This window comes from Rhodococcus sp. BE178, from assembly GCF_050433545.1.
In the GTDB taxonomy this organism is placed as follows: Bacteria; Actinomycetota; Actinomycetes; order Mycobacteriales; family Mycobacteriaceae; genus Prescottella.
Genome location: NZ_JBNPXA010000008.1, coordinates 113578 through 170267 on the forward strand (window position 1 = coordinate 113578; position 56690 = coordinate 170267).

At 68.9% G+C, this 56690-nt stretch carries 59 protein-coding genes (2 of these 59 only partly in view); 34 read left to right on the forward strand and 25 right to left on the reverse strand.

Going from position 1 to position 56690, the window contains the following annotated elements; all coding sequences use genetic code 11:
* Window positions 1–839, reverse strand: partial view of a LacI family DNA-binding transcriptional regulator gene (locus J2X34_RS15930; RefSeq protein WP_114723664.1) — the 5' portion only. The gene continues 253 nt to the left of window position 1, outside the view; only the first 839 of its 1092 coding nucleotides appear in the window; the start codon lies at window positions 837–839; its stop codon lies off the left edge, out of view.
* Between the two features lie 180 nt (window positions 840–1019).
* Here J2X34_RS15930 and J2X34_RS15935 point away from each other — a divergent pair, with 180 nt between their 5' ends.
* The 9 genes from J2X34_RS15935 to J2X34_RS15975 all read left to right on the forward strand — a co-directional run bounded on the left by J2X34_RS15935 (window position 1020) and on the right by J2X34_RS15975 (window position 7587).
* On the forward strand, window positions 1020–1973 hold the full coding sequence (locus J2X34_RS15935; RefSeq protein WP_258558111.1) for a metal ABC transporter solute-binding protein, Zn/Mn family: 954 nt from the start codon (window positions 1020–1022) through the stop codon (window positions 1971–1973).
* Complete coding sequence (locus J2X34_RS15940) at window positions 1970–2842, forward strand: metal ABC transporter ATP-binding protein (RefSeq protein ID WP_429518293.1); 873 nt, start codon at window positions 1970–1972, stop codon at window positions 2840–2842. Before J2X34_RS15935 ends, J2X34_RS15940 begins: the two co-directional genes overlap by 4 nt.
* Window positions 2839–3720: a metal ABC transporter permease gene (locus J2X34_RS15945; protein WP_114723666.1), complete on the forward strand. Its 882-nt coding sequence runs from the start codon at window positions 2839–2841 to the stop codon at window positions 3718–3720. The genes J2X34_RS15940 and J2X34_RS15945 overlap by 4 nt, the downstream gene beginning before the upstream one ends.
* A gap of 229 nt (window positions 3721–3949) precedes the next feature.
* Window positions 3950–4417, forward strand: coding sequence for an SRPBCC family protein (locus tag J2X34_RS15950; protein ID WP_114723667.1), 468 nt, complete (start codon window positions 3950–3952; stop codon window positions 4415–4417).
* A complete protein-coding gene (locus tag J2X34_RS15955; RefSeq protein WP_114723668.1) occupies window positions 4414–4752 on the forward strand; it encodes an ArsR/SmtB family transcription factor in 339 nt (112 codons plus the stop codon). The genes J2X34_RS15950 and J2X34_RS15955 overlap by 4 nt, the downstream gene beginning before the upstream one ends.
* A 19-nt stretch (window positions 4753–4771) precedes the next feature.
* Complete coding sequence (locus tag J2X34_RS15960; protein ID WP_429518296.1) at window positions 4772–5215, forward strand: SRPBCC family protein; 444 nt, start codon at window positions 4772–4774, stop codon at window positions 5213–5215.
* Between the two features lie 185 nt (window positions 5216–5400).
* On the forward strand, window positions 5401–6177 hold the full coding sequence (locus tag J2X34_RS15965) for a thioesterase family protein (protein WP_429518417.1): 777 nt from the start codon (window positions 5401–5403) through the stop codon (window positions 6175–6177).
* Window positions 6178–6220: 43 nt separating this feature from the next.
* On the forward strand, window positions 6221–6979 hold the full coding sequence (locus J2X34_RS15970; RefSeq protein ID WP_114723383.1) for a LamB/YcsF family protein: 759 nt from the start codon (window positions 6221–6223) through the stop codon (window positions 6977–6979).
* Complete coding sequence (locus J2X34_RS15975) at window positions 6979–7587, forward strand: 5-oxoprolinase subunit B family protein (protein ID WP_114723384.1); 609 nt, start codon at window positions 6979–6981, stop codon at window positions 7585–7587. Before J2X34_RS15970 ends, J2X34_RS15975 begins: the two co-directional genes overlap by 1 nt.
* 2 nt (window positions 7588–7589) lie before the next feature.
* On the opposite strand, the gene J2X34_RS15980 is transcribed toward J2X34_RS15975, so the two are convergent.
* Complete coding sequence (locus tag J2X34_RS15980) at window positions 7590–9197, reverse strand: class I adenylate-forming enzyme family protein (RefSeq protein WP_429518299.1); 1608 nt, start codon at window positions 9195–9197, stop codon at window positions 7590–7592.
* Between the two features lie 348 nt (window positions 9198–9545).
* On the opposite strand from J2X34_RS15980, the gene J2X34_RS15985 reads away from it, so the two are divergent.
* Window positions 9546–12701, forward strand: a complete 3156-nt coding sequence (locus tag J2X34_RS15985; protein ID WP_429518301.1) for an NAD-glutamate dehydrogenase domain-containing protein — start codon at window positions 9546–9548, stop codon at window positions 12699–12701.
* Between the two features lie 39 nt (window positions 12702–12740).
* Here the strand turns inward: J2X34_RS15985 and J2X34_RS15990 are convergent, their stop codons facing one another.
* Window positions 12741–14267 (reverse strand): PucR family transcriptional regulator, encoded by a 1527-nt coding sequence (locus tag J2X34_RS15990; RefSeq protein WP_429518303.1) that lies wholly within the window; start codon window positions 14265–14267, stop codon window positions 12741–12743.
* A 141-nt stretch (window positions 14268–14408) separates the two neighbouring features.
* On the opposite strand from J2X34_RS15990, the gene gabT reads away from it, so the two are divergent.
* Both gabT and J2X34_RS16000 read left to right on the forward strand, forming a co-directional pair.
* Window positions 14409–15755: a 4-aminobutyrate--2-oxoglutarate transaminase gene (gene gabT / locus J2X34_RS15995; protein ID WP_114723387.1), complete on the forward strand. Its 1347-nt coding sequence runs from the start codon at window positions 14409–14411 to the stop codon at window positions 15753–15755.
* A 53-nt stretch (window positions 15756–15808) separates the two neighbouring features.
* Window positions 15809–17266 carry an NAD-dependent succinate-semialdehyde dehydrogenase gene (locus tag J2X34_RS16000; protein ID WP_429518305.1) on the forward strand — a complete coding sequence of 486 codons (1458 nt, stop codon included), beginning with the start codon at window positions 15809–15811 and terminating at the stop codon, window positions 17264–17266.
* A gap of 359 nt (window positions 17267–17625) precedes the next feature.
* Here the strand turns inward: J2X34_RS16000 and J2X34_RS16005 are convergent, their stop codons facing one another.
* The gene (locus J2X34_RS16005) at window positions 17626–19017 is read right to left on the reverse strand and encodes an aspartate aminotransferase family protein (protein ID WP_429518306.1); all 1392 of its coding nucleotides are present in this window, start codon (window positions 19015–19017) and stop codon (window positions 17626–17628) included.
* Between the two features lie 20 nt (window positions 19018–19037).
* Entirely contained in the window at window positions 19038–20549 is a 1512-nt protein-coding gene (locus J2X34_RS16010) for a CoA-acylating methylmalonate-semialdehyde dehydrogenase (RefSeq protein WP_114723389.1), read from the reverse strand.
* Window positions 20550–20676: 127 nt separating this feature from the next.
* Between J2X34_RS16010 and J2X34_RS16015 the strand changes: the two genes are divergently transcribed.
* Complete coding sequence (locus tag J2X34_RS16015) at window positions 20677–22317, forward strand: PucR family transcriptional regulator (RefSeq protein WP_114723390.1); 1641 nt, start codon at window positions 20677–20679, stop codon at window positions 22315–22317.
* 67 nt (window positions 22318–22384) lie between these two features.
* On the opposite strand, the gene J2X34_RS16020 is transcribed toward J2X34_RS16015, so the two are convergent.
* Both J2X34_RS16020 and J2X34_RS16025 read right to left on the reverse strand, forming a co-directional pair.
* Entirely contained in the window at window positions 22385–22765 is a 381-nt protein-coding gene (locus tag J2X34_RS16020; protein ID WP_181818884.1) for a DMT family transporter, read from the reverse strand.
* Window positions 22762–24180, reverse strand: a complete 1419-nt coding sequence (locus tag J2X34_RS16025; protein WP_429518309.1) for an APC family permease — start codon at window positions 24178–24180, stop codon at window positions 22762–22764. Before J2X34_RS16025 ends, J2X34_RS16020 begins: the two co-directional genes overlap by 4 nt.
* Before the next feature lie 427 nt (window positions 24181–24607).
* Here J2X34_RS16025 and J2X34_RS16030 point away from each other — a divergent pair, with 427 nt between their 5' ends.
* From J2X34_RS16030 to J2X34_RS16055, 6 genes are all read left to right on the forward strand, one after another.
* Window positions 24608–26002: a flavin monoamine oxidase family protein gene (locus J2X34_RS16030; protein ID WP_429518311.1), complete on the forward strand. Its 1395-nt coding sequence runs from the start codon at window positions 24608–24610 to the stop codon at window positions 26000–26002.
* 379 nt (window positions 26003–26381) lie between these two features.
* On the forward strand, window positions 26382–27842 hold the full coding sequence (locus tag J2X34_RS16035; RefSeq protein ID WP_114723393.1) for an aldehyde dehydrogenase family protein: 1461 nt from the start codon (window positions 26382–26384) through the stop codon (window positions 27840–27842).
* 37 nt (window positions 27843–27879) lie between these two features.
* Window positions 27880–29277 carry an NAD(P)/FAD-dependent oxidoreductase gene (locus tag J2X34_RS16040; RefSeq protein WP_114723394.1) on the forward strand — a complete coding sequence of 466 codons (1398 nt, stop codon included), beginning with the start codon at window positions 27880–27882 and terminating at the stop codon, window positions 29275–29277.
* Between the two features lie 27 nt (window positions 29278–29304).
* Window positions 29305–29823, forward strand: coding sequence for an Lrp/AsnC family transcriptional regulator (locus tag J2X34_RS16045; RefSeq protein WP_429518313.1), 519 nt, complete (start codon window positions 29305–29307; stop codon window positions 29821–29823).
* A 93-nt stretch (window positions 29824–29916) separates the two neighbouring features.
* Window positions 29917–30276 carry a cupin domain-containing protein gene (locus tag J2X34_RS16050; protein WP_429518315.1) on the forward strand — a complete coding sequence of 120 codons (360 nt, stop codon included), beginning with the start codon at window positions 29917–29919 and terminating at the stop codon, window positions 30274–30276.
* Between the two features lie 41 nt (window positions 30277–30317).
* Entirely contained in the window at window positions 30318–31793 is a 1476-nt protein-coding gene (locus tag J2X34_RS16055) for a gamma-aminobutyraldehyde dehydrogenase (protein WP_429518419.1), read from the forward strand.
* A 22-nt stretch (window positions 31794–31815) separates the two neighbouring features.
* On the opposite strand, the gene J2X34_RS16060 is transcribed toward J2X34_RS16055, so the two are convergent.
* Window positions 31816–32505 carry a ZIP family metal transporter gene (locus J2X34_RS16060; protein ID WP_114723397.1) on the reverse strand — a complete coding sequence of 230 codons (690 nt, stop codon included), beginning with the start codon at window positions 32503–32505 and terminating at the stop codon, window positions 31816–31818.
* 55 nt (window positions 32506–32560) lie between these two features.
* On the opposite strand from J2X34_RS16060, the gene J2X34_RS16065 reads away from it, so the two are divergent.
* Window positions 32561–33427: a biotin-dependent carboxyltransferase family protein gene (locus tag J2X34_RS16065; RefSeq protein ID WP_429518318.1), complete on the forward strand. Its 867-nt coding sequence runs from the start codon at window positions 32561–32563 to the stop codon at window positions 33425–33427.
* On the opposite strand, the gene rlmB is transcribed toward J2X34_RS16065, so the two are convergent.
* Genes rlmB through carD form a run of 5 tightly spaced genes read right to left on the reverse strand, consistent with a single transcriptional unit; the run spans window position 33412 to window position 37521 of the window.
* Window positions 33412–34398, reverse strand: coding sequence for a 23S rRNA (guanosine(2251)-2'-O)-methyltransferase RlmB (gene rlmB / locus J2X34_RS16070; RefSeq protein ID WP_114723399.1), 987 nt, complete (start codon window positions 34396–34398; stop codon window positions 33412–33414). The two genes, J2X34_RS16065 and rlmB, sit on opposite strands and share 16 nt — an antisense overlap.
* Window positions 34398–35804 (reverse strand): cysteine--tRNA ligase, encoded by a 1407-nt coding sequence (gene cysS / locus J2X34_RS16075; RefSeq protein ID WP_429518320.1) that lies wholly within the window; start codon window positions 35802–35804, stop codon window positions 34398–34400. Before cysS ends, rlmB begins: the two co-directional genes overlap by 1 nt.
* An 11-nt stretch (window positions 35805–35815) precedes the next feature.
* Window positions 35816–36292 carry a 2-C-methyl-D-erythritol 2,4-cyclodiphosphate synthase gene (gene ispF / locus J2X34_RS16080; RefSeq protein ID WP_114723401.1) on the reverse strand — a complete coding sequence of 159 codons (477 nt, stop codon included), beginning with the start codon at window positions 36290–36292 and terminating at the stop codon, window positions 35816–35818.
* Window positions 36293–36337: 45 nt separating this feature from the next.
* Window positions 36338–37030 carry a 2-C-methyl-D-erythritol 4-phosphate cytidylyltransferase gene (gene ispD, locus J2X34_RS16085; RefSeq protein WP_114723402.1) on the reverse strand — a complete coding sequence of 231 codons (693 nt, stop codon included), beginning with the start codon at window positions 37028–37030 and terminating at the stop codon, window positions 36338–36340.
* A 2-nt stretch (window positions 37031–37032) separates the two neighbouring features.
* Window positions 37033–37521, reverse strand: coding sequence for an RNA polymerase-binding transcription factor CarD (gene carD, locus J2X34_RS16090; RefSeq protein WP_005515676.1), 489 nt, complete (start codon window positions 37519–37521; stop codon window positions 37033–37035).
* Window positions 37522–37818: 297 nt separating this feature from the next.
* On the opposite strand from carD, the gene J2X34_RS16095 reads away from it, so the two are divergent.
* Both J2X34_RS16095 and radA read left to right on the forward strand, forming a co-directional pair.
* Complete coding sequence (locus tag J2X34_RS16095; protein WP_429518324.1) at window positions 37819–38418, forward strand: hypothetical protein; 600 nt, start codon at window positions 37819–37821, stop codon at window positions 38416–38418.
* An 87-nt stretch (window positions 38419–38505) separates the two neighbouring features.
* Window positions 38506–39894 (forward strand): DNA repair protein RadA, encoded by a 1389-nt coding sequence (gene radA, locus J2X34_RS16100; protein ID WP_429518326.1) that lies wholly within the window; start codon window positions 38506–38508, stop codon window positions 39892–39894.
* Between the two features lie 3 nt (window positions 39895–39897).
* Here radA and J2X34_RS16105 read toward each other — a convergent pair whose 3' ends face one another.
* The gene (locus tag J2X34_RS16105) at window positions 39898–40458 is read right to left on the reverse strand and encodes a PaaI family thioesterase (protein ID WP_114723405.1); all 561 of its coding nucleotides are present in this window, start codon (window positions 40456–40458) and stop codon (window positions 39898–39900) included.
* Window positions 40459–40598: 140 nt separating this feature from the next.
* On the opposite strand from J2X34_RS16105, the gene disA reads away from it, so the two are divergent.
* Window positions 40599–41684 carry a DNA integrity scanning diadenylate cyclase DisA gene (gene disA / locus J2X34_RS16110; RefSeq protein ID WP_114723406.1) on the forward strand — a complete coding sequence of 362 codons (1086 nt, stop codon included), beginning with the start codon at window positions 40599–40601 and terminating at the stop codon, window positions 41682–41684.
* Window positions 41685–41693: 9 nt separating this feature from the next.
* Here the strand turns inward: disA and J2X34_RS16115 are convergent, their stop codons facing one another.
* Window positions 41694–42377, reverse strand: coding sequence for a hypothetical protein (locus J2X34_RS16115; RefSeq protein WP_429518328.1), 684 nt, complete (start codon window positions 42375–42377; stop codon window positions 41694–41696).
* A 104-nt stretch (window positions 42378–42481) separates the two neighbouring features.
* On the reverse strand, window positions 42482–43108 hold the full coding sequence (locus J2X34_RS16120) for a carbonic anhydrase (RefSeq protein ID WP_114723408.1): 627 nt from the start codon (window positions 43106–43108) through the stop codon (window positions 42482–42484).
* A gap of 99 nt (window positions 43109–43207) precedes the next feature.
* Here J2X34_RS16120 and J2X34_RS16125 point away from each other — a divergent pair, with 99 nt between their 5' ends.
* Window positions 43208–44086 (forward strand): A/G-specific adenine glycosylase, encoded by an 879-nt coding sequence (locus J2X34_RS16125; RefSeq protein ID WP_429518330.1) that lies wholly within the window; start codon window positions 43208–43210, stop codon window positions 44084–44086.
* A gap of 3 nt (window positions 44087–44089) precedes the next feature.
* Here J2X34_RS16125 and J2X34_RS16130 read toward each other — a convergent pair whose 3' ends face one another.
* Entirely contained in the window at window positions 44090–44830 is a 741-nt protein-coding gene (locus J2X34_RS16130) for an alpha/beta fold hydrolase (RefSeq protein WP_429518332.1), read from the reverse strand.
* Window positions 44831–44873: 43 nt separating this feature from the next.
* Here J2X34_RS16130 and mhuD point away from each other — a divergent pair, with 43 nt between their 5' ends.
* From mhuD to J2X34_RS16145, 3 genes are all read left to right on the forward strand, one after another.
* A complete protein-coding gene (mhuD, locus tag J2X34_RS16135) occupies window positions 44874–45188 on the forward strand; it encodes a mycobilin-forming heme oxygenase MhuD (protein ID WP_114723411.1) in 315 nt (104 codons plus the stop codon).
* A 126-nt stretch (window positions 45189–45314) separates the two neighbouring features.
* Entirely contained in the window at window positions 45315–45464 is a 150-nt protein-coding gene (locus J2X34_RS16140) for a CbtB domain-containing protein (RefSeq protein WP_429518421.1), read from the forward strand.
* Entirely contained in the window at window positions 45455–46261 is an 807-nt protein-coding gene (locus J2X34_RS16145; protein ID WP_429518335.1) for a CbtA family protein, read from the forward strand. The genes J2X34_RS16140 and J2X34_RS16145 overlap by 10 nt, the downstream gene beginning before the upstream one ends.
* A 1-nt stretch (window position 46262) precedes the next feature.
* Here J2X34_RS16145 and J2X34_RS16150 read toward each other — a convergent pair whose 3' ends face one another.
* From J2X34_RS16150 to J2X34_RS16170, 5 genes are all read right to left on the reverse strand, one after another.
* On the reverse strand, window positions 46263–47000 hold the full coding sequence (locus J2X34_RS16150) for a DsbA family oxidoreductase (RefSeq protein ID WP_254622940.1): 738 nt from the start codon (window positions 46998–47000) through the stop codon (window positions 46263–46265).
* A 59-nt stretch (window positions 47001–47059) separates the two neighbouring features.
* Window positions 47060–48730 (reverse strand): class I adenylate-forming enzyme family protein, encoded by a 1671-nt coding sequence (locus J2X34_RS16155; RefSeq protein ID WP_429518337.1) that lies wholly within the window; start codon window positions 48728–48730, stop codon window positions 47060–47062.
* Window positions 48731–48804: 74 nt separating this feature from the next.
* Window positions 48805–48999, reverse strand: coding sequence for a winged helix-turn-helix transcriptional regulator (locus J2X34_RS16160; protein ID WP_258558086.1), 195 nt, complete (start codon window positions 48997–48999; stop codon window positions 48805–48807).
* The gene (locus J2X34_RS16165) at window positions 48921–49457 is read right to left on the reverse strand and encodes a winged helix-turn-helix transcriptional regulator (RefSeq protein ID WP_429518423.1); all 537 of its coding nucleotides are present in this window, start codon (window positions 49455–49457) and stop codon (window positions 48921–48923) included. Before J2X34_RS16165 ends, J2X34_RS16160 begins: the two co-directional genes overlap by 79 nt.
* Window positions 49439–49606, reverse strand: coding sequence for a hypothetical protein (locus J2X34_RS16170; protein ID WP_258558087.1), 168 nt, complete (start codon window positions 49604–49606; stop codon window positions 49439–49441). Before J2X34_RS16170 ends, J2X34_RS16165 begins: the two co-directional genes overlap by 19 nt.
* Before the next feature lie 335 nt (window positions 49607–49941).
* Between J2X34_RS16170 and J2X34_RS16175 the strand changes: the two genes are divergently transcribed.
* The 6 genes from J2X34_RS16175 (at window position 49942) to J2X34_RS16200 (ending at window position 52791) form a co-directional block, all read left to right on the forward strand.
* The gene (locus J2X34_RS16175) at window positions 49942–50136 is read left to right on the forward strand and encodes a CbtB domain-containing protein (protein ID WP_107984711.1); all 195 of its coding nucleotides are present in this window, start codon (window positions 49942–49944) and stop codon (window positions 50134–50136) included.
* On the forward strand, window positions 50127–50954 hold the full coding sequence (locus J2X34_RS16180) for a CbtA family protein (protein WP_114723416.1): 828 nt from the start codon (window positions 50127–50129) through the stop codon (window positions 50952–50954). The genes J2X34_RS16175 and J2X34_RS16180 overlap by 10 nt, the downstream gene beginning before the upstream one ends.
* Window positions 50955–51060: 106 nt before the next feature.
* Window positions 51061–51450 (forward strand): hypothetical protein, encoded by a 390-nt coding sequence (locus J2X34_RS16185; RefSeq protein WP_429518425.1) that lies wholly within the window; start codon window positions 51061–51063, stop codon window positions 51448–51450.
* Window positions 51450–51746, forward strand: coding sequence for an SH3-like domain-containing protein (locus tag J2X34_RS16190; protein ID WP_368077029.1), 297 nt, complete (start codon window positions 51450–51452; stop codon window positions 51744–51746). Before J2X34_RS16185 ends, J2X34_RS16190 begins: the two co-directional genes overlap by 1 nt.
* 8 nt (window positions 51747–51754) lie before the next feature.
* Complete coding sequence (scnC, locus tag J2X34_RS16195; RefSeq protein ID WP_429518339.1) at window positions 51755–52462, forward strand: thiocyanate hydrolase subunit gamma; 708 nt, start codon at window positions 51755–51757, stop codon at window positions 52460–52462.
* The gene (locus J2X34_RS16200) at window positions 52459–52791 is read left to right on the forward strand and encodes a ScnB (protein ID WP_429518341.1); all 333 of its coding nucleotides are present in this window, start codon (window positions 52459–52461) and stop codon (window positions 52789–52791) included. Before scnC ends, J2X34_RS16200 begins: the two co-directional genes overlap by 4 nt.
* A 58-nt stretch (window positions 52792–52849) precedes the next feature.
* Here the strand turns inward: J2X34_RS16200 and J2X34_RS16205 are convergent, their stop codons facing one another.
* Window positions 52850–53284 (reverse strand): OsmC family protein, encoded by a 435-nt coding sequence (locus tag J2X34_RS16205; protein ID WP_429518343.1) that lies wholly within the window; start codon window positions 53282–53284, stop codon window positions 52850–52852.
* A gap of 82 nt (window positions 53285–53366) precedes the next feature.
* The gene (locus J2X34_RS16210) at window positions 53367–54953 is read right to left on the reverse strand and encodes an MFS transporter (RefSeq protein ID WP_114723422.1); all 1587 of its coding nucleotides are present in this window, start codon (window positions 54951–54953) and stop codon (window positions 53367–53369) included.
* Window positions 54954–55118: 165 nt separating this feature from the next.
* Here J2X34_RS16210 and J2X34_RS16215 point away from each other — a divergent pair, with 165 nt between their 5' ends.
* Window positions 55119–55724, forward strand: coding sequence for a hypothetical protein (locus J2X34_RS16215; RefSeq protein ID WP_429518345.1), 606 nt, complete (start codon window positions 55119–55121; stop codon window positions 55722–55724).
* 5 nt (window positions 55725–55729) lie between these two features.
* On the opposite strand, the gene J2X34_RS16220 is transcribed toward J2X34_RS16215, so the two are convergent.
* Window positions 55730–56690: the 3' portion of a helix-turn-helix transcriptional regulator gene (locus J2X34_RS16220; RefSeq protein ID WP_429518347.1), read on the reverse strand. It continues 11 nt past the right edge of the window; the window shows 961 of its 972 coding nt (coding positions 12–972); its start codon lies beyond the right edge, outside the window — the gene reads right to left on this strand; its stop codon occupies window positions 55730–55732.

Sequence of the window (56690 nt, forward strand, 5' to 3'; positions counted from 1 at the left end):
AGGACGTCGGTGGTGCACACCAGCGCGGTGATGCGCGGATTGACCGCCAAAGCCTGTGCGGCAGCGGAATATCCGTCCTGAGCCGTGTGCTCGTAGCGTTCGACGACCGTGAGCGCCTCCGGATCGAGTCCCGCCGCCTGCATGGCGTCGTGGATGCCGAGGATGCGCTCGCGCTGGACGTGGAAGTTCGACGCCTGCAGGCGTCCGCTGTCCACGACCTCGTCCGAGCGGTCCCGCCCCAGACGCATGCAGAGCACACCGATCTCCTTGTGGCCCAATGAGATCAGATAATCAGCGACCTTACGCATGGCACCACGGTCGTCGATGCCGATGAGCGATGCGCCCGGCATCTCGCGCGGCTGATCACAGATGACGGTGGGCAGGTGCCGTTCCCGCACCGCTGCCAGGTAGGGGTCGTCGGCGGCGACCGAGTACACGACGAATCCGTCCACGCCGGCCTGCTGGACCACCGCCGCGGCTTCCACCTCGTCGCGGCCGGGGCCGGCCGGGATGAGCAGCAGGCCGTAGCCCGCCTCCTCGCACGACTCGGTGAGTCCCGCGAGGAAGCTCATCGCCGCAGGATCCCGGAAGGAGTAGCTGAGCGCCTCGGTGAGAAGGAGGCCGACAGCGCCGGCGCGGCGGGTCCGCAGCGAGCGGGCCACCGGGTCGGGGCCCGGGTATCCGCGACGCTTGGCCGCGAGCAGCACACGTTCGCGGAGTTCGGCCGAAAGCTGGTCGGGACGGTTGTAGGCATTGGAGACGGTCGTCCGCGAGACCTTCAGCTCGGCGGCGAGCGACGCCAGAGTGGCTTGGCGGCGTGGCTGTCGAGACCTTGGCATAACGGGACGGTAGCGGTTCGGAGGCCGCACGGCGAACTCGGACGCACCTCACATACCACCTGGAGGGACGCGACCTGCAAACTTCCGCTAAAGTGTAAACGGAAACGGTTACCAATAACGTTAAGGGCCCGCGACCGGGCCACCCGATCATCCGATTCGTGACCAGGAGTAGTTGTGCGCATGTCCGGCATGTCCAATGCCTTACGTTCCGCCGCGGCGGCCATCGGGGTGACCCTCGCCGCGGTGACACTGACGGCGTGCGGCAGCTCCCCCGGGTCCGACGGCCAGATCCGCGTCGTCGCCTCCACCAACGTGTGGGGCAGCGTGGCGCAGGCCGTCGCCGGCGACCGCCTCGAGGTCACCTCGATCGTCACCGAACCGTCGGCCGATCCGCACTCGTACGAGGCCAGCCCGGCCGACGCCGCCAAGATCAGCGATGCGTCGCTGGTGATCCTCAACGGCGGCGGCTACGACCAGTTCGTCGAGGACATCATCGAGTCCACCGGCTCCAAGCCCACCGTCGACGCGTTCGACCTCTACGAGGAGCGCACCGGCCCGCACGCGACCGAGTCCGACTCCGAGCACGCGGGCCATTCGCACGGCTCGGTCAACGAGCACGTCTGGTACGACATCCCCACGGTCTCCGCGACCGCCAACGCGATCGCCGCGGAGTTGGGCAAGCTCGATCCCGAGGGCGCCGACGTCTACACCGGCAACGCCGAGGCGTTCCGTGCGCAGCTGCGCCAGGTGTCCGAGACGTCCGCCGGCATCGCGGCCGCACACCGCGACGCTCCCGTCGCGCAGACCGAGCCGATCGCCCACTACCTGCTGCAGGCCGCCGAACTGAAGGACCTCACGCCGGAGGCCTTCACGAGCGCCGTCGAGAACGGCACCGATCCGGCGCCGGCCGCGATCGCCGAGACACGGCAGCTGTTCACCGACAAGAAGGTCCGCGTGCTGGTCTACAACTCGCAGACCGAGGACAAGGTCACCCGCAACATGCGCGAGACAGCCGAGAGCGCCGGCATCCCCGTCGTCGAGATCACCGAGACCCTGCCCGAGGGCACGGACTTCGTGCAGTGGCAGGCACAGACCGCGCAGTCGCTGGCCGACGCCCTGAACTCCGGATCATGAGCACGGTGAGCACCGCGACCGGCGCGGTCGCCGCACCCGCCGTCGAACTGCGCGACGCGCGGTTGTCGTTTGGTGAGCGCACGCTGTGGTCGGGCCTGGACCTGACGATCGAGCAGGGCGAGTTCGTCGCTGTCCTCGGCCCCAACGGCTCCGGCAAGACCTCGCTCATGAAGATCCTGCTCGGCCAGCTCGCACCCACCTCCGGCACCGTGCGGATCGCCGGGACCCCGGCGAGGACCGGTAACTCGCACGTCGGCTACGTCCCGCAGCAGAAGTCGCTCGACGAGGGACTGCCCCTGCGCGGTCGCGACCTCGTCGGCCTCGGCTACGACGGGCACCGCTGGGGTACCGGGCTGTTCGGCCGGGCCGAGCGGCGCAAGGTCGTGGACTCCGCGATCGCGCAGGTGGGTGCCCAGTCCTATGCGGACGCCCCGATCGGGTCGATGTCCGGCGGCGAGCAGCAGCGGCTGCGGATCGCGCAGGCCCTCGTCGGCGACCCCAAGGTGCTGCTGTGCGACGAACCGTTGCTGAGCCTGGACCTCGCCAACCAGCACCGCGTCTCCGAACTGATCGATCGGCGTCGCCGCGAACACGACACCGCGGTGCTGTTCGTGACCCACGAGATCAACCCGATCCTGCCCCTCGTCGACCGCGTGCTGTACCTCGTCGACGGCCAGTTCCGGATCGGCACCCCCGCCGAGGTCATGACCTCCGAGGTCCTGTCCGAGTTGTACCGCACCGACGTCGAGGTGCTGCACGTGCGCGGCCGCCTGGTGGTCGTCGGCACCGGCGACGCGATCGACGCGCTCGGCAGCGGCGGCGGACCCCGCCCCGGCGAGGGCGTCCACCACACCGAGGACCACGCATGAGCAACAAGTTCACTGAGGCGATGTCGCACATGTTCGACTTCTCCGCCACCGCGGATCTGCTGCGGTACGACTTCGTCCAGCAGGCGCTCATCGCGGGCGCGATCCTCGGCCTGCTCGCCGGCGTGATCGGTCCGCTGATCGTGAGCCGGCAGATGTCGTTCGCGGTGCACGGGACGTCGGAACTGTCGCTGACCGGCGCGTCGGCCGCCCTCCTGATCGGAGTCGGTGTCGGTATCGGCGCCGTCGTCGGATCCGTCGTCGCCGCAGTGCTGTTCGGGTTGTTGGGAACCAAAGCGCGTGAACGCGATTCGGTGATCGGCGTCATCATGGCCTTCGGACTGGGCCTGTCGGTGCTGTTCCTGTGGGCATACGATGGCCGCACCGGCACCAGCTTCTCACTGCTCGTCGGACAGATCGTGGCCCCCGGCAACTCCGGCCTGGCGCTACTGCTGGGCTGCGCCGTCGTGGTGATCGGCACGCTCGCCGTGATCTACCGCCCACTGCTGTTCGCGAGCACCGACCCCGATGTGGCCGCCGCGCGCGGTGTCCCGGTGCGCGGCCTGTCGATCGTGTTCGCCGTCCTGGTCGGCATCACCGCCGCCCTCGGTGTCCAGATCGTCGGCGCACTGCTCGTCATGGCGCTGCTGATCACCCCGGCCGCCGCGGCCGGGCACGTCACGGCGAGCCCACTGCGGGCCACGGTGCTGGCGGTCCTGTTCGCCGAACTGGCCGCAGTCGGCGGCATCCTGCTCTCGCTCGCACCCGGCGTGCCCGTCTCGACGTTCGTCACCGCGATCTCGTTCGTGATCTACCTGGTGTGCCGGGCGATCGGTGCGTCACGGCGCCGATCCGCCGGGCGGGTACTCGTCACTGCGTGATCGCGGGTGCGACGTTACTGCGTGATCGCGGGTGCGACGTTCCCGTAGTGCCGGGTGTTGCAGTTGCCCCGGATGGCCAAGTCATCCGGGGCACGTGTACTCCACCTCGGCGATCCGGCCCTGCGGTAAACCATCCGACCACCAGAACAAAGCGCAATGATTGGTTGCGCATACGGCCCGCGGCCGGATACCCTCATGTGCAACCAAACGTTGCGATAGAGGAGACGGCATGGAGTACGGACGAATCGAGCGCTCGATATACGTCGAAGCCGAGCCCGACGTGGTCTACGAGGTCATCAGCAGTCCCGAGCACCTGAAGGAGTGGTGGCCCGACGAGGTCGTCGACCTGGAACCGGTCCCGGGCTCCGTCGGCGAACTCGTGTGGGGCGACAGGACCTCCCCCGACGGACATGTCGCCCCGATCACGGTGATCGACGCTCAGCCACCCCGACTGTTCTCCTTCCGCTGGGTTCACCCGGCCGATGAGGCAGCGGCCCCCGGCAACTCCCTGTTGGTGACGTTCGAGCTCGTCCCCTCGGGAGAGGGCACGACGGTCCGCATGACGGAAACCGGCTTCCGTGAGATGGGTTGGGAGATCGCTGTTCTCGAGGAGCAGTACAACTCGCACATCGAGGGATGGGACCGGCATCTGCCGCGCCTCGTCGAGTACATCAGCCGTCTGGGTGCGAGCCGATGAACTCCGTTGTCGACGACGGGCTCTGGTCCGCGATCGGGGACCCGACACGGCGACGAATGCTCGACCTGCTGCTGGCAGACGGCGAGGGGACGGCGACCAGTCTCAGTGAGCAGCTACCCGTGACCCGTCAAGCTGTCGCGAAACACCTCGGAGTTCTCGACCGCGTCGGTTTGGTGCATGTGACGCCCGCGGGCCGGGAGCGGCTCTACCGGGTCGATGACGCACAACTCGCCCGCGCCGTAGAGCAGCTCAATGCCGTCGGGTCGACATGGGACGCCAGGCTGCAGCGCATCAAGCGGATCGCAGAAGCAATCCAACGCAACAGACAAAAGTGAGAAGAGAGAGGGACTCGAGATGGTTGACATTCTGCACAGGGTCGGGATCAAGACGCCTTCCGTCGACGATGTCTATGCGGCGTTGACGACGGTCGACGGGCTTGCCGGCTGGTGGGCCAGCGACACAGACGGAGACGCGAACGTCGGAGGGACACTCCAGTTCCGCTTCGGAGCAGACGGTTTCGATATGAAGGTGATCGAGCTCCAGCCCGCGAAGCGAGTGCTGTGGGAGGTGATCGAAGGGCCCGAGGAATGGGTCGGCACCCGAGTGGTGTGGGACCTCCGACGCGACGGCGACTACACGGTCGTCCTCTTCACACACGAAAGGTGGAAGGAACCCGTGGAGTTCATGCACCATTGCAGCACCAAATGGGCACTCTTCCTGATGAGCCTGAAGGCGATGGTCGAAACCGGAACGGGCGCACCAGATCCTCGGGACGTCAAGATCGACAACTGGAACTAGTCTCGACCTCGTCTGGCACGACAACCCGGCTGCGTTCCGCCCCTGAGCCCGACCCGGGTAGTCGGATCCGGCCGGGCCGACGCGACGTTCTCCACCTCACCCCCGATCGGGGGTGCCCGGATCGGTACTGCAGTCCTAGATTCAGTACCGATCCGCCGCGACCCCGAACCCGTAGGGAGAGACCGATTCACTACTTCGAGCGACTGTCCGAGACGGCCTTCCTCGCAACCAGCCACACCGGCGGCGCCTGGAACACCGAGGAACAGCACATCGCACCTGCCCTGGGGTTGCTGGCGCACGCAATCGAGACCGACCGCGATCGGCGCCGCGACGACCGCCCTGCCATCGGCCGACTGTCCTACGACATCCTCGGCACCCTCCCGATCGGCGTCGTGGAGACATCCGTCCGCACGATCCGTGCCGGGCGCACGATCGAACTGGTCGAGGCGACGCTCAGCCACGACGGCCGCGCCGCCGTCGTCGCTCGGGCGTGGCTGATGCAGGCCTTCGAGACGCAGCCGTTCCACGCGACTCCGTTCCCCGTCATCGCCGCGCCCGAGGACATGCCGTCGTGGGACGCGACGACGGTCTGGCCGGGAGGATTCATCGAGTCCGCGGACGTACGGCGGGACCAGATCGAACCCGGTCGCGCGTCGTTCTGGGTGCGGACCCCGGCGGACCTCGTTGCGAACGAGCAGGTCAGTTCCGTCGCGCGGACCGCCGGCCTGCTCGACATCGCCAACGGGATGACCACGCGTATCAGCCCGACCGACGTGGCCTTCCCCAATCTGGACCTCACCTTCCACCTGTTCGCCGAACCACACGGGGAATGGGTCGGTTTCGACACGAACGTGAGCTTCGGCGCAACCGGCATCGGACTCACGCACAGCGTCGTCAGTGACGTCCGCGGCCCGATCGGGACGTCGTCGCAGATCCTCACCGTCCGGCCGACCGCACGGTAGAAGCAGGTCCGCCGCGCGTCGGCCGCGGAACTAGGATCGAGTTGTGGCATACATCGACCTCAACAGCGATCTCGGCGAGAGTTACGGCGCGTGGACGCTCGGCGACGACGCGGCGATGCTGGGCCTCGTCACGAGCGCCAACATCGCGAGCGGGTTCCACGCCGGCGATCCCGCGACGCTGCTCCGCACATGCCGCGAGGCCGTCGCGCAGGGTGTGAGGATCGGCGCGCAGGTGGGCTACCGTGACCTCGCCGGCTTCGGACGCCGCTTCATCGACATCGCACCCGTCGACCTCACCGCCGAGGTGATCTACCAGATCGGGGCTCTCGACGCGTTGGCCCGTACTGTCGGCTCGTCGGTCACCTATGTCAAACCGCACGGCGCGCTGTACAACGCGATCGTCCACCACCGCGAACAGGCGCGTGCCGTGGTGGCTGCAGTCCGCGCGGTCGATGCGTCGTTGCCGGTACTCGGACTGCCCGGCTCCGTCTTCCTGGAGGAGGCCGAGAAGGCCGGGCTGCGCACCGTCACCGAGGCTTTCGCCGACCGCGCCTACACGCCCGCCGGCATCCTGGTTCCCCGGACCGAGGCCGGTGCCGTGCTGCACGACCCGGATGTTGTGGCCGACCGAGTGGTCCAGCTCGTCACGAGCGGCAGGGTGCACGCCGTCGACGGCTCGCAGGTGTCGATCGCGGCGGAAACCGTGTGCGTGCACGGCGACACACCGGAGGCAGTCGCGATGGCAGCGGCCATCCGCGCCCGCCTCGATACCGAACAGATCCATGTGAAACCGTTCATCTGATGCGGATCCTCGGCATGGGCGACCGGGCGCTGCTGGTCGAGTACGACGGACTCGACGCGGCGGTCGCGCACTTCTGTGGGCTCGAGGCGCACCGCCACCCCGCAGTCACCGATCTGGTTCCGGCGGCCCGCACGATCCTGGTGCGGTTCCGCGATGCGCGCCCCGACAGCATCGCGACCTGGGTGCGCTCGACCGCGCCGATCGCGGATGACGCGATGTCCGCGGCCGATCCAGTCGCGGTCCCCGTCTGCTACGACGGGCCCGACCTGGCCGAGGTCGGCGATCGCACCGGTCTCAGTGTCGACGGGGTGATCGCCGCCCACACCGAGCGGACCTGGACGGTGGCCTTCGTCGGTTTCAGCCCCGGCTTCGGCTATCTCGTCGGCGGCGAGGACACCGGCCTGCACGTCCCCCGCCGCTCGTCGCCCCGCACCGAGGTCCCCGCCGGCGCCGTCGGGTTGGCCGGCGAGTTCACGGGGATCTATCCGCGTTCGTCACCGGGTGGCTGGCAACTGATCGGAACCACCCCCGAACGGATGTGGGACGTGGACCGCGACCCGCCCGCACTGCTGCAGCCGGGTACCGCGGTCCGCTTCGTCGCGGTCTGATGTCACACCCGGGACTGCACCGCGGTCCGTAGTTCGTGCTTGCGGGTCTTGCCGGTCGCGGTCTTGGGCAGCGCCTCGACGACGATGACGCGCTTCGGTACCTGGAAGCCCGCCAACTGCTGCCGCGCGTGGTCGAGGATGCGGGCCTCGAGTCCGTCCTCGCCGGTATCGGGCACCGGGACTACGGCCACACACACCGCCTCTCCCCACCGCTCGTCCGGCACCCCGATCACCGAACATTCCAGCACTCCGGGCACATTGGCGACGACGCGTTCGACCTCGATCGACGAGACGTTCTCGCCGCCGGACTTGATGATGTCCTTGAGTCGGTCGGTGAACCACACGACGCCCTCCTCGTCGATATGGCCTATGTCGCCGCTGTGGAACCACCCGTGCGCGAATGCCTTCGTGTTCGCCTCCATGTTGTTCCAGTAGCCGCTGCACACGTGCGGTCCGCGGTAGACGATCTCGCCGGTCTCCCCGGACGCCAGCAGGGTTCCGTCGACGTCCATGATCGCCACCTCTACCGTCGGTACCGGCGGCCCCCACGAGCCGGGCTTGGTGGTCCGATGTTCGGGCCACTGCAGCGCCGTCGCCGGCACCACCTCGGTCTGCCCCGACCCGAGGATCACCGCCGCGTTCGGGAAGGCGGCGTCCACTCGATCGAGGACCTCGGCCGGCATCTGCGCCATCGCGTAGATGCACAGCCGGACCGACTCGAGGTTCCTCGGAGCGGCGGCGTTCACGTCGACCAGCGCCTTCCACATGATCGGTAGCAGCATCGCGTGCGTGACATCGTGCTTCTCGATCGCGTCGAGTACCACGGCTGGATCGAACCGTCCGGGGAGAACGACCCGCCCGCCGGTCATGAGCATCGGGAGCACGAGGGTGTTGAGTCCGGTGGTGTGGAACAGCGGCAGCACGTTCAGCAGGGTCGACGGCGAGTTCCCCCACGAACTACCCTGCATCAGCGCGTTCGTCAGGCCGGCAACCATCACCGAGACATGGCTGGTGAGAACACCTTTCGGATGGGATGTGGTACCGGACGTGTAGAGGCACTGGACCAGGTCCCGATCCTCGACGATCACCTCGAGGCGGCCGTCGGCACCGCGGTCGACCAGTGTTTCCCAACGCTGGACGGCGCGGCCCGCGATCTCGTCGACCGCCGCATCGACGACCACCACCATGCGCACCGAGTCGAGTCGGGGCAGCGCCGCTTCGAGCAGCGGAACGAACGCGGCGTCGGCCACGACGACGGCGGCGCCCGCGTCGCGCAGGATCCATTCGATGTCCTCGGCCGTCAGTGCGATGCTCACGGGCATCGCGACCAGCGCCGACTTCGCGCACGCGAAATACGTGGCCAGGAGCTTCCAGCCGTCGGCCATCAGCATCGCCACCGGCTGCTGCCGTTCGATCCCGGCGTCGAGAAACGCGTGTCCCAGGGCCTCCGCGGCATCGTCGAGTTCGCGGTAGGTGACCGGCCGCCCACGATCGATGACCGCCTCACGGCTTCCGAGCACGCGCGCGACCCGCGTCAACGCATCCCCCACACATACCCGGGCTGCGAGATTCAACTCCAACGAATCGATACCGGACAGATTGGATTTCACTGACGCGACCTTTCTTGGACAGAAGCGGACCCGAGCAAACCCACGAACAAACGACCCGATCCACGACACCGAACAGGGACGTGAGGTAGATCACTTCCGATGGGCTGCGGGCCAGCATTTCACTCGACACGCGAGAAAGCAAGCACTCATGCTTGTTTATCTCCGGTGGCCGGACGGCGCGTCCGGGACCGGCCGTACCTGCCGAACCATCGGAACGCGGATGTGCGTTTCGGTGGATCGCAGCCTCCCGCCTCGACAAACTGTCCAGTCGAAAATCCTTGCGAGCACGGCACACTCAGAGCGTCCAGGCCCGACGACTCAGACTCCGCCGACCGAACAAGGTGTGTGATGACCATCAGCAAGGGATCGATGACGCTCCCCTCCGCTCCGAACGCCGACAACCGCCCCCGCATGAAACTGGTCGCTCCCCGCGACGCTCCCGACGCCCCCGAAACCCCCGACACCATGGACGCGATCGTGGTGTGGCCGGGCGCGCGACCGCCGTTGTCCGACGTCGCGAGGGACTTCGAGTGCTTCGGCCTTCGCATCGAAGAACACGAACCCATCGCCGCCCCGCGGCCGAGCGGCGAACATGCCCCCGCGGACCGATTCCGTTTCAGCAGCCCCGACCGGACGTGGGCGGTCGACGCCACCGCACTGCTCGTCGACGCGTTCGAGACCGCGACCGCCGACGGCCTCGAGATCGACCGGTTCTGCATGCTCACCCCCGTCGCCGGCCTCAGCTGGCGCGACGTCGTGCTGGTTCGCTGCATGGTCCGCTACCTCCAGCAGGTCGGTCTCGGGTTCTCCGACACCTACCTCGTCGACACCCTGCTGCGCCACAACGCCTTCACCCACAGTGTCGTGGCACTGTTCCACGCCCGGTTCGACCCCGCACTGGCCGACCGCGACCGCGGGGTCACCGAGTTGCGGACACGACTGGGCACGCTCGTCGAGGAGGCGGCGACCCTCGACGAGGACCGGATCCTGCGCGCGCTGACGGGTTTCGTCGGGGCGGTGCTGCGGACCAACTGGTACCAGCGCACCGCGGACGGCCGGGTGAAGGAGCACGCCTCGTTCAAGCTCGACCCGTCGCGGCTGACGCAGCCCGGTCGCATCGTTCCGCACCGCGAGATCTTCGTCCGCGGCGGTGGCGTCGAGGGTGTCCACGTCCGGGCCGGTGAGGTCGCCCGCGGTGGACTGCGCTGGTCGGACCGACCGGAGAGCTACCGCACCGAGGTGTTGGGGCTGATGACCACCCAGACCGTGAAGAACTCGCCGATCGTCCCGACCGGCGCCAAGGGCTCGTACGTGCTGCTCGGCGGCGTCGCACCCGCCGAGGGGTACGCCGCGTTCATCCGCGGGCTGATGGACGTCACGGACAACCTGGTGGACGGCCGCGTCGTCCCGCCCGCCGATACCGTCGTGTACGACGACGCCGACCCCTACCTGGTGGTCGCGGCCGACAAGGGCACGGCCCGGTTCTCGGACGTCGCGAATGCGGTTGCCGCCGAGTACGACTTCTGGCTGGGTGACGCGTTCGCCTCCGGCGGCTCCCGCGGCTACGACCACAAGGCGATGGGCATCACCGCCCGGGGCGCCTGGCTGTCGGTCCGTCGGCACTTCGCCGAACTGGGTGTCGACACCCAGACGGACCCGGTCACCGTCGCGGGCATCGGCGACATGTCCGGCGACGTGTTCGGCAACGGGATGTTGCTCTCGCGCACACTGCGGCTGGTCGCGGCCTTCGACCACCGGCACATCTTCCTGGACCCCGATCCGGACCCGGGCGCCTCATTCGAGCAGCGCCGCACACTTTTCGAGACGCCGGGCTCGAGTTGGGACGACTACCCGCGCGACGCCATCTCCGAGGGCGGCGGCGTCTGGCCGAGATCCGCCAAGCAGGTACCGCTTTCGCCGGCCGTTCGGGCGCGACTCGGCATCGACGCTGACGCACTCGCGCCGGCCGAGCTGATCCGGGCGATCCTCCGAGCGCCGGTGGATCTGCTGTGGAACGGCGGGGTCGGAACATACGTCAAGTGTTCGACCGAAACCGATGGGGATGCAGCCGATCCCGCGAACGACACCGTCCGCGTCGATGCAGCCGACATGCGCTGCCGGGTGGTGGGCGAAGGAGGCAACCTCGGCTTCACCCAGCGGGCTCGGATCGAGTTCGCCGTCCACGGCGGCCGCATCAACGCGGACTTCATCGACAACGCCGCCGGCGTGGCCACTTCCGACCGGGAGGTGAATCTCAAGATCGCGCTGGACGGCGCCGTCGCGGCGGGTGAGGTGAGCGAGGACGAGCGCCACGCACTGCTGGCCGAGTGCTCCGCCGACGTGGCGGGCGCCGTCCTCGGCGACTGCGCGAGCCAGACACTGGCGATCAGCCTCGCCGAGTCGCAGGCCGTGTCGCTGCTCGGACGGCACGATCGCCTGATCGTCAACCTGGAGGCGGTCGGCGGGCTGGACCGAACCCGCGCGGTGCTGCCGAGCAAGCAGGAACTGCGGCTGCGCACCGAAGCCGGACTCGGCCTGACCCGACCCGAAATCGCTACGTTGCTGGCACATTCGAAGAACACCGTGCGCGACGACCTGCTCCGCTCCGAGGTCCCCGACGAACCGATCTTCGCCCACCTGCTCGTCGACTACTTCCCGCCGTCGTTCCGTGACCGGGTTCCCGGTCACATCCACGAGCACCGATTGCGCCGAGAGATCATCGCGACGCAGATCGCGGACCAGTTGATCAATCACGTCGGGCCGGGTCTGATCTACCGGCTCGAGGAGCGACTCGGGGTGAGCACACCCCAGGTCGCGCTGGCGTACGCGGTGGTGGCGGAGCTGTTCGAGGTGGACGCGATGTGGGCCCGCGCCACCTCTGTCGTCGACCCCGCCGACCGCGACGCGTGGGGTCCGCTGCACGCGGTGCAGGCGCTCATCGAGCGCGCGTGTTCGTGGCTGCTGCGCAACCGGCCCGTGCCTCTCGACCCGCAGTCGGAGGTACGGCGGTACCGCGAGGGCGTCCGTCAACTGCTCGCGAAGTCCCTGCCCGCGACCGTCGTCGACGGCACGATCGCCGGCACCTCGCTGCCGCTGCTCGCCGAGGCGCTCCCGTTCGCGGAGAGCTCTCTCGCACTGAGGGTTCCGATCGACCGGGTGGCAGACGCCTACCTGACGCTGGGAGACGACCTGGGCATCTTCCGTGTCGTCGATCGCCTGGAGCACTGGCCCCGGCGGGCGTACTGGGACACGCTCGCAACGGCGGCGCTGCGGGACGAGATCTCCGGGCGACTGCACGCACTGGCCGGCTCCGTCGCGACGCACGGATGCGACGGCGAGTCCCCCGGCGACCGGACGGCGCGGTGGCGCGCACAGCACGAGCCGGTGGTCGCCCGGCTGCGCCGGATCGTGATCGAGGCCCGGGCCGACGGCGACATCGACCTGGCGCGGGCGTGCACGATCAGCGCGGAGCTCGCGACCGCGCTCGCCGCGGTAGCGCAGTAGTCCACTGCCCGCGTGGCGCCCGGAACCTCGGTCCGGGCGCTACGCCTGGGACGCGATGATCGCCAGGAGCAACTCCGCGCGCACCCGGGCGACGTCGAGTCGGCAGTCCAGCAGGGACTCGATCTTCGCGATCCGGCTCCGCAGGGTGTGCCGATGGACGCCCAGCACGTTTGCCGCCGACTCCCAGTGCCCGTTCGCCTCGAGGAACGCACGCAGCGAGGCGACCAGTTCGGTTCCGTGGTCACGATCGTGGTCGGCGAGCGGAGTGATCATCGTGTCGGCGACCGACCGCAGTACCTGACGGGTCGAGTCGAACGTGAGCAGCGCGCTGCCCGTCAGTGCCGAGAACTCGAGCGGTGCGGCGCCGGCTCCGGCCGCCGATGCCGCCAGCTGCGCCTGGTCGATCGCCTCCGCGAAGCGCTCGACGGGCAGCGGACCGCTCAGACCGATCCGCGCGGACCGGCGGACGGACTCCCCCGCGCCGGCGAGCAGAGTCCTCGCGAATGCGACGTCGTCGGTTCCGCGCAGCAGCACCGTCATTCGTCCCTCGGTCCGCCGCAGGAACAGCGGTCGACCCGCCTCGTTCATGGCCGAGGCGATCGAGGACGCGACCGCCTCGGCGTCCCCCGACGACGGGCAGACCCCGGCCAGGGCGCGGACGAAGCCACGGTCGTCCGCGGCCGGCGCGAGTTGTTCACGGGCCGGCTCCAGATCGATGTCCTCCGAGAGCAGCAGCCCGAGGATCTGACTGTTGAGCTGGTTCTGGGCAGCCCGCAGCCGCACCGGCTTCTCGAAGTCGAGCGCCAGCAACGAGTTGGCGTGGCCCAGCAGAACCTGGTCGACGGAGCCGAGCGGCTTGGGGCTCACCACCGCGAGACAGCCGTGGAGGCTGTTGCCCAGCCCGATCCGTTGAACGGTCATCGAGTGGCCCGAATGTGCTTGGGCGACAATGCTCGACGCAGCCTCCGACACCGAGTCGATCAGGTCGGACACCTCCGTCACCGTCTCACCGTCTACGTTCGTCGGATGGCGCTCTAGGAGCCGACCGCGGCGGTCGAAGAGCAGGACCGTCGCATCGGTCGCCACGGCGAGCTCCCGCACGATGGCACGGGCGCCGCCCTGGACCACGGCCCGCGTCATCCGCGGCTGGGCGCGGGACGCTCGCAGGAGTGCGTCGTAACGCTGCTCGGCCAGGCAGTCCATGACCCGCTTCGTGACGGCCGCGAACGGGGTGGGCAGCGGCACCTCCAGCAGCGGCAGTCCGGTCTCGTCGGCCGCCGCGATCAGCGCCTCCGGGATCTCGGAGTGAGTCAGTCCCACCCCGAAGCCGACCGCCGCGACCCCGGCGTCGAACAGACGGCGCAGGTAGTCCCGGTAGCCGTCCACCGCCGACGGAGCCCCGAGCCCCGTCGTCAGCAGCAATTCGCCACCCGAGAGCCACGGCGACGGGTCCGACAGTTCGGTCGTGATCGCGAACTCGATGTCGCGGTCGAGTCCGGAAGCACCACCGCGCAGGCGCAGGGACAACTCCGGCTGCGCCAGCACCCACCGGACGGTCACGCTCATCTCAACTCCTGACCCGGCCCGAGTGCGGTCCGGAATGGTGAATCGTGGGCAGTCCCCCACTCCATTCTGGCAGGTGATCCGCGCTCCACGGCGACCCAGAATAGAACCAGTCAGATCTTCACGACAGGGGTCCTCCACGATATGAACACCACCACCATCGCTTACCGGCTTCCGCAGAAGCGCAACCTCGTCACCGAACTGCCCGGTCCGAACTCGCGAGCACTCACGGAGCGCCGCCGCGCCAGCGTCGCGGCAGGGGTCGGGTCCAGCGTCCCGGTCTACACCGCCGACGCCGACGGCGGTGTGATCGTCGACGTCGACGGAAACTCGCTCGTCGATCTGGGCTCGGGCATCGCGGTCACCAATGTCGGCGCGTCGAATCCCGCCGTCGTCGATGCCGTGCGCGACCAGGCCGGACGCTTCACCCACACGTGCTTCATGGTCACGCCCTACGAGGGATACGTGCAGGTTGCCGAGGAGCTTGCGGCGCTCACGCCGGGCGACCACGAGAAGCGCACCGTGCTGTTCAACTCCGGCGCCGAGGCCGTGGAGAACGCGATCAAGGTCGCGCGTCTGGCGACCGGGCGCACCGCCGTCGTCGCGTTCGACCACGCCTACCACGGCCGCACCAACCTGACGATGGCGCTGACCGCGAAGTCGATGCCGTACAAGGCTCACTTCGGTCCGTTCGCCCCCGAGGTGTACCGGATGCCGATGTCGTACCCGTTCCGGGACGAGCGCGGACTGACGGGCCCGGAGGCGGCGCAGCGTGCGATCACCCAAATCGAGAAGCAGATCGGTGCTGATTCGCTCGCCGCGATCATCATCGAACCGATCCAGGGCGAGGGCGGGTTCATCGTTCCCGCAGAGGGATTCCTGCCGACGCTCGCCACGTGGGCGCGCGCCAACGGAGTCGTCTTCATCGCCGACGAGGTCCAGACCGGGTTCGCCCGCACGGGGTCGTGGTTCGCGTGCGACCACGAAGAGGTGGTGCCGGACATCATCACCATGGCCAAGGGCATCGCCGGCGGACTTCCGCTGTCCGCGATCACGGGCCGCGCCGAACTGCTCGACAAGGTGCACGCCGGCGGCCTCGGTGGCACCTACGGCGGCAACCCGATCGCGTGTGCCGCGGCGCTCGCGGCGATCGACACGATGCGCGAACTCGACCTTCCCGCGCGGGCCCGCCACATCGAGGAGGTCGTGACGACCCGCCTGCGGAAGCTGGCCGAGGAGATCCCCGCGATCGGCGAGGTCCGCGGCCGCGGCGCCATGCTGGCGATGGAGTTCGTGGTGCCGGGCACCACCGAGCCGGATGCCGAGTTGACGCGCAAGGTCGTCGCGTACGCGCTCGAACAGGGCGTCATCCTGCTGACCTGCGGCACGTACGGCAACGTGGTGCGCCTGCTGCCGCCGCTCGTCATCGGCGACGATCTGCTCACCGACGCGCTCGACGTGATCGAGGACGCCGTCCGCGCCTCGGTGTGATCACCGAACGTCATTGACGCTCACTCCACTTTGGACCTACCGGAAGCAGAACGATGATTGATGTCTCCACCCTCGTCTCCCGCGTCCCGACCGGGCTGTGGATCGACGGCGAGTCCACCGCGCCGGTCGGCGGCGGCACGTTCCCGGTGTTCGATCCGGCCACCGGTGAGGCACTGACGACGGTTGCCGATGCCGGCGCCGACGACGCCATCCGCGCACTCGACGTGGCGTGCCGCGTCCAGGCCGAGTGGGCGGCCACCTCCCCGCGCGAGCGATCCGTGATCCTCCGCCGGGCCTGGGAACTCGTCGTCGAGCGGACCGAGGAACTGGCACTGCTGATGACGGCCGAGATGGGAAAGGCCCTGCAGGAGAGCCGCAGTGAGGTCGCGTACGGGGCCGAGTTCCTGCGCTGGTTCAGCGAGGAGGCGGTTCGAATCCAGGGTCGCTCGACGCGATCGCCGGGCGGCGCCGGCCGAATCCTCGTCAACAAGGTGCCGGTGGGCCCCTGCCTGGCGATCACCCCGTGGAACTTCCCGCTCGCCATGGGCACCCGCAAGATCGGCCCCGCGCTCGCCGCGGGCTGCACGATGATCGTCAAGCCCGCCGCGGAGACGCCGCTGACGATGCTGGCGTTCGCGGAGATCCTCGCCGAAGCGGGTCTGCCGGCCGGTGTGGTCTCGGTGCTGCCGACGTCGGACGCCGCCGCGGTGTCCGGGCCGCTGCTCGCCGATCCCCGCCTGCGCAAGGTCACCTTCACCGGTTCCACCCCCGTGGGCCGCGTGCTCATCGAGCAGTCCGCCCGCAACGTCCTGCGCACGTCGATGGAGCTGGGCGGGAACGCGCCGTTCATCGTGTTCGACGACGCGGACCTGGACGCGGCGCTCGACGGGGCGATGGCCGCCAAGATGCGCAACGGCGGTGAGGCGTGCACCGCGGCGAACCGAATCATGGTGGCCAACTCGGTCCGTGAGGAGTTCACCGCGAGGCTCACCGAGCGGATCGCCGCACTGAAGCTCGGCCCCGGGCACGAGCCCGACGTCGACGTCGGACCGCTCGTGAGCGCCAAGCAGCGCGCGAGCGTGGCGGCACTCGTCGACGAGGCGGTCGCGGCGGGCGCCCGGGTGCGCACCGGCGGCCGGACCGTCGACGGCCCCGGCTTCTTCTTCGAGCCGACCGTCCTCGACCAGGTGCCGACCGACTCGCGCATCGTCCGCGACGAGATCTTCGGTCCGGTCGCCGCGATCACCGGGTTCGACACCGAAGAGGAGGCGATCGCCGCGGCCAACGACACCGAATACGGTCTCGCCGCATACATTTTCACGCAGAACCTCGACCGGGCCCTGCGGGTGGCCGACGCGCTCGAGTCGGGCATGGTGGGAGTCAACCGCGGCGTCGTCTCCGACGTCGCCGCACCGTTCGGCGGAGTCAAGCAGTCCGGGCTGGGCAGCGAGGGTGGCGTCGAAGGCATCGACGAGTACCTCGACACCAAGTACATCGGGTTCACGGCCTGACCCGACAACGCAACGAAGAAGGCCGGAGGCTCTGCCTCCGGCCTTCTTCGTTGTGTGCCCGGACTACATGAACAGAGTCGCGGCGCCGATGGCAGCTCCCACGAGGGCAGCGAACGCCGAGACGAGGCCGGCGACAGCGCCGATCTGACCGAGCTGAGTGGTGGACGAACCCATGGAATTACTCCTTCTGTCTTCGATCTTGTTCAGAACTTCCTGGGGCAGCCCGGCAGGCTGCCGTGCACCGATGTGCCGTGTCTGCCTTCCTCCTTCCACCGGATAGCCCGGGCGACAGGCCGATCCGCCCCTGGAGACGCCATGGACTCCAGGGGCGGATCGGCTGGATCACTGATCCGGTCGGATCACCGACCGGCGTGGTTGTCCGCGATATCGAACGCGCCATCGAGGATCGCGAGCCCCTCGCGCACCTCGGTCTCGGTGACGGTGCACGGTGGTACCGCGTGGATCCGGTTGAAGTTGGCGAACGGCAGCAGTCCGCCGGACTTGCACGCCGCGATGACCTCGTTCATCGCCGGACTCGACCCGCCGTACGGTGCCAGCGGTTCCCTGGTGGCGCGGTCGGCGACCAGTTCGATCGCCCAGAACACACCGAGCCCGCGCACCTCACCGATCGACGGGTGGCGCTCCGCGAGTGCGCGCAGACCCGGGCCGAGGATCTCGGCGCCGATCCGGGCGGCGTTGTCGACGACGCCCTCGTCCTCCATCGCCTCGATCGTCGCGACGGCCGCTGCCGTCGCCAGCGGGTGACCCGAGTACGTCAGGCCGCCGGGGTACGCACGATCGGCGAACGTGGCGGCGATCTTCGCGCTGATCGCCACGCCACCGAGCGGGACGTACCCCGAGTTGACACCCTTGGCGAAGGTGATGAGGTCCGGAACCACGTCGAAATGATCGATGGCGAACCACTTTCCGGTCCGCCCGAATCCGGCCATCACCTCGTCCGCGATGAAGACGATCCCGTAGCGGTCACAGATCTCCCGGACCCCGGCCATGTAGCCCGGCGGCGGGACCATGATCCCTGCCGTGCCGGGGACCGACTCGAGGACGATCGCCGCGATCGTGTCGGGGCCCTCCAGTCGGACGACACGATCGAGGTGCTCGAGGGCGCGCTCGGTCTCCTGCGCCTCGTTCTCCGAGTGGAACGCCGACCGGTAGAGGAACGGGCCGTCGAAGTGCACGACACCGCTGTTGCCGTAGTCGTTGGGCCAGCGGCGGGGATCTCCGGTGAGGTTGATCGCGGTGTCGGTGCCGCCGTGGTACGAGCGGTACCGCGACAGCACCTTGTAGCGGCCGGTGTGCAGCCGCGCCATCCGCACCGCGTGCTCGTTCGCATCGGCGCCGCCGTTGGTGAAGAACACCTTGTCCAGGTCGCCGGGGGTGCGCTCGGCGATCAACCGGGCGGCCTCCGAACGCGCGTCGTTGACGTACTGCGGAGCGATGGTGCACAGCTTCGCAGCCTGCCGCTGCACCGCCTCGACCACCCGGGGGTGCTGATGCCCGATGTTGGTGTTGACCAACTGGGAGGAGAAGTCCAGCAGTCGGTTTCCGGCGCCGTCCCACACGTACGAGCCCTCGGCGGCGAGGATGGTCATCGGCGCGATCTGCGCCTGCGCGGACCACGAGTGGAAGACATGCGCGCGGTCGAGCGCGTAGGCACGCTCGCCGTCGGCGCGCGCGGCGGACAGATCCTGGCCGGTCGGAAGAACGACGGGGCCGTCGGTTGTCATCGTCATGTCGGGTGTCCCTTTCCGGCTCAGTTGTTCTGCGGGAAGCCGAGGTTGATGCCACCGTGGCTCGGGTCGAGCCAACGGGTGGTGACGACCTTGCCGCGAGTGAAGAAGTGGACGCCTTCGGCGCCGTGGGCATGGGTGTCGCCGAACAGCGAACTCTTCCAGCCGCCGAAGCTGTAGTACGCCATCGGAACCGGGATCGGGACGTTGATGCCGACCATGCCGACCTCGACCTCGTTCTGGAAGCGGCGTGCCGCACCACCGTCGTTGGTGAAGATCGCGGTGCCGTTGCCGTACTGGTTCGAGTTCACCAGAGCGAGGGCCTCGTCGTAAGACTCGACGCGGACCACCGAGAGCACCGGGCCGAAGATCTCGTCGGTGTAGACGCTCATGTCGGGGGTGACGTGGTCGAGCAGCGTGGGGCCGAGCCAGAAGCCGTCCGCTCCCCCGTTCGCCTCGATGCCGCGACCGTCCACGACGACGGCCGCGCCGGCCGCTTCCCCGGCGTCGACGTACGACGCGACGCGGTCGCGGTGCGCCTTGGTCACCAGGGGACCCATGTCCACCGCACGGGTGCCGTCACCGGTCTGGAGGGCCCGCGTGCGCTCGGCGATCTTGCCGACCAACTCGTCGGCTACGTCACCGACCGCGACCATCACGGAGATGGCCATGCAGCGCTCACCGGCAGACCCGAAGCCGGCGTTCACCATCGCGTCCGCCGCCAGGTCGAGGTCGGCGTCGGGCAGCACGATCGCGTGGTTCTTCGCACCGCCCAGCGCCTGCACCCGCTTGCCGTGCGCGGTTCCGGTGGCGTAGACGTACTGCGCGATCGGGGTCGAGCCGACGAACGAGATCGCCTTGATGTCCGGGGAGGTGAGCAGCTCGTCGACCGCGGTCTTGTCGCCCTGCAGGACGTTGAAGACACCGGCGGGCAGACCTGCCTCGGCCCACAGCTCGGCCATCCAGATCGATGCGGTCGGATCCTTCTCGGACGGCTTGAGGACCACAGTGTTGCCGGTCGCGACGGCGATCGGGAAGAACCACATCGGGACCATCGCCGGGAAGTTGAACGGGGAGATGATCGCGACCGGGCCCACCGGCTGACGGATCGACGCCACGTCCACCGACGTGGACGCGTTCTCGGTCATCCCGCCCTTGAGAAGATGCGCAATGCCGCAGGCGAATTCGACGACCTCCTGGCCGCGAGTCACCTCACCCAGCGCGTCGGAGACCACCTTGCCGTGCTCGGCCGTGATGATCTCGGCGAGCTCGTGCTTGCGCTCGTTGAGCAGCTCCCGGAACCTGAACAGCACAGCGGTGCGCTTGGCGAGCGAACTGTCCCGCCACGCCGGGAACGCCGCCGACGCCGCCGCGATCACCGTGCGGGCGTCCGCCACGCTCGCGAGCGCGACCCGGCCCGTCACGGCGCCGGTCGCCGGATTCGTGACCGGGGCGGTGTCGCCGCTCGTGCCGGCGAAGCTCTTGCCGTCGGACCAGTGCGCGATCGTCCGTGCCGCGCCGTCGCTGTGGGTCATGAATGGAGTCCTGTCTGAGTGGATCGACACGCGCGATCACGCGTGCTGCTTCCACTGTCTGCGCTTCACCGCCTCCCGCAGGCCTGCACTCTGTAAGAGAATCCGACTTGCGCTTTACACTTCGTAAATGCAGCCGACGGTCCGCGACATTCTCGACCTCCCCGTCCTCCAGCGGGGCGAACCGGAGGTGGTCGGGGGCGGCTCCCTCGACCGCCGGGTCCGATGGGTACACGTCAGCGATCTGTACGACCTTTCGAACCTGCTCCAGGGCGGTGAACTGGTCCTCACCACGGGGCGCGCGCTCGTCGACGACCCCGTCGGTTACCTCGAAGGCCTGGCCGCCGCCAACGCGATCGGCCTGGTCGTCGAGCTCGGTCTGCACGTCGACGCGATCCCGCCGGAGGCCGCCGAGGCCGCCGACCGACTCGCTCTGCCCGTCGTCGCACTGCACCGGGAGGTCCGATTCGTCGAGGTCACCGAGGAGGTGCATCGCTCGATCGTGGCCGACCAGTACGCGGAGGTGGCCTTCGCCCGCAACACGCACGAGGCGTTCACCGACCTGAGCATGAAGCGGGCGTCGCCCGGCGAGATCGTCGATGCCGCCGCCGACATCCTCGATGCACCGGTTGTCCTCGAGGACCTCGCACGGCAAGTCCTCGCCTTCGCCGCGCAGGACGTCGAGACCGCGGAACTGCTGTCGGATTGGGAACGCCGGTCGCGACTGACGCCCGTCTCGCACGAGACCGAGGTCTGCGGTCCGGAATCCTGGATCACCACCCCGGTGGGCGCCCATCGCCAGGAGTGGGGCCGACTGGTCGCTCCCCGCCCGATCGGGAACGACGCACGCACCCGGATGACCCTCGAACGCGCGGCGCAGGCACTCGCACTCGGCCGGATGGTCGAACGCGAGGGCACCGCACTCGAGCAGCAGGCGCAGAGCGGCCTGGTCGACGAACTGCGCCGCGGTCGCATCCAGGACGAAGCCGAGGCCACCGCCCGCGCGCATGCCCTGGGGCTGCGCCCCGCGCTGACATATCTGCCCGTGACCATCCGCGTCAGTGAAACACCCAGCGCCGACCAGGTTTTCACACAGCGCCGGCGGGTTCGGATGCTCGACGCCATCCGTCACGCCGTGCGGACGTCACGGCTGACGGCGCTCACGACCAATCCCCGGACCGGATGGTTCGACCTCCTGGTCTCGCAACCCCCGAGCGGCTCCGGCCCCGACGCCCTGCACTCCTTGTGCACCGAGATCCACGCCGCGCTCGGCCGGATCGACGGCGTCGTGCGGTGCACCGTCGGCGTCGGCCCGGACTCGACGCGCCTGCTGGACGCGGCAGGGGGCCTCGCCGAGTCGGCGCACATCGCCGACGTCGCGCAGTCGCTGCCGCAGGACGGCAAGGTCTGTCACCGCTCCGCGGACATCCGACTACGCGGGCTGATCGCCCTGATCCGCACGGATCAGCGCGTGCAGGCCTTCGCCGAGGCCGAACTGCGCGGACTGCTCGAGCACCGCGCACGGCACGACGACGACCTGTTGGACGTGTTGCGCGCCTACCTCGAACTCGGCGGCAACAAGGCCGAACTCGCCAAGCGACTGCGGATTTCGCGTCCCACCCTGTACGCCAAGCTCGCGACCGTCGAACGACTCCTCGGCGTAGACCTCGACGACGCCGAGTCCCGAACGTCGCTGCACGCCGCCGTACTGATCCTCGACAGTCATGCCAGCGCGCCGACACGGGCCGCGCGCACGTCGCGCGACGCCTGAGACCCGGACACGGAGAAAGGCCCCCGGTACCCAAGTCGGGTACCGGGGGCCTTCCGTCATCGCACCGTCAGTGGCCCTCCACGACGGCGGCAGCACTTTCCGGTCCCTCTGGCGACGGCGCCTGCGTGCGGTGGCCCAGGTCGACGAGCACGACGCCGGCGATGATCAGCGCGATCCCCGCGATTGCCGTGAGGGACAGCGATTCCCGGAACACGAGAACGCCGAGCAGGGCGACGACCGTCGTTCCGACGGCCGACCAGATCGCGTAGCCGACACCGACGTCCAGGCCGCGCTGCAGGGCGAACCCCAGCAGCGCGAACGCCATCGCATAGCCGATCACGACGATCACGGACGGTGCGAGCCTGCTGAAGCCGTCGGCGGCCTTGAGCGAGAGCGTCGCGACGACCTCGCATGCGATCGCGCCGGCGAGCAGTCCGTAAGCGCTCACGACTGCACCTGTTCGGGGACGGAACGCCGATCCTGCACGTTGCGTCGGTACAGCCACAGCGCGACCGCCACTGCCAGCACGCCGAACGCCACCGACAGCTCCTTGAAGCCGCCGTACCCCGTGACCTCGAATCCCGTGGCTCCTACGACGAGAATGACAGCAAGGAGTGCCGAGAGCACCAGCGACAGCGGAACGAAGACCGCCGGCAGGCGAATCGGACGGGCCAGGTCGGGGCGGTCCTTGCGCAGCAGGAAGAAACCCGACAGCGCGAAGATGTGAGTCAGGATGTAGCCCAGGTTGCCCGTGACGATGATCGCGAGCGGCGTCTTGAGCACGGTCAGGACCAGCACGTTGACCACCAGCGCCACGGTGAGCGCCCGGACGGGAACACCGCGCTTGTTCAGCACGCCGAGCTGCCGGAGGCTCGTTCCCTCCTTGCCCATGTTGTAGAGAACGCGCGAGCCGTCGGCGAGACCGGTCACCATGATCAGCAGCAGCGAGCAGATCAGGAACAGAACCATGATGTCAGCCGCGCCGCCGACCAGGTTCTGGAAGGCCTCGACGTAGAACGTGGTGGGCGCGTCCGCAATCGCGCCCTCGCCGACGTACCCGGTCAGGATAAGCGGCAGCAGCACGAAGACGCCGAGCGAGAACAGGACTCCCGCCTTGAGGGCCTTGGCCGTGTCGGAGACGGTGTTCCGGTACTCCGGCGCGAACGTCGCGCAGACCTCGACGCCGAACGACGTCCATGCCATGACGTAGAGCCAGACGAGAGCCGTGCGCAGGCCTTCGACGCCGTGCAGGTTCCAGGTCAGACCGGAAACGTCGAAGCCGTTGGCCAGCAGTGGTCCGACGATGAACACCGCGAGCGGGATGAGCAGGATGCCGCCCGTGATGTACACGAACGTCATGGTGATGCGAACGCCGACGACGTTGAGCAGGTAGAGGATTCCGATCACACTCAGGCCGACCACGATCGGGAAGTTCAGCTCGATCGGCCCCACCTCCCACGACCAGTCCTGATCTGGGAACCACTGTGATTGGACGAGGGCGCCGATGATGCCGGCGTAGACGGATAACGATGTGGTCCACGGGAACCAGTACCCGATGGCGGCGAGCGGTCCGACGATCGGCGCACGCTTCTTCCACGCCTCGGCGGCGTACGCCGCGATACCTCCCGACGACTCCGGGAACATCGCGGCGAGTTCGGTGTAGATCCAGTTCGCCCCGGTTGCGAGGAGCATCGAGACGCTCCACAGGAGCACTGCACCCCATCCGCCGAGGCCGACGATCGAGGCGCCGAGCGAGGCGATCAACGCGGCAGGCATCGTCAGCGACATCGCGAAGCCGTCGTACCAGCGCATCGTCTTGTGCAGTTCGGTGGAGGTCTGTTCGGTGGACGTTGTTTCGGCCATGGCATTCCTAAGTCCCGTTGGGGGCGCCACAGGGGCACCCGGATATGACGGTGACTCGGACGGAACAGTGCGGAATCGACCCCCGCGGCAAGGGGATCGAACCCATCGACCCGGAAACCCGGAACCCGACGACGTCGATGCGGCGGACGAAGTATGGATCACGCCGCGAGCGATGACAAGCCCCGACAGCTTCACTCACGCCCGTAGGCGTTGGACAGAACCGCCTCGTAATCCTTGCCGATGCCGGAAGAATTCCGGCATCGAACTTGCTCAATTGACAGTACGAACCCGCTGTTTTTGCTCATCGAAGTGACAGGCGCCTCCCGAGTCGCTATCGTGGCCGCACTCGACGGAACGAGTGACTCAGCACACATTCATGGCGTCGGCAGCGCCACATCACACAGCACGCCGTCACAGGAGAACCCAGGTGAAACCAGTCAACGGTCCAGATATCCAACTGACGCGACGCCGACTGCTCGGATACGGCGGCGCCGTCGGCCTCTCCGCGGTCCTCTTCGCCCGCACCCCGCAGGCCCGAGCGCAGACCGGATCGCTCGGATCGCTCGCCTCGAACGACGCGGATGTCATCGTGCTCGGCGCCGGCGTGTCCGGTCTGGGCGCGGCGCGAACGGTCGTGGACGCGGGCAGATCGGCAATCGTCCTCGAGGCCCGCGACCGCATCGGCGGGCGCCTGTGGACGGATCGAACGACCATGGGCATCCCGGTGGAACGGGGCGCCGAGCTCATCCACGGCGCCGACGTCTCCACATGGGACATCGTCGGGCCGGCGAACATCTCGACACATCGCTGGGGAACCGAGATGTCCCGATTCGATCCGAGCTCGCCCTGGGTGGACCAGAACACGTGGGAGTTCTACAACTTCCCGCAGGGAAAGCCGGATCTGCCGTCACCGCCTCCCGCCCCGAATCCCGGCGAGACCGCCGAGAACTACCTCGCACGGCTGGGGATCACCCGGTCGAACTACCCGCTCGCCTTCCTGGTCATCGAGGTGGACAGCGAGCAGTTCGACAAGCTCCCCGCCAGATACGTCGTCGAGGACCTCGAGACCGCGCTCACGGCACCGGACAGCGGCGAGATTCCCAGTGACGGCTACGGGGATTTCCGAGTCGTCGGCGGCTACGACCAGATCGTCCGGATTCTCGCCGAGGGAATCGACGTACGAATGAATCACGAGGTCACCCGGGTGGCCTACACCTCCCACGGCGTGGAGGTGCTCGCCGGAGGCACCCGGTTCACCGCCCGCAAGCTCGTGATCGCGCTGCCCGCGGGCGTGCTACAGCGAGAGGCGATCGCATTCGACCCACCGTTGCCGTCGACCCAGCGTTCGGGGATCTCCGAGGTGGTCTATCTGCCGGTCTACAAGGGCCTGCTGGAGTTCTCCGCACCGGTCCTGCCGGACGGCTGGGACCTCGCGGAGGACTACCTGGTGAACCCGCCGACCCTGTGGAACGGGTCCGCCGCGGCACCCGGCTACTCGGGACAGGTCGTCGTCGCCTGGGCTACCGGAGACGAGGCGCGGGAACTACTCTCCCTGCCGGAAGCCGAGCGCCTGGCCCAGTCGGTGGACGCGGTCAGGTCGATGGCCGGTGATGCCGGTCTGCAGACCGTGGCCGCATCGACCTACGACTGGTCCCTCGACGAATACGCCCGGGGCGCCTACCCGGGGCCCACCTCGCGCCGCGACGGGCTGTACGAACCGATCGACCGGACCGTGTTCTGGGCCGGCATGGTCACCAGCACCGTCAGCTCGTCCCTCGACTCGGGTCGCGCCGCGGGGACCGCAGCGCTGGGCGCCCTGTAACTCGGCTCGACCACCGACACCCCTGGCACCCGAAAGGACTTCGCGCCATGAAGAATCAGCGCCATCCGCAGGTAGAACGCCGTGCCGGTCGGTCCGAGGGCGGCCTGTCCTCGAACGATCTCGCGCGTGTGATCGAGGCACTGACCGGCGAACGACTGTCCCCTGGCGCATCGGACAGCTCATTCGACAGCACCGCACATTGAGCTGAAGATCAGCTTCAAATTTGCTCTTTGAACAACTTTAAGACGCATTATTTGCCCATCGGGGGTGACATCGACCCCGATTGCAGTTATCGTGACCACACTCGCACGGAACGAGTGATCCCCAGCACAGACTCCGAGGGCATCGGCAGCCCTACCCCACACCAAGAGGGTTTCTCATGACGACATCCATCCCGACCGCCCCGCGCCAGCAGCTCTACGTGGACGGCGCGTACACCGACGGCAGCACCGGCGAGTCCGTCGAGGTGATCAGCCCGGTCACCGGTGGCCACATCGGAACCATCCCGGTCCCCTCCACCTCGGATCTCGACAAGGCCGTCGACGCCGCCCATCGAGCCCAGGCCGAATGGCGCAAGGTGGGGGTCTGGCAGCGCGCCGAGATCTGCCACCGCATCGGTGACGAGCTCGAGAAGCGCATCGACGTCCTCGCCCGCCTGCAGACTCTCGAGCAGGGCAAGCCGCTCGCCGAGTCCATCGCCGACGTGACCGAGGCGGCACAGCTGTTCCACCTGCACGCCGAGGACGCCGTCCGCCTGCACGGCGAGACCCTGCCGTCGAACGATCCGCAGAAGCGGATGTGGACCTTCTACCGGCCGGTCGGCGTCTGGGGCATCATCACGCCCTGGAACTTCCCGCTGCTGATGCTCACCGAGTTCGTCGCACCGGGCCTGGCCACCGGCAACGCTCACGTAGTCAAGCCGCCGACCCACACCTCGCTGACCGTGTTGGCTGCGATGGAGGCGTTCGAGGCCGCCGGTCTGCCGGCCGGTCTCGTGAACGTCCTTCCCGGAGAAGGCGACTTCGGCTCCGCCCTCGTCTCGCATCCGGGCATCGACGCCATCGGCTTCATCGGTTCGTCGCAGACCGGCGCGAAGATCCAGGCGACCGCCGGCCTGAAGCGGTCCATCATGGAGTGCTCCGGCAACGGCCCCCTCATCGTGCTCGCCGACGCCAACGTCGAGGCCGCCGCCAAGGCCGCCGCCGACGCCGCGTACTACTGCGCGGGCCAGGTCTGCTGCGCCACCGAGCGTGCCCTCGTGCATGCCGACGTGCACGACGCCTTCGTCGAGGCGCTCGTCGCCTACTCCGACACGGTCCGCCTCGGCGACCCGTTCGACTCCGCGGTCAACCTCGGCCCGCTCAACAACGAGGGCGTCGCCGCGAAGATGGATCGCCACCTGGCCGACGCCCGCGAGCGCGGGTTCGACATCCTCGTCGGCGGCGGTCGACGCGCAGGTTTCCCGACCGACCTGTACTACGACTTCACCGTCGTGGACGGCGTCACGCCCGACGGCCTCCTCAGCAAGGAGGAGTCGTTCGGCCCGGTCGTGCCGGTCATCACCGGCCGCGACGACGACGAACTGCTCCGCCTGGCCAACAGCGACGCGCTCGGCCTCCAGGCAGCGGTGTTCACCGAAAGCCTTTCCAAGGCTTACCGATTCGTCGAGGAGGTCGAGACCGGACAGGTGATCGTCAACGACAGCACCGGATTCTGGGACATCAACATGCCGTTCGGTGGCGCCGGCGGCAAGGGCACCGGCTGGGGCCGGATCGGCGGCAAGCACACGCTGATCGACATGTCCGACCTGCGCACCGGTGTCATGCACCTGAACCGCTGATTCGCGACGAACACGCTCTCCAATGAAAGGTCTCCGCATGCCCACCACCAGCCCGTCGACGATCGACGGGGTGCGCCGCTCCCCGTACTGGTTCGACGTGACGCCCGCCCCGACGCCCCTCCCGGCGCTCGCGACGACGCTGTCCGCCGATCTGCTGGTGGTGGGCGGAGGCTATACCGGCCTGTGGACCGCACTGATGGCCAAAGAATCGGACCCCGACCAGCGCGTGGTACTCCTCGAGGGCCACACCGTCGGGCACGCCGCGAGCGGCCGCAACGGCGGCTTCTGCTCCCCCAGCATCACGCACGGCCTCATGAACGGCGTGAACCGCTGGCCGTCCGAGGCCGCGTCCATGCACCGGATGGGGCTCGACAACCTCGCGGGGATCGAGCAGACCCTCGAGCGCTACGGCATCGACGCCGACTACCGGCGGCCGGGCAAGGTCAGCTTCGCCCGCACCACTTGGGAACTCGAAGGTCTGCGCGCCTACTCCGAGATGAGCGGCGGCTACGGCGAGCCGTCGCAGTTCATCCCGCCGTCCGAGGTGGGCGACTGGACCGCGTCGCCCGCGTACGTCGGCGGCCTGTACCTGCCCGACTACTCGCTGGTCGATCCGTACAAGCTCGTGCTCGGGCTCCGGCGGGCATGCCTCGACCTCGGTGTCGAGATCCACGAGAACACACCCGTCACGTCGATCGACAAGACGCCCGACGGGCGCATCGCCGCGACCACGCGGGGAGGACGGGTCGAAGCCCAGCGAGTTGCGCTGGCCACCAACGTATTCAAGCCCCTTCTGCGCCGGCTCACGAACACGACCATCCCGGTCTACGACTACTCGCTCGTCACCGAACCGCTGAGCGACGCCGATTTCGAGTCGATCAAGTGGACCGGGGACCTCGGTCTCACCGACGCCTCCAACCAGTTCCACTACTACCGCAAGACAGCGGACAATCGGATCCTGTGGGGTGGCTACGACGCGATCTACCACTACGGCTCCCGTCGCGACGAGGATCTCCTCGACCGACCGGAGACGTATGCGCGGCTCGCAACGAACTTCGCCACGACGTATCCCCAACTGGCCCACGTGCAGTTCACCCACGCGTGGGGCGGCATCATCGACTCGTCGACACGGTTCTGCCTCACCGCCGGAACGGCGTACGGCGGACGGGTCGCCTACGCGACGGGCTTCACCGGCCTGGGCGTCACCGCGACCCGCTTCGGTGCGCAGGTGATGCTCGACCGTCTGGCCGGACGCAAGACGGAACGGACGGAACTGGCGATGATCCGGCGCCCCGCCGTTCCGTTTCCCCCGGAACCGGTGCGTTACTTTGGTGTCCAGGCGACCAGATGGTCGCTGGCCAGGGAGGACGACCACGGTCGCCGCAACCTGTGGTTGCGACTCCTCGACAGCATAGGACTGGGATTCGATTCCTAGTCGTACCGAACCGGTTCGGAGGTCATCTTGAACACACCGAGCATCGACACGATCGACGCAAAGATCATCGAGCTCCTGCAGAAGGACGGTCGCCTCCCGTACCGGCAGATCGCGGAGGCGCTCGACATCCCCGCCTCGTCGGCGCGATACCGCGTGCAGCGACTCGAGGAGGCCGGGATCCTGCAGATCGTCGGGATCGCCAACCCGATGCGAATCGGCTTCGACCGTATGGCGATGGTCGGCATCCACACCCGCGCCGGCACCGCACGCTCGGTGTGCCAGGCGGTGGCGGCGCTGCCCCAGACGAGCTACGTGATCGTCACGTCGGGGCGGTACGACGTCATCGTCGAGGTGATCTGCAAGGACACCGAGGACTTCACCCGCCTGATGCACGACCAGTTGCACGCCATCGACGGGGTGCTCTCCACCGAGTCGTTCTTCGTGCTCGAGGTGGGCAAGCTGGCGTACGGCTGGGGAGTCGGCAACCCGCCGATGCTCCACGACGTCGTCTCGGCGGACACCGCACCGGTCGAGCTCGACGAGTGACCGCGGCATGGGCGCACCCGTTCGGGGGCGCCGTGCCAGGCCTCGCCCGGGTCCGACCCTCACTACTCGAAACACGACTCGACAGGCCCACCAATGACTTCCACGCAACCACAGCCCGACCCGCACCAGGACAGCGTCGTCGTTCCCGACGTCACTCTGGACCACAAGGCCCTCCCGGACGAACTCGTCGTCGACGGATCGCCGACCACCGCCCACCAGGCCCTGTCGTCGCTGTCGGGGTTGACGATCGGGGTATGGGAGCACACCCAGGGAACCTCGCGCGACGTGGAGGCGGACGAGGTGTTCTTCGTCGTCGACGGCCAGGGCACCCTCGAGTTCGAGGACGATTCTCCCGCAGTCGATCTCCGCCCCGGCACCCTCGTCCGCCTGCACGCCGGACAGCGCACCGTGTGGACCGTGCGCGAGACGCTCCGCAAGATCTACATCTCCTGACCACCCGGCTCTCAGACTCCGACGACGAAAGCATGGACACGATGCACCAGTACATCGACGGGATCCGGTGCGAAGGGGCCTCCGGTTGCACCCAGGACGTGATCGACCCCTCGACCGGCGAGACGATCGTCACCGTCACCCTCGCGAGCAGCGACGACGTCGACCGCGCGGTCGCAGCCGCGCGCCGCGCCTTCGGATCGTGGTCGCGGACCACCCCGGCCGAACGCTCGGCGCTCCTGCTCCGCGTCGCCGACATCCTGCGCGGCCGCTCGGACGAACTCGCGGCGCTCGAGAGCCGGCAGTGCGGTAAGCCGATCCGGCTGGCACGGGAGTTCGACGTCCCCGGCTCGATCGACAACATCGAATTCTTCGCGGGCGCCGCGCGCATCCTCGAGGGAAAGGCGACGGGCGAGTACTCGCCGACGCACACCTCGAGCATCCGCCGCGAGCCGCTCGGCGTCGTGGGGGCGATCGCGCCGTGGAACTACCCGCTGCAGATGGCGGTGTGGAAGATCTTCCCCGCGATCGCCGCCGGGAACACCGTCGTCCTCAAGCCCGCCGAGATCACACCCCTGACCGCGCTGCTGCTGGCCGAGGCGATCACCGAGGCCGGCGTCCCCGACGGCGTCGTCAACATCGTCGTCGGCAGCGGCCAGGAGGCCGGCGCGGCGCTGGCACGCCACGTCGGCGTCGACATGATCTCGTTCACCGGATCGACCGCGGTGGGGCGCTCGATCCTCGAGGGCGCCGCCACCAATGCCAAGCGCGTCCACCTCGAATTGGGCGGCAAGGCACCGTTCGTCGTGTTCGACGACGCCGATCTGGAAGCCGCCGTCCACGGGGCCGTGGCCGCGAGCCTGATCAACGGCGGACAGGACTGCACGGCCGCAACCCGCGCGATCGTGCACGAGTCGGTGATCGACGCATTCGTCGCGGGCGTGGCCGAGCTGTACGAGTCGGTCACGCTGGGTCCGACCGGCGACGAGACGACGGACATGGGCCCCCTGAGCTCGTACGCACACCGCGACCGCGTCGCTGCAATGGTCTCGCGCGCACGCGATTACGCAACGATCGTCACCGGCGGCAGCGCCGGTGACGGACCCCTCGCCACGGGCGCGTACTACCGTCCGACGCTGATCACCGGAGCCTCGGTCGACAGCGAGATCTACCGCGACGAGGTGTTCGGCCCGGTGCTGACGGTGACACCGTTCCGCGACGACGACGAGGCCATCGCCCTCGCCAACGACACCCCGTACGGGCTCGCCGCATCGGCGTGGACCACCGACCTGCACCGCGCGCTGCGCGCAACCCGTGAGATCGTCGCCGGCTGCGTCTGGGTCAACGACCACATCCCGATCATCAGCGAGATGCCGCACGGCGGGGTCAAGCAGTCCGGATTCGGCAAGGACATGTCGACCTACTCGTTCGAGGAATACACCACCGTCAAGCACGTGATGTTCGACCTCTCGCGCGACGCCCGGAAGGCGTGGCACAGGACCGTCTTCCGCACGGACTGAGTGGCTCGTGGCGTTCGCACTCCTAGGCGCCCAGCGCGAACGCCACGAGGAACCCGAGTGCGGTGGAGATCCCCACCCACCAACCGCCCTCGCGGTACGCCTCCGGCATCAACGAATCCGCAAGCACCGCAATGGTTGCCCCACCGGCGAAGGCCTGGATGACGGCAATTCGACTGTCCGGGATGGTGTCGGAGACGGCGTTGGCCGCGACGACGACCAGCACCAGGACCGCGGCAGTGGCGGCCCACACCCCGAACGCCCGCCGCGAGTTGAAGCCGGGCTGCTCGCGCATCGACGCGGCGCCGGCGACGGCCTCGGGCACGTTGCCGACCGCGACCGCGACCAACAGCACCACTCCCCCGCCCTCCATGAGCGAGACGCCCAGGGCGGTGTTCTCGGGGATGCCGTCGAGCAGGGCCCCGAGCATCAGCGCCCACCCCAGCGCCGCGGGACCGAGCTTGTTCTCGATGAGGTGATCGGCCACCACATACACGAGGGCGCCGGCCAGCAGCGCCGTCCCGGCGACCCACACGCCCTCGATCGCGAACGCCGGCGCGAAGAGCTCGGACGACACCGCCGCCACCATCGTGCCGGCGCCGAAGGCCATGAGCGCGGCCAGCAGTGGCCGCGGCAGGCTGTAGCGCAGGCCCACCCACGCACCGAAGAGCAACGGTAGAGCCGTCCCGAGACCGTACAGCGCAGCTGTCAGCATCGATCGATCGTAGTAAGCACTGCGACCTCCTGCCGGGATCGAGGACAATCGACCCATGGCATGGCTCGAAGTCCTGCGCGCCGGCGCACGCACCACCGTCCAGGATCGGGGACGGCCCGGGTATGCGCGTCTCGGCGTCGGCGTCTCGGGGGCCGCCGACATCGTCGCGCACGACGGCGCGAACCGCCTCGTCGGCAACGATCCCCGCGCCGCGACGCTCGAGGTGACCCTCGGTGGTCTGCGGGTGCGGGCGGTCGGGCCGGCCACCCTCGCCGTCACCGGCGCGCGGGCACCGCTCACGGTGAACGGGGAACCCCGCCCGCACTACTCCACCCTGCACGTGCGCGACGGCGACGAGGTGGTGCTGGGGCTGGCCACGGCGGGACTACGCACCTACCTTGCGGTGCGCGGCGGCATCGACGTCACGCCGATCCTGGGCAGCCGCGCCACCGACACCCTCTCCGGCATCGGCCCCGAACCGATCCGGGACGGCGACCGCCTGCCGGTGGGAAGCCTCCACGGCGAGCTGCCGATCGAGGAACTGATCCCGCCACCCGCGCCGCCCGGAGATCCCGTCGAACTACGCGTTCGCACCGGTCCGCGCGACGACTGGTTCACCCCTGCATCCCTGGCCGCCCTGGTGCACCGGACGTGGACGGTCAGCACCGACACCGACCGTGTGGGCGCACGCCTCGACGGGCCGGGACCGCTGCACCGCTCCCGTCACGGCGAACTGCCGAGCGAGGGCATGGTGACCGGCGCGCTACAGGTGCCGCCGAACGGCATGCCGGTGCTGTTCCTCGCCGACCATCCGGTCACGGGGGGCTATCCCGTGATCGCCGTGGTCGTGGAAGAAGACATCCCGGCCGCAGCTCAGCTGCGACCGGGATGTCGGATCAAGTTCCGTCAGCTACGACGCTGACGCGCGATCTCGGACAGCACGACGCCCGCGGCGACGGACGCGTTGAGCGACTCCACCGGTCCGGCCATCGGGATGCTCAGGACGGCGTCGCACGTCTCGCGCACGAGCCGCGACAGTCCCTTGCCCTCCGAACCGACCACGATGACCACCGGGCCGGTGCCATCGTAGGTGTCGAGGGTGGTGTCGCCGCCGGCGTCCAGGCCGACGACCTGGACCCCCTTGGACTGCCAATCCTTCAGTGTGCGAGTGAGATTCGTGGCCCGCGCGACAGGCAGGCGAGCCGCGGCACCGGCACTGGTGCGCCAGGCGACAGCGGAGACGCTGGCGCTGCGACGCTGCGGGATCACCACACCGTGACCGCCGAACGCGGCAACCGAACGAACGACGGCGCCGAGGTTGCGCGGGTCGGTGATGTTGTCCAGGGCCACCAGCAGCGCGGGCTCCTGGTTGGTGCGGGCCGACGCCAGCAGATCGTCCGGGTGCGCGTACTTGTACGGCGGCACCTGCAGGCCGATGCCCTGGTGCAGTCCGTTGGCACTCATGCGGTCCAGGTCGGTGCGCGGCACCTCGAGGATCGAGATCCCCATGTCGGCCGCACGCTGCACGGATTCCTTGAGGCGATCGTCACTCTCGGCGCCCACCGCGACGTACAGCGCCGTCGCGGGGACACCCGCGCGCAGGCACTCGACGACCGGGTTGCGGCCCAGCACCATCTCCGGACCGTCCTCGGCCTTGCGGCCGGCCGGCAGACGACCCGCGCCGGGGCGGCCGCCGCCGGTGGGACGCTGCTGCGCCGCCTTCGCCGCGGCCCGGGCCCGCTTCGCGGCGGGATGCTTGGTGCGGGCCTCCGCCGGAGGCGTCGCGCCGCGGCCCTCGAGACCCCGGCGATGCTTGCCGCCGGACCCGCTGACCTGCCCCTTCTTGGTGCCGTCCTTGCGGATCGCGCCGCGCCTGCTCGAATTTCCAGCCATCACTGTCCCGATTCGTTAGAAGCTTGCTTGAGGGACCATTCGGCCCCGTTCGCGGTGTCCGTGACCTCGATACCGGCCTCGGCCAGCCGGTCCCGGACCTCGTCGGCCACTGCCCAGTTCTTGTCGGCCCGGGCCTGCTGACGCCGGTCGAGCTCGGCCCGAACCAGGACGTCGAGGGCATCGAGCGCCGTCGAGTTGTCAGTCGCGGACACCCACTGCGGATCCAGCGGATCGACACCGAGGATGCCGAGCATCGCCCGCACCTGCGACGCCAGCGCGCGAGCACCGTCGAGATCACCGGACTCGAGCGCGATGTTGCCTTCGCGGACCCGGCCGTGGATCTCGGCCAGCGCCGACGGCACACCCAGGTCGTCGTCGAGTGCGGCGGCGAACTCCGCCGTCCACTTGCCCACCGGGACCTCACCGGCCCGCTCTACGACGCGCGTCACGAACGACTCGCAGCGACGGTAGGCGGCCGCACCCTCGTGCAGCGCGGTCTCGGAGTACTCGAGCATCGACCGGTAGTGGGCACTGCCGAGGTAATACCGCAGTTCCTGCGGGCGAACCTGCTTGAGCACGTTCGGCACCGACAGCACGTTCCCGAGCGACTTCGACATCTTCTCGCCACCCATGGTGACCCAGCCGTTGTGCAACCAGTACTGGGCGAAGTCGTCGCCCGCGCACTTCGCCTGCGCGATCTCGTTCTCGTGGTGCGGGAACACCAGATCCATTCCACCGCAATGGATGTCGAACGCCTTACCGAGGTAGAACTCGGCCATCGCCGAGCACTCGAGGTGCCAGCCCGGTCGTCCCGGGCCCCACGGCGTCGGCCACGACGGCTCGCCCGGCTTCGCGGCCTTCCACAGCGTGAAGTCCCGCGGATCGCGCTTGCCCTCGGCCACGCTCTCGCCCTGGTGGACGTCGTCGAGCTTGTGACCGGACAGCTTGCCGTAGTCGGGGTAGCTGACCACGTCGAAGTAGACGTCGCCGGCGGACGCGTACGCGTGGCCGTTGTCGATGAGGCGCTGCATCATCTCGACCATCTGCGTCATGTGCCCGGTCGCCCGCGGCTCCACGGACGGCGGCAGCACACCGAGCTGCTGGTACGCCCAGTCGAACGACCGCTCGTACGTCGCGGCCCACTCCCACCAGGGGCGGCCCGCCTCGGCGGCCTTGTTCAGGATCTTGTCGTCGATGTCGGTGACATTCCGCACGAACGCGACGTCGTAGTCGTGCGCGAGCAGCCAGCGGCGCAGCACGTCGAATGCGACGCCACTGCGCACGTGCCCGATGTGGGGGTCGCCCTGAACGGTGGCGCCACACAGGTACACCGAGGCATGTCCGGGGGTCAGCGGAACGAAGTCACGCGGAGCCCGTGTCACGGTGTCGTATAGGCGCAAGGTCACGACGTGCGATTCTACCGGTCGCGATCAGCGGGGATGATCAGCGCGGTCGCGACGGCAGCGATGCCCTCTCCGCGACCCGTGAGACCCAGTCCGTCGGTCGTCGTCGCCGACACCGACACCGGTGCGCCGAGCACGTCCCCGAGGACGCGCTGCGCCTCCTCCCGACGCGGACCGATCTTGGGCCGATTGCCGATGACCTGCACCGACGCATTCCCGACGACGTATCCGGCGTCGGACAGCAGGCTCCGGACCTCGGTGAGCATCCGCACACCGCTCACGCCGTCCCACTCCGGACGACCGGTGCCGAACACCGAACCGAGATCGCCCAGGCCCGCGGCCGACAACAACGCGTCGCACAGCGCGTGCGACGCGACGTCGCCGTCGGAATGCCCGGAGCATCCGTCCGCGTCCTCGAACAGCAACCCTGCCATCCAGCACGGACGGCCGGGCTCGATCGGATGGACGTCGGTGCCGATTCCGACTCGCACGCGTAGGGCTCCCTGTGCTCGAAAAAAACTCGGACTTACTCAGACTTACTCGGACTCCGCCGGTCCCGCCTGCCCCAGCAGAATCCGGGCCAGAGCGAGATCCCACGGTGTGGTGATCTTGAATGCTTCGGGCTCACCGACGATGGTGCGCACCCGCTCGCCAAGTCGCTCGACGAGGCCGGCGTCATCCGTCGCGTCGCCGTCGACGTCCAGGTAGGCGCGGCGCAGTAGCGACGCCTCGAAACCCTGAGGCGTCTGGACGGCGCGCAACTCCGAGCGCGGCGGTGTGCCGGTGACGGCACCGAGCACGTCGACCGTCTTGATGGTGTCGCTGACGGGCAGCACCGGAATGACCGCTTTGCGTCCCGCCTGAAGTTCCGCGACCACTCGAGCGATCAGCGACGGCGGCGTCAGAGCGCGCGCCGCGTCGTGCACCAGCACCAATTCGGCGCCCGTGGCTGCCGCGAGTCCGGCGCGGACCGAGTCGGTCCGCTCCTCGCCCCCGACAACCACGACGACGCCGTCGGGCAGATCCGCCCGCGCCTCGTCCACGAGCGTCTCGGGCACGATCACGACGACCGTGTCCACGACGCCCGACTCGAGGAGTCCGTCGACGGCTCGGCGCAGCATGCTGCGCCCGCCCAACTCGACGAACGCCTTCGGGACGGACTCGCCCAGCCGGACTCCACGTCCGGCTGCAGGGACCAGCGCTACGACCGGTCCTCGGTTCTCACCCACTGTCAGGACGCGGCGGCGAGGACCTCGTCGAGAATGATCTCGGCCTTGGCGTCGTCGGTGCCTTCCGCCAGAGCGAGCTCACCCACGAGGATCTGCCGCGCCTTGGCCAGCATCCGCTTCTCACCCGCGGACAGGCCGCGGTCCTGCTCACGCCGCCACAGGTCACGAACGACCTCTGCGACCTTGTTCACATCACCCGAGGCCAGCTTCTCGAGGTTCGCCTTGTACCGGCGAGACCAGTTCGTCGGCTCCTCGGTGTGCGGCGCACGAAGCACCTGGAACACCTTGTCGAGACCCTCCTGGCCGACCACGTCACGCACGCCGACGTACTCGGCGTTCTCCGCGGGAACGCGAACGGTGAGATCGCCCTGCGCGACCTTCAGAACGAGGTATTCCTTCTGTTCACCCTTGATGGTGCGGGTTTCGATTGCCTCGATCAGCGCCGCTCCGTGATGGGGGTATACGACGGTGTCTCCGACCTTAAAAATCATCTGTCCCGTGCCCCTTTCGATCTTTCGAGTTTAACACGTGACCAATCGATCGTCCCATCAACGGTGCAGGTCAGGGGCGTCCTTACCTGATCTTAGGGCTTGACAGGCCGCACCAACCGTGCATTTCGGGCCGCGCGAACCGCCTGCCGAGCGACCCGTGAGGCGCCACCGAACCTGCACGCGGACAACCGTTGTGCGCCCGACACGACCTCGTAACGAGTACCCAGCGCACAGCCTCTCCGAGCCGACTACTACTCTGCCTAGTGGATTGTGAACCTGACCCATGGAGGACAACCCGTGACTGCTCTCAATGCGTCGCCGACTCGCCGAGTCATGGCCGCTGTCGCTCTCGCTGCCGGCGCGACGCTCGTGCTGTCCGCGTGCGGCGCAGGTCAGGTCTCGCAGACCGCCACCCAGGTTGCTGCGGTGAACGGCAACAAGGCGACCAGCGGCGACATCGCACTGCGCAACGTGCACGTCGTGTACCCGAACTCCGAGGAGTTCAGCATCGAACCGGGCGGCAACGCGCAGCTCGCGTTCACCGCGATCAACCTCAGCGAGCACGAGTCCGACCGCCTGAAGGGCATCAAGACCGACTTCGCGGGCGCCGTCACCATCGACGACAAGGAGGGCGGCCGCGACATCAAGCCGCAGGCCGCTCTCGGTGCGGGCAACCCCGATGTCTCGGTGCCCGAGCAGGCCCCCGAGCACGTCAGCCTGATCGACGTCACGCTCGAGGACATCCGCGAGGGCGTCCGGCCCGGCCTGACGTTCCCGGTCACCTTCTCCTTCGAGAACGCCGGCGACGTCGTCGTGCAGGTGCCGGTCGACGCCGGCCCGAAGACCGAGCGCCACGAGTCGGAGAAGTCCCCCGACGTGGCCGAGGGTCATCACTGATCCGTCGGATCGGACGTACTTCCGGAGGAGCCCGGGCGACACCGTCGCCCGGGCTCCTCTGTCGGTCGGGACCACTAGGCTGCGCGCGTGGCAAAAGCTAAATCGAGCTTCCGGTGTTCGTCGTGTCAGCACACTGTGGCCAAGTGGGTCGGCCGCTGCCCGGAGTGCGGCACGTGGGGCTCGATGGACGAGGCTCCGGTCCTCGCGGCGGTCGCGTCCCGCCCGGGCGCGTCACTGGCACGCGCCGGTGCCGCCGCGCTGCTGCCGACCACGCCGGCGTCCCCCATCACCCAGATCGACGGCACCGCCACTCGCGCCAAGCCGACGGGCGTCGACGAACTCGATCGGGTCCTCGGCGGTGGCGTCGTCCCCGGCTCGGTGGTGCTGCTGGCCGGCGAGCCCGGCGTCGGCAAGTCGACGCTGCTGCTCGAGGTCGTGCACCGGTGGGCGTGCCGCGGACCCGACGACCGCGCGCTGTACGTCACAGGCGAGGAATCCGCGGGTCAGGTCCGGCTGCGCGCAGATCGCACCGGGTCGGTGCACGAACGGGTGTATCTGGCCGCCGAGTCGGATCTCGCGACAGTACTGGGACACGTCGAGCAGGTCCGCCCGACGCTGCTGATCGTCGACTCCGTGCAGACGATGCTCGCCGCCGACGTCGACGGCGTCGTCGGCGGCGTCACGCAGGTGCGGGCCATCACCAGTGCGCTCACGTCGCTCGCGAAGGCCAGCGGGGTTCCGGTGCTGCTGATCGGCCACGTCACCAAGGACGGCGCGGTGGCCGGTCCCCGATCGCTCGAACACCTGGTGGACGTGGTCCTGCACTTCGAGGGCGACAAGCACTCGACGCTGCGGATGATCCGCGGCATCAAGAACCGTTTCGGTGCGGCCGACGAAGTGGGCTGCTTCGAACTGCGCGAGGACGGCATCGTCGGGGTGAGCGACCCGTCCGGGCTGTTCCTGCACCACCGGGCCGAGGAGGTGCCGGGCACCGCCGTCACGGTCACGATGGACGGCAAGCGTCCCCTGCTCGGCGAGGTCCAGGCACTGGTCGCGCCCACCAACAACCCGTCGCCGCGTCGCGCCGTGAGCGGACTCGACTCGGCGCGGGTGTCGATGGTGCTGGCCGTCCTGGAACGCCGCCACGGCATCAAACTCTCCGACCGCGAGGTCTACGCCGCGACGGTCGGCGGCATGCGGATGACCGACCCGTCGTGCGATCTGGCGCTCGCGGTCGCGGTCGCGTCGGCCGGCAAGGACCGGTCGATCCCCGCCGGCACCGTGGTGCTCGGCGAGGTCGGCCTGGCTGGTGAGGTCCGACGCGTGGCGGGTGTGAGCCGCCGCGTCGCGGAAGCCGCCCGGCTGGGATTCACCCGCGCCGTCGTTCCGCTCGACTCCGGCGAACTCCCGAAGGGCATCCGTCCCGTCGAAGTGGGAAACGTCGGAGATGCCCTGCGGGCCTTGAATCTTCGGTGAGGGTCAGACCGCCGACGTGCCGAACGGCGACATCGGTTCGCCGTCGACGAAGGCCGCCGTCGGAGCGAAGTGCTCGGGGTTGACGGTCAGGAACAGGCCGCGCGAGGTCGCGACGGGCGTCTCCGGGTCGACGCCGGGCCCCTCCACGATGAACGCCTCCGAGGTCGTGTACGCCTTGCGGCGGACCGTGCCCTCGATGCGGGCACGGAACTCGAGCACCGAACCCAGCGGGATCGGACGCGCGAAGTCGATCTCGAGGTGCGCGGTGACGACGGGGCCGCCGAGAACCATGCACGCCATGCCCTGCACCTCGTCGAACGCGGTGGAGAGGATGCCGCCGTGGATCACGCCGGGGCCACCCTGGTAACGCTTGGCAACCTCGAGGCGCCCGGTGACGGACAGGTTCTCTCCCGCGAGAAAGGTCATCGCCATACCGGCGGGCTGGTCGTCACCGCAGCCGAAGCACTTGGACCAGTGCTGGGGAAGCGGCTCTCCCGGCGCCGGGAAGAAATCCGGCAGCTCGGGAAGGACAAGGTCATCGGGCAAGGTCCAAGTACTGCTCACAACTAGGTAATGTAGAGGCGGCCCGACCGCGGCCGGAATGCGGCTCGGCCAGATGTGACGTCGAACGCACTCGGGATTCCGTCCGATCGGACCCGAGGCGCCGACCGGAAGGCGCCGACCGCACGAGGGGGGATTTCGCGATGAACGATGCCACGCCGTCCGCGGTGCTCCGCGAAACGATCGCGCGCCTGGCCCCCGGAACCGCGCTGCGCGACGGACTCGAGCGCATCCTGCGCGGCCGCACCGGCGCCCTGATCGTGCTCGGATACGACGACCAGGTCGAGGAGCTGTGCGACGGCGGATTCGAGCTCGACGTCGAGTTCGCGCCCACCCGCCTGCGCGAGCTGTCGAAGATGGACGGTGCCGTCGTCCTCTCCACCGACGGCACCCGCATCGTCCGCGCCAACGTGCAACTGGTGCCGAACCACAAGATCCCCACCGTGGAGTCCGGAACGCGCCACCGCGCGGCCGAGCGCACCGCGATCGAGACCGGCTACCCCGTCGTGTCGGTGAGCCAGTCGATGAGCATCGTGAGCGTGTACGTCGGCGGAATCCGACACGTCATCAACGGGTCGGCGACCATCCTGTCCCGCGCGAACCAGGCCGTCGCGACCCTCGAGCGGTACAAGGCTCGGCTCGACGGGGTCACCCGTCAGCTGTCGGTGGTCGAGATCGAGGACTTCGTCACGCTGCGCGACGCGCTGACCGTGGTGCAGCGCCTCGAGATGGTGCGCCGGGTGTCCGTCGAGATCGAACAGGACGTGCTCGAGCTGGGCACCGACGGCCGGCAGCTCGCGCTGCAGCTCGAGGAACTGGTCGGCGACAACGACACGGTCCGCCAGCTCATGGTGCGCGACTACCTGGCCGGATCCGAGCCCGCCTCGACGACGGCGGTGGAGAGCACGCTGTCCGCGCTCGACAAGCTCACCGACGTGGATCTGCTCGACCTCACCACCCTGGCCCGCGCCTTCGGTTACCCGGGCACCATCGAGGCGCTCGACGCGCCGATGAGCCCGCGCGGTTACCGGGTGCTCACCCGGGTGCCCCGGCTGCAGTTCCTGCAGATCCACCGGCTGGTGAGCTCGTTCGGGACCCTGCAGGGGCTGCTCGCGGCCACGGCCGCGGACCTGCAGTCCGTCGACGGCATCGGTGGCCTGTGGGCCCGGCACATCCGCGAGGGCCTCTCACGGCTCGCGGAGGCCTCGATCAGCGGACCGTACGACTAGTTCGCCGCGTCAGGAGAAATTGAACGGCTCCGGGGAGCTACGCAGCTCGCCGAGTTGCGCGACCACCGTGTAGGCGCCCGGCGCGACCTGAACGCGCGGGGCCTTGCATCCCGGCTCCGAGGTGGTGCCCGACCACTTGACGGTGAATCGTGCCTGCCCACCCGGCTCGAGGACCTGCATCGCCGGATCCGCATCGGGGTAGCAGTCGACGTTGGACCACAGCCGGTTGCTGCCGTTGAGCGAGTAGACGAGCGCCTGCTGCAGTCCCGAGCCCAGGTCCCGCTCGCACTTGCTGGTACCGATGTTCGTGATCGCGATCGAGAAGCTGGGCTCGTCACCCGCCTTGTACTGGGGACGGTCGGGCGACACCTTCAACGCCAACGACTGGTCGGCACACGGGGCCACCTCGGGGCCGGCACTCGTGGAGGCCGCAGTCGTTCCGGACACGCTGGTGCCCGAGGCATCGGCCGTCGAGGACCCCGACCCGTCCGAGGGCTCGGCCGCCGGGGTGGTGGTCGCCTCGGTGAGCTCGGAGGTGCCCGCCGCGGCCGCCGACTCCGGGTCGTCTCCGCCACCACGGACCGACGCGATGATCCACACCAGCAGCGCGACGACCACGACGACACCACCGATGGCGAGCGCCCGTCGACGCCAGTAGATCTCAGGGGGCAACGGTCCGTTCGGTTCAAGCACGACTCAACCGTAATTCCATACGACCTGCCCTCGCTTCTTCGGTCCCGGCGTGTCGCGTCTGCGAACACGGCCGCGGTGGCCGAGTGGACACGTTCGGCTCGGCCTCAGTCCACCGACTCGCCGATGTCACCCACCACACCCTGCAGTTTGATGTCGCCGTCGGAGAGCTTGTAGGTGACGCCGACGATGGCGCACGTGCCCTTCTCCACCCGGTCGGCGATGATGCGCGAACGCTGCATCAGCAGCGAACCGGTCTCGACCACGTGCCGGCCCTCGAGCTCGTCGACGGTCGTGAGGCCCTCCTGCCGACCCATCAGGATCGACGGAGCCACGCGTTCGACGACGTCGCGGATGAAGCCGTTGGGGATCCGGCCCTTGTCGAGGGCGTCGAGCGTGGCCTTGACCGCGCCGCAGCCGTCGTGGCCGAACACGACGATGAGCGGCACGTTGAGGATCTCGACGGCGTACTCGATGGACCCGAGCACCGAACTGTCGATGACGTGACCGGCCGTGCGGACGACGAACATGTCGCCGAGACCGACGTCGAAGATGATCTCGGCGGCGACGCGGGAGTCGCCGCAACCGAAGAGCACTGCCGTCGGGTGCTGGGCGTCGACCAGTTTCGCGCGGTCGGCAATACCCTGACTCGGATGCAGCGGGGTGCCACTGACGAAGCGCTCGTTACCCTGCTTGAGGGCTTTCCAAGCGGAGATCGGGTTGGAATTGGGCATGCGGCAATTGTGCACCTTCGCGTGGCCGCCGTCTCGGTTGGACCGATGGCGACGGCGCGACGAGCGCCCGGCAGTGTGCGGAGAAGGGTGAGAGTTTCGATGTCGGTGGACGGTTCAGCACTGCTGCGCTGGTACGACGAGCAGGCCCGGGACCTGCCGTGGCGTCGCGACGGCGTGACGGCCTGGCACATCCTGATGAGCGAGATCATGCTGCAGCAGACCCCCGTCGTCCGCGTCGCGCCGATCTGGGAGGAATGGGTGCGGCGCTGGCCGGTGCCGTCGCTGATGGCCGCGTCGAGCCAGGCGGACGTGCTGCGCGCGTGGGGAAAGCTCGGTTACCCGCGCCGGGCACTGCGCCTGCACGAGTGCGCGGGCGTGCTGGCCGACCGGCACGGCGACCAGGTACCCACCGACGTCGACGTCCTGCTGGGCCTGCCGGGGATCGGCGACTACACCGCCCGTGCCGTGGCATGTTTCGCATACGGGCAGCGAGTTCCCGTGGTGGACACCAATGTTCGACGCGTCGTCGCGCGTGCCGTTCACGGCCGGGCGGATCAGGGCAATCCGTCCGCGAAGCGCGACATGGCGGACGTCGATGCGCTCCTGCCGCGCACCCGGGCCCGCGCCGCACGGTTCTCCGCCGCACTGATGGAGCTCGGCGCCACGGTGTGCACCGCCCGGACTCCCGACTGTGCGAGCTGCCCACTGCCGACCTGCGCATGGGTGGAGGCCGGGCGGCCCGCGCACGTCGGCGAGCCCCGCAAGGTGCAGAAGTTCGCGGGAACGGATCGCCAGGTCCGCGGGAAGCTGATGGACGTGCTGCGCGACAGCTCCCACCCGGTGGAGCGCGCGCGACTCGACCTCGTGTGGCTCAGCGACCCCGGGCAGCGCGATCGCGCACTCGATTCGCTCCTCGTCGACGGGTTGATCGAGCAGACCGAGGACGGACTGTTCGCCCTCGCCGGCGAGGGCGGCTGAGGATCAGTCCAACGTCTTCAGGAACTCCTCGACGGCGTCACGGTACCGCTGGGGCTGATCGTCGTGGACGAGGTGCCCGGCTTGGGCGACCCACACGTAGCGGGCGTCGTCGTGGCCGTCGAGCATGCGGCGCATCTGTCCCTCCGGGGTGATCGTGAACTCGCCCTCGATCAGCAGCGTGGGGGCCGTCACGGACTCCCACTGCGCCCAGAAGTCGCGGGTGCCCCACTCCTCGGAGATGTCGCGGAACGTCTCGACGTCACCGTGCAGGTACCAACCGTCGGCGCGGCGCTCGAACGACTCGAGGAAGTAGCGGCCGGCCACCTCTCCGAAGTAGTCCAGGACGGACTCCTCGGTGGGGAACGGCTGCGGCCACGCGGAAACCATTGCCGCCCAATCGTTTGCCGTCCGACCACGGAAGTCCGGCGCCATGTCCTCGAGCACCAGCGCGCGAACCCGCCCGGGATGGGCGGCCGCGAAGCACCACGCGTGCAGCGCGCCCATGGAATGGCCGATGACGGTGATCGGCTCGTCGACGGCGTCGAGCGCGTCCGCGAGGTCGGCCACGAAGAGTTCGGTCGTGGGAGCCGACGCGATGGGGCGTCCGTGCCCGGCGGCGTCGAATGTGTAGACACGGCCGTGGTCCCGCAGCCAGGGCACGTGCCGCACCCACGTCCGCGAGCTGCCCATCAGCCCGTGGAGCAGCAGTATCGGCCGGCCCGTCCCACCCTCGTCGTGCAACACAAGACCGACGGTAACCCACCGACGTCCGGAGTACCCTCACGTCATGGCAGTCGTGAAGATCAACGCAATCGAGATCCCCGAGGGCGCCGGCCCCGAGCTGGAGAAGCGGTTCGCCGCTCGCGCCCACGCCGTCGAGAACTCCCCCGGGTTCCTCGGATTCCAGCTCCTGCGTCCGGTGAAGGGCGAGAACCGCTACTTCGTCGTCACGCAGTGGGAGTCCGACGAGGCGTTCCAGGCGTGGGCTAGCGGCCCGGCCCGCGAAGCCCATGCCGGCGAGCGCGCGAAGCCGGTCGCCAGCGGTGCGTCGCTGCTCGAGTTCGACGTGGTGCTCGACGTCGCAGCGGCGTCCGGTTCCTGACGAATCCCCCTCCACATCGGACAAATCGTCCGGTTCGGTCACGGTGCCCATCGCTCGATTGACACCGTGACCCCCTGGGTGCAAAAGTGCGCTCGACAGAGCGATGGATCGACGGAACCGGCAGCGATCGCAGCCATCACCGTCGCAGTAGTTCTCCTCGCAATGCTGGCCCTCTACCTGGTCGGATTCGACCAGGGGGCAATCTCCCGCAGCGGCATGTACATGCACGAGCTCATGCATGACGGTCGGCACCTGCTGGGCCTGCCGTGCCACTGACCACGCTCACGGACAGTTTCAAGACCCTCCTCCTCCGCGGGCTGCTGGCCGGCCTGATCGCGGGCTTGCTCGCCGGTGCCGTCGCGTTCACGCTCGGCGAGCCGCACGTGCAGGCCGCGATCAACATCGAGGAGTCGGCAGCAGCCGCCGAGGCGCCTGCAGCGGACCATCACGCGGGCGAGGCCACCACGGATCCCGGCGCCGCGGAAGAGTCCGCGGGACACTCCCACGGTGACGAAGAACCCCTCGTCAGCCGCACCGGCCAGCGCGCAGGCCTGTTCCTCGCAACCGCCCTGGCCGGGCTGGCGCTCGGTGCGATCTTCGCGGTCGTCGTGCACTACGCACGCCGTTTCACCGCCGTGAACGGGCCGCTACTGGCGATCGCCGTCGCCGGATGCGGTTGGCTCGCAATCGAAGCCGTGCCGTTCTTCAAGTACCCGGCGAATCCGCCGGCCGTCGGCGACCCGGACACCATCAACGAGCGCACCCTGCTGTGGCTCGCGTCGGTGATCCTGGGACTGGCCGCCGTGGCCGTGGCCGTGTACGTGGGGCGCGCACTGCGCAACCAGCAACTGGTGACGCTGCGCGTCATCGGCCAGGTGGCCGCGTTCCTCGTCGTGGCTGCAATCGGGTACATCGCGCTTCCCGGCATCAACGAGGTCGGCGAGGACTTCCCGGCCACGCTGCTGTGGGAGTTCCGGGTCTCTTCGCTCGCAACGCAGGCCATGCTGGGGCTCGCGCTGGGGCTGGCGTTCGCGTTCCTCACGGAACGCGCCCACCGCCGCGTGACCCGCTAGATCAGATCGCGCACGTATCGTCAGTGCAGCCCTCGGCGTCACCGCCGGGGGCTGCACTGGTTTCGCCTGCCGTCTGGTCGTACGCCTGACGGAGCAGCTCCGCGAACACGTCCGCCGGCTGCGCGCCCGACACCGCGAGACGCCGGTTCGCCACGAAGAACGGCACCCCCGACACCTGCAGCTGGCGGGCCGTCTCGATGTCGGCCCGCACCAGGTCGGCGCCGGCGTCGCCGTCGAGCGCCGCCGTGACCTCGTCGGCGTCCAGGCCGGCGCTCGCGGCGAGCTCGACGAGCACGGTCCGGTCGTCGATCACCTTGCCGTCCGTGAAGTATCCCCGGAACAACGCCTCGAGCAGCTCGTCCTGCCGATCGCCGGCCAGATGCAGCAGGCGATGGGCGTCGAACGTGTTGGACGCGGTCAGGGTGTCGAGATCCATCACCAAACCGTCGACTGCAGCCGTACGGGCGACGTGCTCGTACAACTCCCGCGCCTGCTCGACCGGCACGCCCCGACGCTCCGCGACGACCTCGAGCTGACTGCGCCGGGCACCCACCGGGGTGTCGGGAGCGAGCTGGTACGACCGCCACACCACCTCGACACGGTCGCGGTGCGGGAAGTCGGCGAGGGCCGCCGCGAAGCGGCGCTTACCGATGTAGCACCACGGGCAGGCGATGTCCGACCACACCTCGACCAAAACGGTCGGCTGATCGGATTCGGATACGGCGGCATTGTTCTCGATGGTCACGAGCCATTCGAACACATGCCGCCCGCATCCTGTTCCGCGCCCACCGGGGGCGGTCAGCCGCGACTCAACTGCTCCCGTAACTCCCGCTTGAGGATCTTGCCGGACCGGTTGCGCGGCAGGGCTTTGGAGACGACCAGGCGCTGCGGCGCCTCGTCGGCGCCGACACCCCGGCTCTCGAGGTGCTCGACCAACTCGTCGAGATCGAGGATCGATCCGGGCCGACATCCCACGACCGCGACGACGCGTTCGCCCGTCCCGCCGTCGGGGCATCCGACGACCGCCACCTCCGCGACAGAGGGATGCTCCGCGATCAGCATCTCCAACTCGGCCGACCCGATCGGGACGCCGTCGCGCACGATGAGGTCGGCAGCCCGGTCGACGAACCTGAGGTACCCGTCGCCCGGACCGTCGATCACGAACAGGTCGCCGGTCCGGAGGAAGCCGTCCTCGTCGAACGGATCCCGGTCCCGCGCCGGGTTGAGGTACCCCGCGAACACCGTCGGCCCCTTGACCCGGAGTTCCCCGGGAACGCCCGGGACGACGATCTCGTCTCCGGTGCGGCCGTCCACCAAATCGACCTCGGCTCTCGTGGCGTCGCCTGCCCGCGGATACAGCAGAGTCCGCTGTCCCCGCGCCACGCCCGTCGGCGCCGAGCGCAGGCTCACGCCCTCGACGGTGCCGAAGAAGTTGATCAACTCGACCCCGTAGCTCTCCTTCCACTTCCGCACCGTGTCGGGCGACATCGGTCCGGCGCCTACGCCGATCCGGGTGAGGGTCGACAGGTCGACCGTGGGCCCCTCACGCCGTTCGATCTCAGCGAGTGCCGCCGGCCGCCCCGCGGTGTAGGTGACCTTCTCCTCCGCGATCTGACGCAGAAAGACATCGAGGTCGGACGGCTGATGCTGCACCAGCACACATCCGACGGAGAGCCACGGCAGCAGCGTTCCGACGATCCCCGCGGCAGTCATCATCTGGAACGGGTTGAGGATCACGTCGTCGACGGTCAGCGACGCGTATCGGACGAGGGCCCGAGCCTGGGCGAGCGACTCGTAGTGGGCGTGCGGCACCCCCTTGGGTTCGCCCTCCGTTCCTGCCGTCCAGCAGATGGCGATGCAGTCGTTGGGGTCGACGACGTGCGTTGTCGCGTACTCGGCAACCCTTTCGATGTCGGCTGCCGTCGGCACCGTGTGCCCGATCCGCACGACGCCGTCGGGCACACCCACCCCGTAGCTGAGGACGACCCGAAGCGTGGGGATCTGCGGCCGCACGGACATCACCCGACCGGCGACGGGGCTCGATCCGATCCGACCCGCGGTGACGAAGGCGCTGGCACACGACTCGTTGCACGTCTCGACGATCTCCGCATCGGTCGAATGCACCGGCAGCGGCGACACGATCGCACCGATCCGCCAGGATGCGAGGAAGACGACGACCTGTTCGACGGTGTTCGGCAACTGGACGGCGATCACCTCGCCGGCCCTGATCCCGGCCTCGAGCAGCACCGCCGCCAACCGGTCGACCTCGACATCGAGTTCGGCCCAGGTGACCCGACGCGGCAGCGCGTCGACCTGCTCGGCCTTGTTCACGGGATCGACCACCGCAAGCTGGGATCCACGGTCCCGCACCCGATCGGCGAAGAGTTGTAGGACTGTCTCCGGAGTCCATGCGCCGGAAGCGGTGTACTCGGTGATCCGGATCTGAGGGTGAATCTTCAGGCTCCCCATGTGCCTTCCCTTCCGTCGATCCGACGCCCCGACCGTCGTCACTTCAGTTAGCGGTGTGATCTAGGTCACTAGATTTACCACGGACTGTTATCCACGCGCGACCTGGGCGCCCGGACCGGGAAGAACGCCCTGCCCTTCCGTGTCAGGTGGTAGGTGACCCGTCCCGGATACTCCGGCGCGGGGCGCTCGCTCAGCACGCCGAGTTCGGTGAAGACCCGCAGACGATCCGCCAGGACGGCCGACGGCGCGCCCGTCCACTCCGCGAACACCCCGAACCTCGTCGCCCCGAACGAGCCGCACCGAGCAACGCGGCCGACCACCGGCTACCGACCAGTTCCATCGTGTGCGGCAGCTGCGCGCGCCGACGGGCCGCCCCGGTGCGACGGCGACTCGCCGCCGCCGGGATGCTGCGCGATGCGCCACCGCTCGGACCGAGACTCGCAGTCACGTCGTCCAACCCGGCCGGCTCCCGGCACCGCGCGCACACCATCACCGGGGTGAACTCGGCCCCGCAGTCGACGTGCCGCACCCGCAACAGACCGGCCGGACCGTCCGGCGCCCACTCACGCTCCCACGACCACATCGCCGCCAGGATCGGCCACACCGCGCGGCCGCGATCGGTGAGCAGATACTCGGGCCGCGCCGAAGCGATCGGGAACACGACCTTGTCGAGCAGGCCCGCGTCGGTCAGCCAGGCGAGCCGTCCGGTCAGGACCGAGTTCGAGATCTTCCCCTACCCGCCCAGTCGCTGTACCGTCGCGCCGCGCGCAGGGCATGGTCGAGGATCCACAGATTCCACTCGTCGCCGAGCAGACCGAATGCGATTGCGAGCGCGTTGTCGCCACCCGGATCCACTACGTAGCCGCCCCCACGCATGACCAGCTCCCCGTCGTCAGTGGGCGGAGTACTGCACAGACCACGTCGGCGAATCGGCCGAAAGTCCGGTTTCCGGAGTCGTACCCGTTTGCCCGACATCCCGTCTCGTTCCGTCGCGTCCGACGATGCATCCGCAGTTGTGTGAAGTCCACAAGTCCGCGAGATCCACCGCATCGGCCGCGTAGCGTCAGTGACGCCTTCCGCCCGGCCGTCGGCCGCTCCCACAGTCGGCGGTCGCCCACGGCTTCGGCCGCCCAGCCGAATCGAGTTCTCCGGCCGCTTCGATCGCAGCGCATGACAAGCCAGCGGTGTTCGGACGCACCCCAGGAGGAGCCATGACTCTCGTCCACAGCCCGAATCGGGCGATCGAATCACTCGGCATCGCGCTCGTAGCGGTGGGTGTGGTTCTCCTCGCCCTGCTCACGCTCTATCTCGTCGGCTTCGACCAGGGCGCGATCTCCCGCACCGGGATGTACATGCACGAACTGATGCACGACGGCCGCCACCTCCTGGGGCTCCCGTGCCACTAGCAGGATCGTTGAAGAGCCTGCTGCTGCGAGGCCTTCTCGCCGGGCTGATCGCCGGACTCCTCACCGGCGCAGTCGCCTTCGCGCTCGGTGAACCGCACGTCACGACTGCCATCACGGTCGAGGAATCCGCGCCCGAGAGCGATGCGGCCGCCACCCACGATCACGGGGACACCGCCGCCACGCACTCGCACTCCGACAGCGACGAACCTCTGGTCTCGCGAGGCGGACAACGGGCCGGGCTGATCCTTGCGACAACGCTGGCGGGGGTCGCGATCGGCGCGATCTTCGGCGTCGCCGCACACTATGCGCGCCGGTTCACCGCGATGTCCGGCCCGCTCCTCGCGCTCGGCACGGCCGGGGCGGGGTGGCTCGCCATCGAAGCTGTTCCGTTCTTCAAGTACCCGGCCAATCCACCCGCAGTCGGCGATCCGGACACCATCAACGAGCGGGCGCTGCTGTGGCTGGCCGCCCTCGTACTCGGGCTCGCGGCCGTGGGGGCCGCCGTCTACGTCGCCAAGGTGCTTGCGCCGCAACACTACTGGACGGTACGGACCGCCTCCGCGATCGTCACCTTCCTCGCGATCGTCACCGTCGGCTATCTCCTGCTGCCGACCGTGAACGAGGTGGGAGAGGACTTCCCCGCAACTCTGCTGTGGCAGTTCCGGGTGTCGTCGCTGGCGACGCAGGCCACGCTGTGGCTGAGCCTGGGACTGGTCTACGCCTACCTCACCGAACGGGCACAGCGCGGCCCGGCCTCCCCCACCACGGCACCCGCATCCACGCCGGGGCAGGCGCCGACCGGCACCTCACGACCGTAGGAGGGGACCTGACGAGGATTCGGAGCACCACGAACCACCGGACCCACTTGGAAGGGAGACCTCCGTGAGCACCACCCAGGCACAATTCCAGACCCTCACCGACGGTCTGGCACAGATCACCCCCGCAGTCCACGACGTGCAGGACTCGCCGTACTCGATCACCAACGCGCAGTACGACATCCTGCGGCACGTCCTGCACGACGTCGGCGGGCAGCCGGCACTCCCGGTCGCGTACAAGGAGAAGCCGGAAGAGGACTGGGAGATGAACACGTACCTCACGTGCGAATGCCTCGCGTGGCGCGGTTCGTGGAACTCCGAGATGCGCCGTCGGGCCGAGGTCGACCTCGGTGAGACCCAGTACTTCGGGCTCCCGTACTACGCACGATGGATCACCGTCGCCGCGAAGGTGATGGTCGACAAGGGGCTGATTTCCCTCGACGAACTCTCCGACAAGATCGACGAGGTGCGGGCACGGCTGCAGGAGGCCAGGAAGTGATGCCGAAGTTCAAAGTCGGCGACCGCGTGGTCGTCAAGGACCAGACCAGCCTCTTCCACACGCGTACACAGGCTTACGTGCGCAACCAGACCGGCACCGTCGTCGCGCACCGACCCGAATGGGTGATTCCGGAGGACGAGGCCTTCGACAAGCTCGAGACCGGCCGCAAGGAACCGTTCTACGTCGTCTCGTTCAAGCAGACCGATCTGTGGCCCCGCTACACCGGGTACGACATCGACACGCTCGAGACCGAATGCGCGGAGGGCTGGCTCCGGGCTCCCGAGAAGGACCAGTAGGAGGAGAAGTGAGCGACTCACACAGCCATTCCGGCAAGGATGCACACGCGCCCATCCAGGCCTCCGAGGAGGTCAGCGAGTTCGAGGTCCTGGAACTCGCGCTGCGCGAACTCGCGATCGAGAAGGGTCTGTTCTCCGCCGAGGATCACCGCCGCTTTTCCGAGTGGGCCGAGTCGATCGGACCCTCCGGCGGGTCGAAACTCGTGGCCAAGGCTTGGACCGATCCCGAGTTCAAAAAGCGCCTGCTCGAGGACGGGACCGAGACCTGCAAGGAGGTGGGCATCGACTGGACCGACCCGACGGGCACCGGCACACCGAGTGACTACACCTTCTTCTACGTCCTCGAGAACACCCCGACGGTGCACAACGTGATCGTGTGCACGCTGTGCTCGTGCTACCCGCGCCCCGTCCTCGGCATGTCGCCGGACTGGTACCGGACGCCGAACTACCGTCGACGCATGGTGCGGCGCCCCCGCGAGGTTCTCGCCGAGTTCGGACTACACTTCCCGTCCGATGTGGAAGTGCGCGTGCATGATTCGAACCAGAAGTCGCGGTTCATGGTCATGCCGATGCGCCCCGGGGGCACCGAGGGCTGGACCGAGGAACAGCTCGAGAAGATCGTCACCCGCGACACGATGATCGGTGTGGCACTGCCGTCCGCCGACTGGGACGCATCCGAGGCGCCGTCCGCGCCGTCTTCGGGAGGTGGCAAGTGACCACGGCACAGGGATACGAGATCATCCTCGGCACACTGAAAGAAGGCTCCGAGCGCGGCGGAGCCCTCCCCGACACCGACCGCAAGCCGGACCCGTGGGAGTCGGCAATGCAGGCCACGGTCGAATGCCTGTCGTGGCGCGGCGCGTGGGACAACCTCGAGCGCCGGCACACCGAGGACGAACTGGGCGAAACCATCTACAGCGAGTTCCCGGTCCACTCCCGGTCCGCCATCACCACCGCGCACACGCTGCTCGACCGCGGCATCGTCACGCAGGACGAACTGAATGCGAAGATGGACCGGATCCGGGCGAGGCTCGAACGAGCCTGACCGCAAGGTCACCGGAAGCGATTCCGCCACAGTAACGTTCGAGCACCCGCCATACGGACTACTCGAGCGCGGCATCCAGCGTGATCGTGACGCCGGTGAGGGCCTTGCTCACAGGGCAGGACTCCTTGGCCGCCTGGGCCACATGGGCGAACCCCGCAGCGTCCAGGCCGTCCACCTCACCGCGGACAGTGAGCGTGATCCCGGTGAGCTTGAAGCCCGGATCGTCGGGGCCGAGCGATACGTCGGCCCGGATGTCGAGACTCTGCGGGACCCCACCCGCCTCGCCGATCAGGGCGGACAACTGCATCGCGTAGCAGGACGAGTGCGCGGCCGCGATCAGTTCCTCCGGACTGGTGGTGCCCCCGGCGTCCTCGGCGGCCCGCTTCGGGAACGACACCTCGAAGGTGCCCGCCCCCGAACTGGTGAGTTCGACCTGGCCCGAACCCTTTTCGAGCGTCCCTTTCCAGGCGGTGCGTGCGGTACGTGTGGGCATGGGAGTCCTTCCGTCGGAGTGTGCGGGTGACATCCACCAGTGTTCACCGACACCTCGTCCGGTACTCGCGATTTGCTCAGGATCACCGGTCGGCGCGCTCGGTCGCCTCGTCGGTCTCGTGATACTGCGCGAACAGTTCCCGTTCCCGATCGCGGTGCGGGTAGGCGAAGAAGACGAGCGCCGCACCGACCAGGACGATCACGATCGCCGCGCTGTACGCGCGGGTGTCACCGTCGAGGAAGGCCGCACGGGCGGCGGCGGTGATCGCGTCCGCGTACTGCGGGTACCGCTCCGCGACGTTCTCGGCACCGGCGAACGACTTCTCCAACGCGGCCTCGGTCTGATCACTGACGGCGCCGGAGTCCGGACTGGCGGCGATCGAGGCAGCGAACGAGGCCGCGTATCCGGCGGTGAGCAGCGCGCCGAGCACCGACTGCACGATGGCGCCACCCAGGTCGCGCTGCAGGTCCGCGGTGCCCGACGCCATTCCCGCCCGCCACACCGGCACCGACCCGGTCAGCGAGTGCGAGGCGGGCGTGCCGGCGAGTCCGACGCCCGCGCCGAGGAACATGTAGCCGAGCGCGATCTTCCAGTACTGCGCGTCCTCCTTCCACAGCAGCAGGGCCACCAACAGTCCCAGCACGATCGCCGTGTATCCCAGCAAGAGGGTGAACCGCGCGCCGTGCGACTCGACCAGCTTGGCCGACTGCGGCGCCACCACCACCATGACGGCCGCCGCGGGCAGACCCGCGGAGCCCGCGGCCAGCGTGGAGTAGCCGAGCACGTTCTGCATGAACTGCTGACCGATGTACAACGTCCCCATGAGCGTGCCGAACACGACGATGCCCGCGACCGCCGCCACCCAGAAGATCCGCCTGCGGGCCACCCGCAGGTCGAACAGAGGGTACTTCGCCCGCAACTGCCGTATTCCGAACGCAATGCCCGCGGCGGCCGCGACCAGCAGCATCGACAACGCGGTCATGCGCATACCGTCGACGGGAGCGAAGTTGATCCCCAACACCAGTGCAGCCACCAGGACCACGGAAACGATCCCGCCCAGATGGTCCACCGGATCGGTCGACTCGTTGACGTGGCTCGGCACGAAGAACACGGCGAACCCCAGTGCGACCAGCGCGAGCGGCACCGTCACCAGGAACACCGAACCCCAGTCGAACGACTGCAACAGGGCACCGGACACGAGCGGGCCTAGCGAAGAGATGCCGCCCCCGATCGCGGACCACAGAGCGATCGCCTTGGTCCGGCCGGCCCCCGACCAGAGCGCGGTGATCAGCGCGAGGGTGGTCGGGAAGGCCATCCCGGCCGCGACACCCCCGAGCAGGCGCGCGAGGATCAGCACCTCGACGGTCGGCGCGAACGCGGCGATGATGCACGCGGGCAGCGACAGCACCATGCCGAGCACCAGCATCATCTTGCGGCCGAACCGGTCACCGAGGGCACCGAGGTAGAGCACCGAACCCGCGAGCCCGACGGAGTACCCGACGGCGATCAGGTTCAGCTGCGTCTGGCTCGCGTCGAAGGCCCGACCGATGTCGGGCAGCGCGACATTGGCCACCGCCAGGTTCAGGTTCGCCACGGCGGCGACGAGGATCAGGGCCGTCAGGACCAACGAGGCCCGGGCGGGGCGTGTCCCGACCGCAGCGGACGTCATGCGGCCAGTTCACACCATCGAGGTCCGTCCCGCTCACCGACAGGCCGACACGACCGGGACGAACCCCGCGGTGATCTGGTGGCAGGCCCCCGGCAGCCCCCCGGAGCCCACTCGACCGCCTCGGCGAATACCGACCGGGGCGACGATCGGCATAGCGTGCTGATCGTGACCACCGACGACGATCAGACCGGCCGGGCGCAGGCCGAGGGGGCAGCTCGGACCGCGGCTCTGGCCCGTGCCGCCCACCGACGGCGGCGTCGAGGACGCCGGCCGATCCTGGTAGGCATCGACGGTCCCGCGGGCGGCGGAAAATCGACCCTCGCCGATCGGGTCGCCGCGGCGCTGGGCGACGCGCCGATCGTCCGGATGGACGACCTCTACCCCGGCTGGGACGGTCTTGCGGCGTCCGTGCCGCTACTCGTCCGGTGGGTCCTCTCTCCCGCCGAGCACGGCCGGATCCCGCGCTACCGGCGCTACGACTGGTATCGCGGCGGATACGCGGAGTGGCGCGCGGTCCGCCGCCACCGCTACCTGATCGTCGAGGGTGCCGGATCGACCTGTGGCATCGCGCGCGGGTACTTCGCGGTCCGGGTGTTCGTCGACGCCTCCCCGGACGAGCGGATGCGTCGCGCCCTGCGGCGCGACGGCGACATATTCCGGCCGCACTGGGACCGCTGGGCCCGGCAGGAAGTGGCGTTGTTCGGGCCGGACCGGACGCGCCGCGCCGCGCACGTCGTGGTGATGACGGGGTCGACGGGCCCCTGCACCTGAGTGGGTCAGCCCGGTTCCGGCACCGGACGGGCGGCCCGGTGCCGATCGGCCATGCCCGACGCCCGGAGCCTGATCCCCTCGCGCAGACTCTCGGGCCCGAGAAGTTCCGCATCCTCGCCGAGCATCCACAACACTCCCCCGGCGTGAGCGGCGTCGCCGAACTCGACCTCGGCCGTGATCCAGCCGTCCGCGCGAGTCTCCGAGGCGGCGGAGAGCACCGAGCCGAGAAGGTCCTCCCGCCGCTCGGCCCGCACCCGAACGGTGGCCGCCACGGACTCGTGCAGCGCACGGAACTCGGACCGCCGCCGGTCCCAGATCCCGGCCAGGTCGACGACGGGGTCGCGCCGCGCCGGCTCGTCGAGCTCCACGGCGTCCTGGATGCGGGACAGCCGGTACGTGCGCTCCGAACCGCGATGCGTTGCCACCAGGTACCACCTGCCGCCGGCATTGACCAGGCCGATCGGATCAACTGTGCGCCAGTGTGATTCGCTGCCGCGGGCGGCGTACCGGAGCCGAAGCCGGCGCCCCGCGAACACCACCTGCTGGATCAGGCCGAGATACGCCTCGTGGGACGGGTCGGTGAGCCAACCGCCCTGCCGCACGAGCACCCGTTCCGCGACTCGTGTGGCGGCCGAGCGATGCGTGTCGGGCATGGCGGCCGACACCTTCCGCATCGCGGACGCGAAGGCGGGCGCCATCCCCAGCGCCGCAGGGGTGGCCGCGGCGCCGGCCGCGAGCAGCGCCTTCGCCTCCTCCACCGTCAGCCCGGTGAGGTCGGTGGTGAACCCCGGCAGCAGGGCGAACCCGCCGTCCCGGCCGCGTTCCGCGTAGACGGGGATCCCTGCCGTCGACAGGGCCTCGACGTCACGCAGCACCGTGCGAGTGGACACCTCGAGCTCCCGGGCGAGGGCCGTGGCGGACATCCGTCCCCTGTTCCGCAGCAGCAATACCAGCGAGAGGAGGCGG

Bases quoted from the DNA above. Each gene is read 5' to 3' on its own strand.
- J2X34_RS15975 (WP_114723384.1), top strand. From the start codon at position 6,979: ATGCGGATCCTCGGCATGGGCGACCGGGCGCTGCTGGTCGAGTACGAC.
- J2X34_RS15940 (WP_429518293.1), top strand. From the start codon at position 1,970: ATGAGCACGGTGAGCACCGCGACCGGCGCGGTCGCCGCACCCGCCGTC.
- J2X34_RS15985 (WP_429518301.1), top strand. From the start codon at position 9,546: ATGACCATCAGCAAGGGATCGATGACGCTCCCCTCCGCTCCGAACGCC.
- J2X34_RS16010 (WP_114723389.1), bottom strand. From the start codon at position 20,549: ATGACCCACAGCGACGGCGCGGCACGGACGATCGCGCACTGGTCCGAC.
- J2X34_RS16060 (WP_114723397.1), bottom strand. From the start codon at position 32,505: ATGCTGACAGCTGCGCTGTACGGTCTCGGGACGGCTCTACCGTTGCTC.
- J2X34_RS16035 (WP_114723393.1), top strand. From the start codon at position 26,382: ATGACGACATCCATCCCGACCGCCCCGCGCCAGCAGCTCTACGTGGAC.
- J2X34_RS16170 (WP_258558087.1), bottom strand. From the start codon at position 49,606: ATGCGTGGGGGCGGCTACGTAGTGGATCCGGGTGGCGACAACGCGCTC.
- J2X34_RS15935 (WP_258558111.1), top strand. From the start codon at position 1,020: ATGTCCGGCATGTCCAATGCCTTACGTTCCGCCGCGGCGGCCATCGGG.
- J2X34_RS16175 (WP_107984711.1), top strand. From the start codon at position 49,942: ATGACTCTCGTCCACAGCCCGAATCGGGCGATCGAATCACTCGGCATC.
- J2X34_RS16050 (WP_429518315.1), top strand. From the start codon at position 29,917: ATGACTTCCACGCAACCACAGCCCGACCCGCACCAGGACAGCGTCGTC.
- J2X34_RS16025 (WP_429518309.1), bottom strand. From the start codon at position 24,180: ATGGCCGAAACAACGTCCACCGAACAGACCTCCACCGAACTGCACAAG.
- gabT (WP_114723387.1), top strand. From the start codon at position 14,409: ATGAACACCACCACCATCGCTTACCGGCTTCCGCAGAAGCGCAACCTC.
- J2X34_RS16120 (WP_114723408.1), bottom strand. From the start codon at position 43,108: ATGCCCAATTCCAACCCGATCTCCGCTTGGAAAGCCCTCAAGCAGGGT.
- J2X34_RS16000 (WP_429518305.1), top strand. From the start codon at position 15,809: ATGATTGATGTCTCCACCCTCGTCTCCCGCGTCCCGACCGGGCTGTGG.
- J2X34_RS16005 (WP_429518306.1), bottom strand. From the start codon at position 19,017: ATGACGATGACAACCGACGGCCCCGTCGTTCTTCCGACCGGCCAGGAT.
- J2X34_RS15950 (WP_114723667.1), top strand. From the start codon at position 3,950: ATGGAGTACGGACGAATCGAGCGCTCGATATACGTCGAAGCCGAGCCC.
- rlmB (WP_114723399.1), bottom strand. From the start codon at position 34,398: ATGGCTGGAAATTCGAGCAGGCGCGGCGCGATCCGCAAGGACGGCACC.
- J2X34_RS16205 (WP_429518343.1), bottom strand. From the start codon at position 53,284: ATGCCCACACGTACCGCACGCACCGCCTGGAAAGGGACGCTCGAAAAG.
- J2X34_RS16125 (WP_429518330.1), top strand. From the start codon at position 43,208: ATGTCGGTGGACGGTTCAGCACTGCTGCGCTGGTACGACGAGCAGGCC.
- J2X34_RS16015 (WP_114723390.1), top strand. From the start codon at position 20,677: ATGCAGCCGACGGTCCGCGACATTCTCGACCTCCCCGTCCTCCAGCGG.
- J2X34_RS15990 (WP_429518303.1), bottom strand. From the start codon at position 14,267: ATGAGCGTGACCGTCCGGTGGGTGCTGGCGCAGCCGGAGTTGTCCCTG.
- disA (WP_114723406.1), top strand. From the start codon at position 40,599: ATGAACGATGCCACGCCGTCCGCGGTGCTCCGCGAAACGATCGCGCGC.
- J2X34_RS16190 (WP_368077029.1), top strand. From the start codon at position 51,450: ATGCCGAAGTTCAAAGTCGGCGACCGCGTGGTCGTCAAGGACCAGACC.
- J2X34_RS15955 (WP_114723668.1), top strand. From the start codon at position 4,414: ATGAACTCCGTTGTCGACGACGGGCTCTGGTCCGCGATCGGGGACCCG.
- J2X34_RS16210 (WP_114723422.1), bottom strand. From the start codon at position 54,953: ATGACGTCCGCTGCGGTCGGGACACGCCCCGCCCGGGCCTCGTTGGTC.
- J2X34_RS16040 (WP_114723394.1), top strand. From the start codon at position 27,880: ATGCCCACCACCAGCCCGTCGACGATCGACGGGGTGCGCCGCTCCCCG.
- carD (WP_005515676.1), bottom strand. From the start codon at position 37,521: ATGATTTTTAAGGTCGGAGACACCGTCGTATACCCCCATCACGGAGCG.
- J2X34_RS15960 (WP_429518296.1), top strand. From the start codon at position 4,772: ATGGTTGACATTCTGCACAGGGTCGGGATCAAGACGCCTTCCGTCGAC.
- mhuD (WP_114723411.1), top strand. From the start codon at position 44,874: ATGGCAGTCGTGAAGATCAACGCAATCGAGATCCCCGAGGGCGCCGGC.
- J2X34_RS15945 (WP_114723666.1), top strand. From the start codon at position 2,839: ATGAGCAACAAGTTCACTGAGGCGATGTCGCACATGTTCGACTTCTCC.
- J2X34_RS16055 (WP_429518419.1), top strand. From the start codon at position 30,318: ATGCACCAGTACATCGACGGGATCCGGTGCGAAGGGGCCTCCGGTTGC.
- J2X34_RS16155 (WP_429518337.1), bottom strand. From the start codon at position 48,730: ATGGGGAGCCTGAAGATTCACCCTCAGATCCGGATCACCGAGTACACC.
- J2X34_RS16065 (WP_429518318.1), top strand. From the start codon at position 32,561: ATGGCATGGCTCGAAGTCCTGCGCGCCGGCGCACGCACCACCGTCCAG.